Consider the following 57,671-nt stretch of genomic DNA (forward strand, 5'->3'; position numbering starts at 1 on the left):
AATTTAATTATTGGATTTTTAAACAGTAGGTTTTTTCCTTCAAACATAAATTTATGAATAAGTTAGTATTCAAGTTAGCAATTTATTCACTATATTTGCACGCAATTCAACTAGAAATTGCAACATGATAGCACACAACTCCAAGATTATCGGCGAAGGTTTAACTTACGACGATGTATTATTAGTACCTAACTACTCGAATGTGCTTCCTCGCGAAGTGAGCATTAAATCAAAATTCTCAAGAAACATTACATTAAACGTTCCAATTGTATCTGCTGCTATGGATACGGTTACAGAAAGTGCAATGGCAATCGCTATGGCGCAAGAAGGCGGTATTGGTGTTTTACATAAAAATATGACTATCGAACAACAAGCAGGAAAAGTTCGAAAAGTAAAACGTGCAGAAGCAGGTATGATTATCGATCCAGTAACTTTACCAATGACTTCTACTATTGCAGATGCAAAAAATGCAATGAAAGAATTCGGTATCGGTGGTATTCCAATCGTTGACGAAAACAGAATCTTAAAAGGTATTGTTACAAACCGTGATTTACGTTTTGAGAAAAACGGTGCAAGACCAATCGCTGAGGTTATGACAAGCCAAAACTTAGTAACTGTTGCTGAAGGAACTTCTTTAGAGCAAGCAGAAGTAGTTTTGCAAGGTCATAAAATCGAAAAATTACCAGTTGTAAATGCTCAAAATGAATTAGTTGGTTTAATTACTTTTAGAGATATTACCAAACTAACTCAAAAACCAATCGCTAATAAAGATAGTTTTGGTCGTTTAAGAGTTGCTGCTGCAATTGGAGTTACTGGAGATGCTGTTCAAAGAGCGGAAGCTTTGGTTGCTGCTGGTGTAGATGCTATTATTATTGATACAGCTCACGGACATACAGAAGGTGTTGTGAATGTATTGAAAGAAGTAAAATCCAAATTCCCTCAAATAGATGTAATTGTTGGAAACATCGCAACTCCAGAGGCTGCTAAATATTTAGTAGAAAATGGTGCTGACGGAGTAAAAGTTGGAATCGGACCTGGTTCTATCTGTACTACTCGTATCGTTGCAGGTGTTGGTTTTCCTCAATTCTCAGCTGTTTTAGAAGTTGCTGCTGCAATTAAAGGAACAGGAGTTCCAGTTATCGCTGATGGTGGAATTCGTTATACAGGTGATATTCCTAAAGCAATCGCTGCAGGTGCTGACTGTGTAATGTTAGGTTCATTGTTAGCAGGAACTAAAGAATCTCCAGGAGAAACGATTATTTTCGAAGGAAGAAAATTCAAATCGTATCGTGGAATGGGATCTGTTGAAGCAATGCAAACAGGTTCTAAAGATCGTTACTTCCAAGATGTTGAAGACGACGTGAAGAAATTGGTTCCAGAAGGAATCGTTGGGCGTGTTCCTTACAAAGGAGAATTAAACGAAAGTATGCTTCAGTTTATTGGAGGACTTCGTGCAGGTATGGGATACTGTGGTTCAAAAGATATTCCTACTCTACAAGAAACGGGACGTTTTGTTAGAATTACTTCTAGCGGAATCACTGAAAGTCACCCACACAACGTAACTATTACAAAAGAAGCTCCAAATTATTCTAGGTAATTTGTAGGTTTTAAAATAAAGCAAAAGGCGTAAGATTTATTTCTTACGCCTTTTTTTATTTGATTTTACTGATTTTAGCAGTTTGTTTTATACTTGTGGCAGAGTTCAATTTAATACTAAATTCATCTTGTTTCAAGTCAAACATAAGTTTCATATCAACGACGCTTTCGCTAGCAAAGTAATTAGGAATGTCATAAGTCATTTTGCCTGTTCCAGTTCCTGATACAATGATATTGTTCAGGTTTTCAGATGAGATATTTGCGGTATAAACTTGGTTGATATCAAAATATGCATTTTTGTCAACAATGCTGATTAGTTTGTAAATTGTTGTGATCGACATATCGATATTAAGTGCTCCAATCGGAATGGTCAGTGGACTTTCTTGAGAAAATGCTTCGCCAATTTTTATTTTCTTTTCAGGCAGTGTAAGTTGCGAAAAAGAGTTTTTAACGATTTCAAAAATCATGTTTTTAGATGCTTCATCAAGACCTTTTGCAACAATAGAGTCCATTTTTGGCAATGAAGATGTTGATCCTTTTCCGTAGATTAAAGTACCATTCGGAATAATAGTATTTCCTTTATTGTCTAAAGATTTTAGATATTCAATTACAACAGGAAAATTTCCTTCAGCATTGGTTTTTCCTGTTTTAAAAACCGATTCTATATCAACTGTCGAATTGGTTATCGTCGGATTTTTAACGCCAGAAGATTTTAGCGTATTCAGAAATTCTTCAGATCCTTCATAAGTAAGTTCGTATGAAGCCGAATTTGCCATTGTCTGATTGTAAATTGTTTGAGGCGAGAATTGTATTTTAAAATCTAAAGTCTGATTGGATTGACTGTGGATTAAAAAGGTAACGAAAGCAAAAAGAAATAAAAAAAGTTTTTTCATAAGTATTTCAAAAGCGCTGTTTTTAGGCTTGTAAAGCGAAAGTAAGAAATAAAAACTACTTTGTTCAATTAGAATCGTTTTCTTTAAAAATAAGATTATTCTTTCTTAACTCTTCAAGCAGTTTGGGTAGACTACTTGGGCCAATTCCGTGCAACGATAAGATTTCTTCTTTTGTATATCGTGATAAATCTTCCGCAGTTTTGATGTTTAGGCTTTCTAAAGCTCTTCGTGCAGGTGCTGATAATACTGATAAAAGCCCTGATTTTGGTTTTCTTTCTGCTTCACAAATAGGACAAGTAGGGCAGTCACTGGTTTTGGTGTAATGATGCCCTTTTTTACAAGTTCTATTATTTTCTGAAGCCGTCATTTTAATTTTTTAACTAAGCTATGCAATTATTTGTTACTAAAAACGGCTATTTAAAATATCTTCAGCAACAATATCAGAATGCAGTAAATCTTCCATTTTTTTAGTCATGCGCTGTGCTTTTAAAGCATAACCAAACATTTTTTTCTCATAGTCTTTTATGGCTTCATCAATAGTTTTAAATTTTCCGTTGGTCAAATTTTCGGTTAAATGAAACGCATCATATAATCCCATATTTACACCTTCGCCTGCAAACGGAGGCATTAAATGTGCGGCATCGCCAACAAGAGTTATGTTTGAATGTTTTTTCCAAGATTCTTCTAAAGAAAATAAACGCAAAGGCAGGCCAGAAAATTCAGTCGAAGCGGCGAAGAATTTTTTATAATCGCCATTCCAATTTTTGAAAGTTTCATTCAAAAAAGAAATAACAGATTGATCGTCTTCAAAATTGATTCCATGATTTGAAATCCAATCTTCATCGGCTTTAAAAGAAGCTCCGAAATGAACAGAACCATCGCGCATTGTGTGGGTGTAAAACATTTTGTGTTCTCCCATTGCCATCACATTTCCGTTACCATATTTTGGTTTAAATTCGGGATAATCTTGGTCTGGATTTGAAATTTCTCCCTGAATAATATAAGTTCCAGAAAGTTGAGGTTCTTGGTCGCTCACAAATTTTCTTGCATTCGATCTTCCGCCGTTTGCCACGATTACAAAGTCTGCCACTGTTTTTGTACCGTTTTTGAATTCTAAATGATATTGATTTTGAGATTTTTCAATGTTCATTAATTGACGGTTCCAAGCAACTGTATTTTCTTCGAGATTGTCCAACATAATTTTTCTCAAATCGTTACGATCAATTTCTGGACGAGAAAAAGCATTGTTTTCATTCGGCATTTCATCAGAAGTAATATTTCCATCCATATCGGCCATTTTTTCGCCTGTTGGTCTCGCGTATTTGTAGAATTCGTCCATTAATCCCGCTTTCTCAATTGCATATTGTCCAGAATCAGAATGAATGTCCAAAGTTCCGCCAGATGTGCGTGCTTCTGCATTGGTATCTCTTTCATAAACCGTAACATCGGCACCATTAATTTGTAAAATTCGTGCAGTTGTTAATCCAACAGGACCTCCGCCGATAATGGCAATTTTTTTATTTTTTATAATTGAAGTTTTCATTTTATTGAAAGTATGTTGTATTTGAAATTGTTATTGTTATTGAAATTTTGGATCAACGGGCTAAAGCTTTTAGAACCAAATTAAAAGCTTCATTTTTCAGTTCGTCATTTAGAATAAATGGTTTTCCAGACATTGATTTTCCATCTCTGTGAAATTCTAAAAGAGAATAAAGTGGGCCATAGGCAATACTCCAGAAAACTTCGTACGGAATAGAAATAAGTTCTTTTCTCTCAATCGCGGCAAGCATAAACTCTGTCATCATTTGTTTATAATCGCCTGTTATTTCTGCTACGATAGCATCGCCATAAGTAGAATGCTTTAAAAGTTCGAAACAAGTTGCTTGAAGAGTGAAATTCAAATTGAAATAAATACGATTCTCCCATTGATTTCGTAATCCGTCTTTGAAAGACATATCAGCAGAAAACCCATCAAACATTTTTTCAAAAAAGTTTTTACCAATCTCAATTCCGATTTTTCTAATCAAATCTTCTTTGTCTGAATAGTAAATATAGAGTGTAGCTACAGAAATACCGCATTCTTTCGCTAGACGATTCATTCCAAAACCTTCTACACCTTGTGTAACAATCATTTCGATTGCTTTTTGCTTTACAATTTCTTCTTTATTGATATCTCTTGTTCTCATTTTCTAACTAATTATGATGCAAAGATATAAATAATAAATGAATGTTCGCTTATTTATTTTTTTTAAGATGCTGAGGTCTAAGATTCTGAGATACTAATTTTTTTCCTTTTAGGAACAAAGGTGCAAAGTGACAAAGTAACAAAGTGGCAAAGTTTCAAAGTACAAAAGCTCAAATTGACAACGATTCAGAGTGGCAAAGATTGAGAGTGTTATGTTATGCAATTAGTATGAATTGCCTCCAGCTTTAGCTGGAGGTTTAAAAGTGGAGCAGTGGAAGGCTTTAGCCAAATAATTATTCTTTTATGCAAAAAAAAAATCAGCTGAAGCAATTAAATATTACTTCAGCTGATTTTATATTTATAGTGTATTTTACAAAGTTTTTGTGGGTTCGGCTTCTCTTAGGTTTTGGTTTTCTAAGATTTCTTTTAAAAATGGTTTTACTTGTGTTTCAATTTCAGAAACTGGAATATTTAAAGCTTCGGGATCAGATGCTAATTGCAACCATGGTTTTGGTCCGTCAAAATCATAATTTCCAAAAACTACTACTGGGGTTCCTTTGACTTTTACATTTTCTCGATCTTTCAAAATCCACTCGTCAGCAAATTTATAAAGGTATTTGGCATCTTTTTCTAATAATCTCAAGCAAGAATGCGAAGCTGGATATCCAGGCAAGTCATATTCGTGAAAACCAACTCCTAGTTTATTTTCGATATTAAAATTCCATTTTAAGTCCCATTCGTCATTGAATGTGCTCGTTGTTTTCTCTGCTTTCCAATTCGTAAAAAATAACCCTGTTGGCGTAGGATCTTTTTTTCTTCCCATATTTGTTGGGCCTGTTCTGACCAATTCACCATTTTCATACGCGGCGAATGTTTGAGTAGGATAGGAGAAAAGGATAATTTTTGAAACTTCTTCTAAAGCAGCAACATGAAGCGGAAATGGAAGATAATAAACCAAATCACCACTAAAATCTGCTGGAATTACAACAGAATCTAGTTTTTTGAAATTGGCTTTATCTGTTCGATTTAAAGCGTAAACAATATCCATTTTCGAGCTATCAGCTTCATTCAGCTTCAGCCATTCTTTGGTTTTTTCTATTTGGTATGAAACCGTTTTTGGTTTCTTGTATTCAATTACTTCTTTTTTTTCTTTTTTATTTTCCGTTAGCGTTATAGTATCGGTTTTTTTACAAGAACCTAATAAAACCAACATTAAGATCAGTAGGGCGTTTGCTGTGTAATATAACTTTTTCATAGGTCGTATTTTTATGAATATAAAGTTATAAATCTGATAGCTGGAAAGGGTTACATAATTTTTTGAATTGGTTTCGGGATTTTCATTTTAAAATGCTATTCTTTAAATCAATCCTTTTATTTTAGCATGCTGCAACAACATAATTGTTTTAGCATCTGTAATTTCTCTTGATTCAATCATAGCATAAGCTTCATCAAAAGTAAATTCTAAAACCTCAATGTTTTCTTGTTCAGCATCCAATCCGCCGCCTTCGCTAACTTTTAAGCTTTCGTCATATTCTCCAACAAAAAGATATAGAATTTCGGTTACAGAACCTGGCGACATATACGTTTCCAAAACTTTCTGAACTTTGCTTAATCGGTAACCTGTTTCTTCTTCTGTTTCGCGAATTATAGCTTGTTCTGCATTTTCTTTATCCAGAAGTCCGGCGCAAGCCTCGATCATCATTCCGCTTTTATTTCCGTTTAAGTAAGTTGGCAAACGAAATTGTCTGGTTAAGATAACCGTTTTTTTAGTTGAATTGTATAATAAAATTGCAGCGCCATTTCCACGATCGTAAACTTCACGAATATGCGACTCAACAGGCTGATTTTCTTTTTTATAATTAAATGTTACTTTATTTAATACATACCAATTATCAGATAATAATTTGGTTTCTGTAATTTCGATTTCAGGATTTTTTCTCATAAAACTTATTTGTCAAAAAAAAACGCTCTGATTATCAGAGCGTTTAAAATGTATTATTTTGTTATTGTTTGTTTTCTATCTGGTCCAACCGATACAATTTTGATTGGCACTTCGATTTCTTTTTCAATAAACTCAATATATTCTTTTAGCTCAACTGGCAACTGATCGTAAGTTGTTAAACCAGTTAAATCTTGTTTCCATCCTTTAAATTCTTTGTAAACCGGAGTAACGTTTTCTGGCTCAATGTTGTAAGGAAAGTGAGAAATGTTTTGGCCTTTGTAGTTGTACTCTGTACACACTTTTAAAGTTTCAAAACCAGAAAGTACGTCACCTTTCATCATCATTAATTGAGTAACTCCATTTACTTGAACAGCATATTTTAAAGCTACTAAATCTAACCATCCACAACGTCTTTGTCTTCCTGTTACAGAACCAAATTCGTTACCCACTTTTGCCATTGTAGCACCAACTTCGTCAAAAAGTTCAGTTGGGAAAGGTCCGCTACCTACACGTGTAACGTAAGCTTTGAAAATTCCGTAAACTTCTTTGATTTTGTTAGGAGCAATTCCTAAACCTGTACAAGCTCCAGCAGCAGTAGTGTTTGATGAAGTTACGAAAGGATAAGTTCCGAAATCAACATCTAATAAAGATCCTTGAGCACCTTCGCAAAGAATAGATTTACCTGCTTTTTGAGCTTGGTGCATGTATTCTTCACTATCAATGAAATCTAATTTTTTAAGTTCTTCAATAGCTTCAAAGAATTCTTTTTCTAATTCAGCTAAATTATATTGAATAGCAACATCATAAAAAGCAATCATTGCTTCATGTTTGTCTGCCAAAGCTCTGTAACGCTCTTTGAAATCTTCTAATTCGATATCTCCAACACGTAAACCATTTCTACCTGTTTTGTCCATGTAAGTTGGTCCAATTCCTTTAAGAGTAGAGCCAATTTTTGCTTTTCCTTTAGAAGCTTCAGAAGCTGCATCAAGTAAACGGTGCGTTGGTAAAATTAAGTGTGCTTTTCTAGAGATAATTAATTTGCTTTTGATATCAAGGTTGAATTTTTCTAAACCTTCGATTTCTTTTTGAAAAACTACTGGATCAATTACAACTCCATTTCCGATGATATTTACTGAATTTTTGTGAAAAATTCCAGAAGGAATCGTTCTTAGTACGTGTTTAATTCCATCAAATTCTAATGTATGTCCTGCATTTGGTCCTCCTTGGAAACGTGCAATAATATCATAATTTGAGGTAAGTACGTCTACAATTTTTCCTTTACCTTCATCTCCCCATTGTAATCCTAGTAATAAATCTACGGTCATTCTGTTTTAATTTGCGTTGAGACAATCTAAGTTGCCCTACTGATTATGTAGTTAATTTTCTTTTTTTTAATTTTTTTGAAAAGTCTAATCTAAAAGACTATGAATTTGAGTTTTGCTTTTTGTTTCCGTAGAAATAAAGCGAGTGATTTGTAATTTCGATATCAAAAATTTCTTCGATAGTCTTTTTGATGGTCTGAATTCTTGGGTCACAAAATTCGATTACCTCACCAGAATCGGTCATAATGATATGATCGTGCTGTTTATCAAAATATGATTTTTCGTAGTAAGCCTGATTTTGCCCAAATTGATGTTTTCTAACCAAAGCGCAGTCCAACAATAACTCGATCGTGTTGTATAAAGTAGCTCTACTCACACGATAGTTTTTGTTTTTCATCTTGATATAAAGGTTTTCTATATCAAAATGCTCCTCGCTATCGTAAATTTCCTGAAGTATAGCATAACGCTCAGGAGTTTTGCGATGCCCTTTTTGTTCAAGATATAGTGTAAAAACATTTTTTACAATTTCTTGATTCTTAGTGTTGTCAGTTGAAATAAGTGTCATATCCGGCAAAGATAATTTTTTATTTTTAATGAATAAAAGTTTCGGGTTTAAAGTTTAACGTTTAAACTTGTTTTTGAGTAGTGATAATGCACTAAACACAGGCTTTTACGTCAAAAATATTTTGAAAGCTTATTTTAGCTTAATTAACATAATTATTTTAATTTTTGATAAAACTAACAATGGCTAACTTGATTTCGTCATGAACATATACCAGTTCCATTCCCAAGTTTTTCCTTTGTCGTCAGACATTGCTTGGCTCCAAATAGGATTTTTTTCGTCTCTGGCATCCCATCTGAATACTTGAAGCACAGGTTTTTCATTAAAAATATCTTCAGAAAAAAAATGTCCAACCTTATTTTCAAAAGAACCCACTACAGGTTTGTCTAATGTCCCTGTGTTGGAATCTGACCAGTAAATGCTCCACAATTTTGTTATTGGATTGAATAATCTTACGGTCATGCCTTCAAATGGTTCTCCATCAAAAGTGGCTAGAAAGTTATCTATGTTTCCAATCCCGTTTAGAATCTTGTACATTTCCTGTGTGGAAGGGAATTCAATCCACTCCTCGCAATTCGTTAATCTGGATTTTAATTTTCTGTTGCGAATAACAGATTTTCCTTGAAAAAAATCAAAATCATCTTTCGATGAAGATTTAGAAGCAGTAATAATTAGCTCACCTTTTTCATTAAAATTGATTTCTGGAATTTTTAAGTTTTCATTCTCCATAAAAAAAACATTTATTTAAATAGTTGCGAGGTTATATTTCTTTTGACTTTAAGACTTTAAACTTTTGACTTATTTAAGTTCTATACTCTCTAGTAACCTTATCAACTCCGTCAATTTTCTTGATGGCGCTAATCATTTTCTTCAAAATAGTATTGTTTTTTACAATTACCGCCACTTGTCCGTGGAAAATTCCAGCATCTGTACTAAGCGAAATACTTTGAATATTTACGCTCATATTGTTCGAAATTACTTTTGTTAATTGGTTGGTAAGTCCTAAAACATCCATTCCGGTAATATTGATAATGGCTTTGAATTCCTCTTGAGAAGAATCAATCCATTTGGCGCTCATGATTCTGTAAGCATAATTCGACTGCATTCCAATGGCATTTGGACAATCTTTTTTATGCACTTTTATTCCTTCGTTAATGGTAACAAAACCAAAAACATCGTCACCAGGAATTGGGTTACAGCACTGCGAAAGTTTATAATCTAATTTATCATGTTCGGTTCCAAAAACCAGCATGTCATAATTGCTGCTAATAACTGGTTTGTGAATATCTTCGTCTGCGGTATCTTTCGTTCGTTTGATTTTATTTTTAAAGAAATTGATAAACGAATTGCTTTTCTGTGCCGCATAATCCTTTAACTGCTGATTTTCGATTGCACCAATTCCAACTCTATAAAATAAATCTAAGCTTGTTTTTAGTTTAAAGAAGTTAACTAATTCATTTGTAACCTGCTCGTTAAAGGTAACTTTTAGATGTTTTAATTTTCTAACAAGTAATTCTTTTCCTTCTTCTGCGATTTTTTTAGTGTTCTCGTTGAGAACGTTTTTAATTTTATTTTTAGCTCTCGAAGTCGTTACATATTCCAACCAGTTTACAGTTGGTTTCTGGTTTGGAGAAGTAATTACTTCAACCTGATCACCACTTTTTAATTCGTAGTTTAATGGGACTAATCGTCCATTTACACGAGTTCCGCGAGTTTTAATTCCGATTTCAGAGTGAATGCTGAAAGCAAAATCAAGAGAAGTAGCACCTTTTGGCAGCGATTTTATTTCTCCTTTTGGAGTAAAGACGAAGATTTCTTTAGAATATAAATTCATTTTAAAATCTTCTACAAAATCAACCGCATTGGTTTCTGGATTCTCCAACGCTTCGCGAAGAAGATTCAGCCAAGTGTCTAAACCGCTTTCTTCTGTTCCTCCGTTTTTGTATTTGTAATGTGCAGCGTAGCCTTTTTCGGCAATTTCGTCCATACGTTCGCTTCGAACCTGAACTTCAACCCAACGTCCTTTTGGTCCCATCACTGTAATGTGAAGCGCTTCATAACCAGTCGATTTTGGTGATGAAATCCAGTCACGCAAGCGGCTCGGGCTAGGTCGATAATGATCGGTTACGATAGAATATATTTTCCAAGCAATGAATTTTTCTTCATGCGGATCAGCTTTGTACACAATTCTAAGAGCAAACTTGTCATACACTTCGTCAAAAGTTACGTTTTGTGCACGCATTTTTCGACGAATGGAGTAAATCGATTTTGGTCTTCCTTTTATGATATAGTCAACACCTTCGTTGTCTAAAGATTTCTTTAAAACATCCGATATATCTTTGATATAAGCGTCTTGCTCTTCTTTTGTTTCGCGAATTTTGCTTACAATGTCGTTGTAAACAGTTGGTTCGGTATATTTTAGTCCTAAATCTTCAAGTTTTGTTTTAATGTTATAAAGTCCCAAACGGTGGGCGAGAGGAGCGTAAATGTATAAAGTTTCAGAAGCGATTTTGGTTTGTTTGTATTCTGCCATCGAATCCATGGTCTGCATGTTGTGCAAACGATCTGCCAATTTGATCAAAATTACACGAACGTCATCATTCAGAGTCAGAATCATTTTTCTGAAATTTTCAGCCTGCATAGAAGCATTCAAATCTTTTTGAACTAATGAAATCTTGGTCAAACCTTCAACAAGCTGTGCTACTTTCGGGTTAAACAAACGTTCGATTTCATCAACAGTTACAGGAGTGTCTTCAACAACATCGTGCAATAAGGCCGCGGCGATAGAGGTCGCTCCCAGACCAATTTCTGAGGCAACGATTTTTGCAACTGCAATGGGATGAAAGATATACGCTTCGCCCGATTTACGTCTTTGTTCTTTGTGAGCATCAACGGCAACATCAAAAGCTTTTCTAATTAATTTTTTGTCAGCGGGGCTTAAAGTTTGGTAACTTATTCGTAGTAATTCTTTGTATTCCTGCGCAATAGCTTTGTTTTCTTTTTCAATATCTATTTCTGTCATAACGGCATAGTTCAAGTACTAAAAATAAGAATTAGTTTGAACATACGCAAGGCTTTGCAATTGTTGATTTTAGATTTTAGATTTTAGATTTTTTCCTGTAGGAATGGGACTTCGACTTCGTTCAGCTTAATGGTAAAAAATGAAAATAATCAAATTTTAAATCCAAAAAAGAGCGAAGCGATTTTTAAAATCTAAAATCTAAAATCTAAAATCTAAAATCTAAAATCTAAAATCTAAAATCTAAAATCTAAAATCTAAAATCTAAAATCTAAAATCTAAAATCTACAATCTAAAATCTAAAATCTAAAATCTAAAATCTAAAATCCTCTTTGTCTTTTCGCTTCAAAAATTAAAATCGCAGCAGCAACTGAAACGTTCATGCTGTCGATTTCTCCCTGCATCGGAATAATGATGTTTTGAGTCGCAGCATCACGCCATTCTTGTGTTAAACCTGTTGCTTCTGTGCCCACAACCAAAGCGGTTGGAGTAGTGAAGTTTTGAGTGTGATATGAAGTTGAATTTTGTAGCGTCGCGCTGTAGAAATTAATCTTTTTTTCTTTTAAAAACGAAATGATTTCAGAAGTCGTTCCCGTTGCAATTTGGTTAGTAAATAAACAGCCAACACTAGAGCGCACGATATTCGGATTGTATAAATCGCTTTTTGGATTGGCAATTAAAACAGCATCCAAATTAGCGGCGTCTGCTGTACGCAAAACAGCTCCAATATTTCCTGGTTTCTCTAGAGATTCTACAACTAAAAGTAATGGATTCTCAGATAATTTTAAATCAGATAATTTAAGAGATTTACTTTTTGCTACCGCTAAAATTCCTTCTGTAGTATCGCGATACGCTAATTTTTGGTAAACCTCCTTGTTGATTTCTATAAGTTGAAAAGGATTTTTAATCAGTTTATTGATCTCTGATTCGGAAACTAATTCGGGTAAAAACAAAACCGTTTCGATTTCGTAACCTCCTTTTATCGCTAATGAAATTTCTCTTAAACCTTCAATCAAAAACGTTCCGGTTTGTTTTCTTGCTTTAGATTTTTCTTGAAGTAAAACCAAAGATTTGATAAACGGATTTTGAATTGAAGTGATTTGTTTCATTTTTTAAGGCTCAAAGTTGCAAAGGGACAAAGTTACAGAGTTTTTTTCTTCCTGCAAGGTTTTTAAAACCTTGTAGGTATGCCTAGAAAGTTTTTCTGCCACTAATTTCACGAATTGCCACAAATTAGAATTGCGTAAAGCAAAAAAGAAATTAGTGTAAATTAGTGAAATTCGTGGCGAAAAAAAATAAAAAACTATTTCTCAAAAACTTCTTTTACCTCTTCCTCAACAGGATGATCTGTTGTGAAAGTGTGGCCTAAAAATTTTGCTATAGTTTGAGCAAACTGTTTTTGATAGAACTGAGCATTTGTTTTGATTTCGCCTTTTGGAGCAATTTCTGGACCCATTGCAGCAAACCAAATTTGAGATGCACCCGCGACATCAGAACCGTGATCTGTCCATTGCGATTTTACCTTATCGCCGCGTCCATGATCTGTTGTGATAAATAGAGTCGTTTTGTTTTTGTACTGCGGATCGTTTTGAACAAAATTCCAGATTTCCTGAATCCATTTGTCTACTTGATTGGCTGCATCCAAATACGAGCGATATTGCGCGTGATGCGCCCATTCATCGGTTTCTCCATAAGCAATGTAAAGCACTTTCGGCTTTTTCGTTTTTAATTCGTCTAATGCTTGATAATGGGTAAAAACGTCTAAACATTCATCTTCATGAAAAGGCTTAAACGAATTATCACGCATTTCATTCAGCAATTTTTGAGTTGCTGTTGGTTTGTTTCCGCCCACTTTATCAAAAGCAGAAATAACTGGAAAAGCGCTTCTTTCTTCGTTTAAAATTCGATCAAAAGCATCCCAAGCTCCAAATGCGGCCACTTTCCCTTTTAGTTTTGATTGTTTGTTTAGAAATTCTAAAACATTCACATTCGGATTGGCTTTGTAGCCGTTTGAATTGACTTTTACATCCACATTTCCAGTCATGATTTCGCTGTATCCAGGATAACTAAACCAATACGGATTGGCAACATCAACTTTGTTTCCTAAATCTCGATTTCCGTAAATCTGACCTTTCGCAACAATTTCAGACCAAAAAAAAGGCATTAGTTTTTTTCGTGATTCCTTGATATCTGGACTGCTGTATTTTTTATAAATGTAAGCGCTGTCTCCTTGATTGAATTTTTTATCATTGGCAATTGCGACGTCTACTCCTTTAAAAAGTTCTTGCCATCTGAAACCATCTGTCGTAATAATGATAATGTTCTCTGTTTTTTGAGCAACCGCTAGAGAGCTGATTAAAATAAAAGCTGATAAAAATAGTTTCTTCATTTTATATCTTTTTAAATAGAATTTAAAAACAATGATAATTCGAGTTTAATCGAAAAACTAATTATAAACGTTATTTCTTTTTTAAATATTTCATTGCTTCCTCTAGTGTGGCATCCTTGTTTTTTAAATAATCGTTAAGCGTTGGAATAACCTCGATATCAGGTTTTATTCCATAGCCTACAAATTCTCTTCCGTCAGGATAAGTGTCTTTTTTAGTGCAGATTCTTGCAGAACCACCACCAGGAAGATCAATAAATAAAGGTTGTCCAGTACTTCCAAATGATCTTTCTCCCATTTTAATCATATGCTGTTGTTTATCTGCATAGATTAAAAAATCTTCTGCAGCAGAAGCAGTGTTATGTCCTAATAAAATGACAGTTGGAACTACAATACGTTTTGCCTTTAAATGAATAGTATCTGGTGCATAATCAAAATCATAAAAATAATCATCATGGTAAGATAAATAAGCTCTTTTTTTCCATGAATTGTTTATAGTATCTTTTGTGCTAATAGATTTTCCCCAAGCTTTGTAAGCAGGAATGTGAGAACGACTTTTTGTTTTTGAACCGTAAAGAAGGGTGTCATTTGTTAAATATTGTAGAATTTCAGTTCCTACATTTGTGTTTCCTCCACCATTATAGCGTAAGTCAATTATTAATGATTTTGCTTTATATAATTCTGGAAGTTTGTCTACAAATAAGCTGTCGATTTTTTCGTCTCCAAACGAGTTTAAAGAAACATAAGCAGTTTCTTTATTCATCCATTTAAAATCTAAAAGTTTTTTTTCAGGTTCAAAAGGAGGGAAAACTTCTTTTTCTTCTGTTTTTTTATGAGTTAAAGTAAGTTCGGCAATTTTCTGATTTGGTTTCTTTATTTTAATTTTATAAGTCTCGCCTTCTAATCCTTTTAGCAAATAAAAAATACTCCAATCTTGTAAAACATAATCTGTTGATGAAGAAATATAAGGTGCAACATCTTCATCAATATATTTTTGAGTCGGTTTTCCGTTAACTTCAATTATCTCACTTCCAACAGGGATTTCATCTTTTTTGCTAAGATTTGTTCTAATAACAATCGCTTTACCTTCGATATTTTTGAGGTAGATTCTATAGTCGCCAAACATATTGCCTAGTGTTTCGATTCCTTTAGAGAAATACACATTTGTATGCCCGTCTTTTAGCAGGGCACAAAACTTTTGAAGTTCGCGATAATACTCGTAATCATTTTTTGTGTTTTGAACAACAGAAATCAATTCTTTATATCGGTTATCCCACATTTGTCTGTCTACTTTATCCAAATAAACAAAGTTGTAATTTACTTCTTGCCAGAATTTTGAAAGTCCGTATACCTTATCATTGGCAGTTAACGTATTTGGAGCTTGTCCAAAATTAGAGATTGAGAAAAAAAGAAAAACAAAGGCAATTACCGATCTCATTGATTTTTTGGTTGTTTAAAGGTTAGTTTTTTGAGTAATGAAAGTAAGGGTTATAAAATCCCTCTAGATTTAATTTCTAAATATTTATTTATAGCATCCAAAGTCAGATTTTCAGGTTGTGTTAAAACCGAATGAATTCCGTATTTTTTCAATTCATTTACGATTAATCGTTTTTCGAACATGAATTTCTCGGCAATCACTTTGTCATAAACTTCCTGAATTGTGGTAGTTTTTTTATTGATGATGCTGTTTAATTCTGTATTGCTAAAGAAAACAACGACTAATAAATGGCTTTTTGCAATTCCTTTTAAATATGGTAATTGACGATTTAAACCGTCCATGGTTTCGAAATTCGTGTACAGAATAATTAAACTTCTCTGATTGATGTTTTTCTTAATATCAACATACAATCTGCTGTAATCACTTTCGAAGAAATCTGTTTTTACGTTGTATAAAGCTTCTAAGATTTTCTGCATTTGCGAACCTCTTCTTTCAGCAAAAACGCGGTTTTCTACTTTTTTAGAAAAAGAAAAAAGACCCGCTTTATCTTGTTTTTTCAAAATGACATTCGACAAAACCAAAGCCGAATTAATAGCATAATCCAATAAACTTAATCCGTCAAAAGGCATTTGCATGACACGGCCTTTGTCAATTGCCATATAAACCGATTGCGATTTTTCGTCTTGGAACTGATTCACCATTAAGGAGTTTCTTTTGGCGGTTGCTTTCCAGTTCAGTGTTCTTAAGTCGTCACCTTGAACATATTCTTTAATCTGTTCGAACTCCATGGTATGACCAATTCGGCGTATTTTTTTGATTCCGTATTGAAATAAATTATTCGAAAAAGCAATCAAATCGTATTTTCTTAATTGAATGTAAGACGGATAGGTTGGAACCATCTGATCATTATCAAAAGAAAATCTTCTCGAAATAAGTCTTAAAGGTGAAGAAACATAAATATTTAAAGCACCAAAATGGTATTCTCCGCGTTCTGTTGGGCGAAGATCGTAACCAATTTCTTTTTGTGCCGCCGGTTTTATCGTTTTTACAATTTTGAAATCACGAATTTGAAATTGAAACGGAATTTCGTCAATTATCTTAACCGAAATTGGAAAAGTATAATGGTTTTTTAGATGGATTGTAATTGGGTTTAAATCTCCATTTGACAACTTTTCCGGCGTAATTCTTTCTGCTTCAAGTCCTGTTCTGGCTACATATAAAAGTAAAATGTCAAGACATAAAAAAGTCACTAAACCTAAAACCAGCAGCCAAACCGCATTGTACATATTCGGAAACAGGAAGGCGCAGACAAACAATCCTATAATGCCTATCAGCACATAGAAAAAGAAATTGTTGAGATATAGACTTTTTATGAATTTCATTTTTTATTGTTTCTGAGTTTCAGGTTTCAAGTTTCAAGTTTTCCTGCAAGGTTTTCAAAACCTTGTAGGTATGGTATTGAAAGTTTAGATGAAATAGGAAATAATACTTACGAGGTTTTGAAAACCTCGCAGGAACACAGAAGTGTTACCTCGGAATTTCCACTGTTTCAATAATCTGTTTAATAATTTCTGAGCTTGTAATTCCTTCCATTTCACGTTCTGGCGCAACAATAACACGATGCTGTAAAACTGGAATTGCAGCTTCTTTAATATCTTCTGGCGTAACAAAATCACGTCCGCGGATGGCAGCAAAACCTTTTGAAGCATTTAGAATTGCGATTGAAGCACGAGGCGAAGCTCCTAAATATAAAAAGGCATTTTCACGCGTGTTTACTACGATTCTAGCAATATATTCTAGTAAGTTTTGCTCTACTCTAATTTGTTTTACCAAAGCTTGGTATTGTTTGATTTCTTCTGCAGAAAGAATCGTTTTGATAGCATCCAGTTTTCCGTGATCTTGTAAAGAATGTTCTCTTTGGATGATTAAAATTTCTTCGTTCAATTTTGGATAATCGATTGTAATTTTAAAAAGAAAACGGTCCAATTGTGCTTCGGGTAAACGATACGTTCCTTCTTGTTCCACAGGATTCTGAGTCGCAATTACCAAGAACGGAGCTTCTAGCTGATAAGCAGCACCGTCAATTGTAATTTGGCGTTCTTCCATAACTTCGAAAAGCGCTGCTTGCGTTTTTGCGGGAGCACGGTTGATCTCATCAATTAAAATCAAATTAGAGAAAATAGGCCCTTTTTTGAATTCAAATTCTGAGTTTTTCAGATTGAATATCGAAGTTCCTAAAATATCAGAAGGCATTAAATCTGGCGTAAACTGAATTCTGCTAAAACCAATATGAAGCGTTTTTGCCAATAATTTGGCTGTGATGGTTTTGGCAACTCCAGGAACACCTTCTAAGAGAACGTGACCGTTTGACAAAATAGCGACCAAAAGCTGATCTACCATTTTGTGCTGACCCACAATTACGGTTTCGATTTCTTTCTTAATCGTATTTACATGTTCTAAAAGAGGCGCTAAATTAATTCTCGTTTCAAAATTCACATTCTCGTTTGTGATTTCGCTTGATGTTGTATTGATGTCGTCCATAATTTGGTCTATTTTTTGTTTTTTTAGCCACTGACTTAAGGATTAAAAAGGATTTTTTAAGTTAATCTGTAGCAAATATTTTAGTTAATGTAAAATCTTTTCAATTGCGGTGTTTATTCTTAGGAGATCTTCTTCCAAGCTTCCATGATAACTACCTCGGTGATCGTTTATTAATTGAATTAAGTCACGAATATCTTTTTCGTCTTTTCCTGTTTTATAATGCAATTTGGTTATAAAATTATCATCTAAATTTGTTGTATCAAGCAGATAATCGGTTCTTATTTTTTCTAAGAAATAAATGATTTTTTTGTCAATAATATTGGTATGATCGCCTTCTTGATAATACAAATTCCCAACGGTTTTGGTAAATTCAACAGTTGAATTCTGCAATGGTTTTATAATTGGAACAATACGCTGTTTTCTTTTGGCATTGAAAATCATAAAAATAAGAATTCCAATTAAACCTAAATACCAAGCCGATTTTAAAGCAGGCTGACTCCAGATATATCGCAGTGGAGAACTCGAAATTCGCTGATCATTAAAACTTTTGTTGTACCAATAAATATTTCCTTTTGGAATATAAGAAACTAGATTTTCGGTATATTGATAGTAATTTTTTTTCAGCAAAATATAATTGGTAAAAGCTACTGGCTGCGTGTGCAGATAGAGATGACCATTTTTATAAGGAACTTCAATAAAATTAATCTGTCTTTTGTTTTTAGCACTGTTTTGATAGCCTAAAACTTTGGTGTTTAAAGTGTCTATTTTTGAAAAATAATCGCTTAATCCTGTATTAAGAGTATATTTTTTTGAATTTACTTTTTTATTTGCCATCCATACCGAAACGCTGTCAACGGGCATAAAATCGGTTTTTAATTCAATTTTTAAAGAATCCAATAATACTGGCGGAAATACTTTCATACTTAAAAAAGCATTGTTTCCGTGAGAAACAAAATATAAAATCTCTTTCATGGACTGATCGTCAATATTGTTCACTTCAGAAATATTAACGAATGTGCCTTTAATTTTATAGGTTTCTACATTTTCTCTTGCATCATATTGAGAATCCAAATATTCGTAAGGCGTTTGTGTTGAAATTCGCTCTACTTTTTGTTTGAAAAGATTATCTGCTTCCTGGTCAAAAATGTACAAACCGAACGGAATTTTATCCTCAATAGCATAGGTAGGAGTCCAATTAATAGGTTTTGGCTGTCCTTTATCTACTAATAATGTTATTCCGAAAACTAAAACTAGAATAGCAATGTATATTTTAACTTTATTATCCATTACCAAATATTTTTAATGCTTTTTTAAATCTGTTTTCAGTCTTTCTGAAGATAGTTTCGTCAATTTCAAATTCGCCGTACCAAATGTAATTGTACAAATAAGAAAGATAGGTAAACTCTTCTTTATGAGCAGGATTTTGCAATTCGTACAAATAATCGGAGTTGGTTTTTTCAATATCCCATTCAATATAGTGGTTTTGAGCCATTACTTTTAAAAGCCATAAATAATAATATCGAATTGCAATTCTTCTTTCGCCAGATTCGATGCTTTCTTTAATAAGTTTTTCGAAGTCTAAAAGATGAATGTTTTTCTCGGCGTCAGAATAAAATAAAGTTCTCTTATTGGCATTCTTTCCAAAAATCCAAGATCCTTCTCGTTTAATTAGAGCTTTGGCAATAAAATAAACCAAGACAATAACCACTAGAATCGCAATTATTCTAAATAAAATAGAAATAAAATCGAGAGAGGTTTTTACACTGCTGAAATTAAATAAATTGAAAATCTGTCTTGCTAGCCAATGCTTAAAATGATCCCACCAGTTTTTTTCGGGAGCTTTATATTCGTAGACAAATTCTTTATCGGTATATTTTTTCTTGAAATTCTTTTCAAAATGTTTGGCTTCTACAGTTCCAGAATCTACCCGAATATCTTTTTCGGTATAAATTATGGCAGCAATTTTAGGAGGATCTTCTTTAACCACAGTATCTTGAGCATTTGCAATACCCAAGGAGAAAAGAAAATATAGTATAATTGAAAATCTATTCATTGCTTTGATCCCCGATTAAATCAATTGATTGAGATTCGTGCTGACTCCCTGCCTTTAAACTATAATAAATCATTCCCTGATGAATGACAGTTACGTTATTAAAAATATTGCCAAGAATGATAAGTGCAAGTACGATAATGGTGATAAAACCTATTAATAAAGGCGAAGGCTCTATCGATTTTGCACTATTGGAATCAGCGTTTCCTATAAAATAGGCAATAGCTATAAATATACCCACAAAGTAAAGAAACATAGTTATGGCTGCCTGAATAAACTGCATGATAATCATCATAATAAATGTTGACCCAATGGTATTCCAAAAATCTTCTTTTATTAAATAATAACTATCTTTTAATGATTCAAAAAAGCGTTTTTCTTCTGTTAAATAGCTATAAAACCAAAGATTGAAAAAAGTAAAACAAGCTGGGATTGCAATAAAAAGCAATGGAATTCCAATAATTATGAAGCATAGGAAAAAAATGATAACCAATGCAATTATTAAAATCGGAAAAAATAAAAGCAGGATTCCGAAACTAAATTTTATCAGTTTAAAAAGGACTTTCAAAAAACTTGACCAAACATCATTTAACCCAAAGTCTTTTTCCCCATTGGCAATCATTTTTAAATATAAAATAGGGTATGCATAATTAAACAAGGAGAAAACAAGAAGAAGAAGTGCACAGATCATTACTAAGACAAATGTAAGTCCTTCATTATTATTAAAATAGCTAATAAGGTCGCTTTTTAATTCGTTGTTTTCTAATCCAGAATTTTTTATGGCTTCAAAATTGACTTTAATTAAAGTATAAATTATTATTCCTAATAGTACTAAAAAAGCTCCATTTACAATGAAAAAGATCTTAAAAAAGTTTTTTCCGAAATCTTTGAAAAAAGTAAAAGTTTCGCCTAGATTGTCACCTAGTTGGCGTTTTCTATAAAGTTCAAACATTATAAATTAATTGGTTTTGAAGTTATTTTTTTGTGGACAATAAAAGGGTATATTAAGTAGTAAAATGAAATTATTGCAAGCGTCAATAAAATGATAAAACTACTCAGCCAATTGTGCATATCGATAGAGTATCGGGTAATAAAACCTTCTAAAAATCCCGCACTAATTGTAAAAGGAAAAGTGCTTAAGAATATTTTGAAGCTGTTTTTAAAACCGATTTTAAAAGAGTTTAATCGTGAGAAAGTTTTAGGAAATAGGATAGAAGCCCCTAAAATAAATCCCGCCGTTGTTTCGATTACAATAGCAAAAATCTCCATTGAGCCATGAATCCAAATACCACGTACGCTTTTCCAAAAAACACCTTGCTCGTAGAAAAAATACTGGAAAGAACCCAGCATAATACAGTTGTGTAGAAAAACATTGAAAGTTCCGATTCCTGCAAAAATGCCATAGAAATAGCACTTAGCCCCCACAAAAAGGTTGTTTGCAGTAATACCAATAAAACTTCCCCAATTGCTTCCCGAACTATATACGGCCATTGGATTGCCTTTTTTTATGTTTTCTAAAGTCATGTTCACGTATTCATCACCTAAAATGAGACGCACAAAATCACGATCATATCGAGCAGAGAGAACCCCAATTGAAACCGTAACAAAAAACAAAGAGAAAGCATAAACCAAATACCTTCTGTATTCGTAGACCAATAAAGGAACTTCGATTTTAAAGAAATCTATAATTCGATTTTGGTCTGTGCGTTTGGTCTTGTAAATCTTTTGATAAATCTGAGAGGCAAGATGATTAAGATATACAACCGTTTTACTTTTAGGGTAATACGTTTGCGCATACGACAAATCATTCATCATTTGAATGTACAAATTGGCTAATTCATCAGGATTTTTTTTAGCTTTACCAAAAATTGCCAGCTCAAACTCGAGCCATTTTTCTTTGTTTTGTTTTATAAAGGCGATTTCTCTCATTGTAGGCTAAAATATAAAATATGTCAGAATTATCTATTAATACGACTCAAAATGTCAAAATAAATTTTATTGCCGCTTCTGTAGGTGAAAGACTAGGGGCTTTTTTTATTGATTTTTTTATTATAATCTCTTATACAACAGTGATTTCGATAGTGATTTTTGATTGGTTGCAGCTTAATCAGTTAATGGCAAATTTGGATAATTGGTCGCAAGGCGCGATTTTCTTAATGCTCTATTCGCCCATAATAGTGTACTCGCTTGTGTTAGAAAGTGTTTTCGAAGGGCAATCTCTTGGAAAAAAAATACTGAAGATTAAAGTCGTTAAAATTGACGGTTATCAGGCTGCTTTTGGAGACTATTTAATCCGCTGGTTTTTTAGGGTGATTGACGTTTTGTCTTTTTTCGGGCTTCCTGGACTTATTTCAGTTATTACGACTAAGAAATCACAACGATTGGGTGACTTGGCGGCAGGAACAGCAGTGATTACTTTGAAAAATAAAATTAATATCAGCCATACCATTTTAGAAGAAATTGGCGAAGCGTATGTGCCAACTTATCCTTTAGTAATTAAACTCTCAGACAATGATATGCGTATTATCAAAGAAACCTATCAGAGAGCTGCGGCAAAAAACGACCACGAGGTTATTTATAAACTAGTAGCCAAAATTGAAAGCGTTACGGGCATTAAAAATCAATCTGGAAACAACAGTGATTTTATTCGCGTTATTTTAAAAGACTATAATTTCTATACCCAAAATATGTAAATTTTTTTCTTTGAATTATTGTTGTATTTTTTTGCTTTTTATTGATAATTTTTCAAAATTTCTTCGTAAATTTATATATAAATAATTAATTCATAAATTTCCAAACAAATGAAAATTGCAAAACCTTTTCTCGTATTACTAGTATTGTTATCTGCTTGTGTTAGTTTTGCTCAAAGCGGAAAAAAATTAGATAAAATTATAAAGAGAGATTATCAGATTATAGAATGTACGATTTTAAAAATGTCTGATAAAACAGTAGAATATTCGCTTCCAGGCGAAACAATTCAGATTTCATTAGACGTTTCGCAGATCGCCAAAATCGATTTTGCAAGCGGAAGATCTCAAACTTTTGATGTTTCTGCAAATGCAAACAGCGCCAATCAAAGTGCGTCCTCTCCAGCCATTGCAATTGCAGATAAGCAGCACAATACAATTGCAGTATTGCCAGTTCCGTATGTAAATGCAGACAATCAGCAAGGTTCTGAGGATATGGCCAAATTTGCTCAAAATGATTTGTATAACAAACTTTTAGATAAATCATCTAATATTTTTCCGTTGACAGTTCAGGATTTAAGAACAACGAATAGTTTATTGCACAAAGCAGGAATCGATCATAACAACATTGACGAAACGCCAATAGAGGATCTTGAAAAAATCTTGGGAGTTGATAATATTGTTGCTGCAAAAGTGTCATACACAATTGGAACCGGTACAACTGCTACAACTTATAACAGCGGAAATGCTAAAGTGAGCAACAACAATAAAAAAGTAACGACAAGCGATATCTCTACAGCAACAGCAAACGATCAAAAGTACTATTACTACACGGTTTATTTTGATATGTATAAAAATACCGATAAAATCTACTCGCAAACCCGTAAACCTTTGCTAGCAGTAAAAGACGGCTGGATGGATTCTATTTCATACTTATTAAAAAGAAGTCCGATTTATGTAAAAAAATAAGAAGTCATATTATGAGTTAGATTTGCGAAGATTATTCCTTACAACTTTGTAACTTTGACGCTTTGCATCTTTGTAACTCAGAAAAAATGTTTCACCTACTTGATATTATTGGAACAATGGCGTTTGCTATGTCTGGCGCCTTAACGGCAATGCATAAAAAACTAGATCCGTTTGGGGTTTTTATCATTGCATTTGTAACTGCAGTTGGAGGCGGAACGCTTCGTGATGTTTTAATTGGGAGAACTCCCGTGGGCTGGATGCGTGATATGCAATATGTGTACGTGATCATTTTAGGATTTTTTCTAGCCATTCTTTTCAGAAAAAGCTTTGATAAACTTCGAACCTCATTGTTTCTTTTCGACACAATTGGGCTCGGAGTTTTTACTTTAATAGGACTTGAAAGAGGACTTATAACAGGACTTCATCCAACAATTTGTATTGCTTTAGGAACCATGACAGCTTGTTTTGGAGGTGTAATTCGCGATATTTTGTGTAATGAAATTCCAAACGTTTTTAGAGAAGAAATCTATGCAACAATCTGTATTTTTGGCGGAATCGTATTTTTTGGATTGCGAAAACTAAATTTAAATGACGATATTCTATATTTAGTTACTTCTCTTGTTATTATTGTGATTCGATTAATGGCAGTTAAATACAAATGGCATTTAAAAGCATTTGATCATATGTAGCATGAAGTACACGATTAGAAAATATAGTCAGGAAGATTATGCAGTCTGGAACGATTTTGTTAATCAGGCTAAAAATGCTACTTTTTTATTTCATCGCGATTTTATGGAATACCACAAAGAACGCTTTGAAGATTTTTCGCTTATGGTTTTTGACGGGGAGAAGTTGCACGCAATTCTTCCTGCCAATAAAAAAGGAAATTCACTTTATTCTCATCAGGGCTTAACGTACGGAGGATTGGTTTTTTTATCGAAATTGAAAGCAGAAAAAGCAGAATTGATTTTAGATGAAATTTTGCTTTTTTTGAAAGCAAATAAGTTTGAAACTTTTTATTATAAGCCTATTCCAGGTTTTTATTTTTCGGAAGGAAATAAGGCAATGGATTTTTTTTTAATGAAAAGAGGAGCAGTGTTAGAAAAAAAAGAAATGAATTTGGCTGTAAATCTTAATGTTCCTTTGAAGATTTCGAAAAGTAAAATGAAGCATTTCAGAAGAATCGAAAATCTTGATTTAGATATTTTTGAAGAAGAAACTTTTGACCCGTTTTGGGAGAAAATTTTAGAACCGAGATTGTTAGAAAAATTCGGTGTTAAACCCGTTCACTCCAAAGAAGAGATAGCACTTTTGAAATCTAAATTTCCGCAAAACATCAAGCAATATTCTGCTTATAGAAACGATGAAATTATTGCTGGAATTACAATTTTTGAAACCAAAAACGTTGTCAAATCGCAATACGGCGCCACATCCAAAATAGGAGAAGAATTTCGAGCACTCGACTTTTTATTCATCAATCTGATTCATAAATACAAACGAAAGGGCAAACAGTTCTTTGATATGGGAATTGTAGACGAACCAAATGAGTCAGGTTATAATAAAGGGCTTTTGAAACAAAAAGAAGAATTAGGATGTACAGTTTATAATCAGGATTTTTATAAAATTAAAATAGAGTGATACCATTTTTAGACCTAAAAAAAATAAACGAACCGTATGAGGCTCTTTTTCAGGAAAAACTGAAATTGGTTTTAGCAAACGGCTGGTACATTTTAGGGAAAGAACTGGAAACATTCGAAAAGGCTTTCGCCAAATATTGCCACTCTAAACATTGCGTTGGAGTAGGAAATGGTTTTGACGCTTTGGTTCTTATTTTTAAAGCATACATAGAACTCGGAAAACTCCAAAAAGGCGATGAGGTAATTGTTCCTGCAAACACCTATATCGCGAGTATTTTAGCTATTCTGCAAGCCGATTTAATCCCTGTTTTGGTCGAACCAAGATTAGAAACTTACAATATAAATCCAGATCTAATTCAGGAAAAAATTACTCCAAAAATAAAAGCCATTTTAGCCGTTCACTTATATGGACAATTGGCTGAATTGGATAAGATTAATGAAATTGCAGAAAAACATAATTTAATTGTGGTTGAAGATGCAGCACAATCTCATGGAACAGAAAAGTTTAAATTCCAAAATCAAAATTCCAAATTCCAATCGTGCGAAAATCTATCTCGAGATTTCGGGACTAAAATCGACAATCTAAAATCAGCAATCGCCTATAGTTTTTATCCAGGAAAAAACCTTGGCTGTTTGGGCGACGGTGGAGCGATTACTACAAACGATTCTGAATTGGCAAAAGTGCTTTATTCGCTTCGTAATTATGGTTCAGAAAAGAAATATCATAACGAATATATCGGCGTAAATTCAAGATTAGACGAATTGCAAGCAGGTTTTTTAAATCTCAAATTATCCAATTTAGATGCAGATAATGAAAAAAGAAGAGCCATTGCCAAACGATATTTATCAGAAATTAAAAATGATAAAATAGTACTTCCGTTTTGGGATTTCTCCAATAATCATGTTTTTCATTTGTTTGTCATTCGAACAGCAAACAGATTACATTTACAGGAATATTTAGCTCAACATACTATTCAAACGGTTATACATTATCCAATTCCTCCGCATAAGCAAAAAGCTTTTTTAGATTGGAATACTTTGTCTTTTCCAATTACAGAGAAAATTCATCAAGAAGTCTTGAGCTTACCTATGAGTCCTGTTTTAACAGCTTCTGAAGTTGATTTTATTATCGAAATTTTAAATCAGTACTAATTGCATTTCTATAGAAAAATAATTCAAACGAGTTTGTTTAAGATTGCATCTTTAAACAGTTTTAGCGTTGCTTTAAAAATAGGAATAGGTTTGATAACATCCAAAATATTAGCAGTTTTCGTTGGTCCAAGCGGAATGGCTTTGGTTGGAAATCTTCGCAATTTCTTGACTTCATTAGAAAATATTTCCACTCTAGGTTTTCAAAACGGAATCGTAAAATATACAGCTGAAAATGAAAAAAGTAAAACAGAACTCGAAAAAATTGTTTCTACGGTTTTTATTAGTTTGCTGTTTCTTGCCGTTTTTTTAAGTGCAATTTTGTTTTTTACAGCCTCTTATTGGACTCAAAAAATCTTCGGAAATAATACAGAATATCTAATCGTTTTTAAAGTCTTAGCGTTGGTTTTACCAACTTACGGACTTTCTATTTTTTTAATTGCTGTAATTAACGGTTTGGGGAAGTTTCAAAAAGTAATCTGGATCAATATTATTGGAAACATTCTGGGTTTATTGATTTCCATTTTCTTCATTTTACAGTTCAAAACCACAGGCGCTTTGTTAGCAATTGTGATTGCGCCAGCGCTATTATTCTTCATCACATTTTATTTGGTTCAAAAAGAAATTGGATTTCTTCAATTTATAAAATGGAATGTTTTTGATTTTAAAATTTTAAAAAACCTTTCCTCATATTCTTTAATGGCATTGGTTTCTTCTGTTTTTGGACCTTTCGTTTTTCTCGCAATTCGAAACCATATCATTCAGAATTTAGGAATCGAACAGGCTGGATATTGGGAAACAATGACCAGAATTTCAACTTATTATTTACTGTTTGTCAGTACGGTTTTGAGCGTTTATTTTCTCCCGAAATTATCCAAGGCACAAAATAATTCAGAAACTAAAAACGTTTTTTGGCAGTATTATAAATTTATTCTTCCAATTTTTGTTTTAGGTTTAGCGGTGCTTTATTTTACTAGGTCTTTGGTTATTGAATTACTTTTTACAAAAGAATTTTTGCCCGTAGCCGATTTGTTTTTGTGGCAGCTTTTGGGTGATATTTTCAAAGTTTGCGCTTTAATTTTAGGTCTTCAGTTTTTTGCTAAAAAAATGACTACAGCTTTTATTATTGCCGAATTATTTTCGCTTTTTGTTTTATATTTTGCCAGTTTGTATTTTATAAAAATCTTTCAAATTGAAGGCGTAGTAATCGCCTATGCTTTTGATAATTTGGTTTATCTGTTGGTTTTGGCAGTTTATTTTAGAAAAAGTCTGTTTTAGTTTTCATTCCATTTCTGAATATACTTTTCTGCAATTTTTGTATAGTGATGATGCTCTTCTATAAAAGCTCTCGCACGTTTTCCAATTGCTGTAATTTCGTCTGGATTTTCAATTAAAAAAGACAATTCGTTTACTAAATAATCAACTTTTGAAATGGCGTTAATGCAGACTTTTTCAGAAAGATTATAATATTCTGTAAACTCGGTCTCTGCACCTGTAAAAACGACTTTTCCTTTTGCCATTGCTTCAAGAGCATTGTAGCCTTGATCGTAAGCATAAACCATGTCTAATAAAATATGACAACGGTTGTACAAATTAATGTATTCGGAATATGGAACACTGCGAACCGTGATTATTTCAATTTTTGAAGCGTACTTTTGTTTAATTGCCTCTAAAGCTTTTTCAAAATAATCATTTCCTTTTTTTAGATAATTATCATTGTTAATGCCATGAAAAATGATGATTTTATCTTCAATATTTAAAGGCTGAAAAGGAAATTTTTCAATATTAATTGGATTCGGAATTAAGCCTAAATATTTCTCGTTTCCTAAAAGCGGAAGATGATAATCAAAATCAGAAGCAATAATGCCTCTGCTGTTTTTGTAAATAAACTGATGCAGTTTGTAAAACGCTTTTTCCTGAAATTTCAAGACATTTCCAAAAGACTTTTTATCAATTTTATGATTCAGATATAACGGAAAAACAGATTTAAAAGAGGGATTTTCAAAACAATATTTTACATTAAGATAATCATAACCGCAGCTCAATAAATAAAGTTTTTGATTGTTTTTTAAAAGATGCGAAATAATCTTTTTTTCGAAGTAAGGCTGGCATTCAAAACTGTTTTCGTTGATTAATTGCACAACATCAAAACCAGAACATTGTTTTTTGAATTTTAAAAATTGGCGATACGTTAAAAATGAACTAATATCAAAGCTTGACAATTTATAAAGGATAACTTTTACTTTTTTCAGCAAACCTGAATCCCATTTTTTTTCAATAGGAAAATCAACAGGAAAATTTTTAAAACCGTCATTTCGCCCGATAATAAAAACTTCATGTCCTAAAGCCTGTAAACCATCTTTTAGAGAATTGTGCAAATGGCTGTATTCGCCTACCAATAAAACTTTCATTAATGTGTATATTTGACAAATATATCTACTTTTTCAATTAAAACATGAATAAAAAGAAAGTCGCGATTGTTTCATTTTCTCTGGGAAAAGGAGGAGCAGAACGTTTTGCGGGCTTGCTTACTTTTATGTTAGAAAAATCAGATTTTGAAGTTCATTCTATTATTGTTAATGATGATGTAGATTATAAGTACGACGGATTTTTGTTCAATTTGGAGAAAGAAAGCGCCAATTCACTTTCTTTTTTTAAGAAGTTGCGAAAAGGCAAATTATTGAGAAATTATCTTGTTCAAAATAAGATTGATATTGTTATTGATGGCAGACCAAGAAATCACTTAATAAGAGAATTAATCACCAAGTTTATTTATCGCGATTCAAAAGTGTATTATATTGTGCATAGCTACAATTTTGGCGATTATTTTCCTTCGTCCAAGTTTTGGTCGAAAATCCTCTACAAGAATGCAGCTGCTTTGGTTTGTGTTTCAAAAGCAATTGAAGAAAAAGCAAAGCAACTATTCGAATTTAAAAATCTCCTTACGATTTACAATCCTTTTTTTATTGCCGATGAAGAGTTTAAAAAAGAAGCTCTTGCAACTCAACAAGTGATTTTGTATTTCGGGAGACTAGATGACAAAGTGAAAAATTTTACCCTTATGCTAGATGCTTTTTCACAATCCAAAATATATGAAAAAGGTTATTTATTGCATTTGATGGGAGCTGGAGATGATGTTGCTTTAATTCAGAAGAAAATCGCAGCTTTGAATTTGAAAGATTATGTTGAAGTTTTTCCTTTTAAGCAAAATCCTTGTGATGAGGTTAGTAAAGCGAAGTTTACGATCTTGACAAGCCAATATGAAGGTTTTCCGTTATCAATTGTAGAATCACTAGCTTTGGGAACACCTGTTATAGCTGTCGATTGCAATTCTGGACCTAAAGAAATTATCCAAAATGAATGTAACGGTTTGCTGGTAGAAAATCATAATCCAAAAGCTTTGGCCGAAGCAATGAATCGATTTGCAGATGACAGCGAATTATATAATTTTTGTAAAAAGAATGCGGCTGAAAGCGTACAACATTTGTCTTTAAAAAATATTTCAGAACAATGGAAGAGTCTTTTAAATCGTCAATAATAACGAATATTTCGGATATTCAGCTGCTGGAAATTCCTAAAATTCAGGATCGAAGAGGAAATCTTTCGGTAATTGAAGGCGATACCATTCCGTTTATTTCCAAAAGAGTTTATTATTTGTATGATGTGCCTAGCGGAAGTAAAAGGGGCGGGCATGCGCATATTGAACAACAGGAATTTTTAATTGCTTTAAGCGGCAGTTTTGATGTTATTTTAAAAGACGGAAAAAACATAAAAACAGTCACGTTAAACAAACCAAATGTTGGTCTTCTTATTGTTTCGGGTATTTGGCGCGAACTTAAAAACTTTTCTTCGGGAAGTGTTTGTTTGGTTTTGTCTTCGGGTGAATTTAGTGAGGAAGACTATATTCGGGAATACAAAAAGTTCAGACTATTTAAAAACAGATGAACTAATTCCAATATTTGCTAAAAAGGTTTTAAAGGAAATTAAAAAACGTAAAATAAAGGTAGGAAGCTGCAGTAAAAATCTTTTCTTCCAACTTAAAGTTTTCAAATCGATTGCCTTATAGTAGGCGTGAAAAAGCGTTTTTTCATTTGCTAATTTGCTTTTTACGGCAAGAGAAAACCGATTTAAATCTAGAAACTTTTTAAGATCTGAATTTGTTCTTTCAGCTTCTTCAAATTTTGAAAAATTCATTTTGTCAGTAATCCATTTATTGTTTTTCGAAAGGCTTTTAGGATCGTAAACATAGCGAGCTAATAATTTCCAAGAAAAAACAACAGGATAAACTAGTCCGATTCGAATCCATAAATCGGTATCTTCTCCACTTTTAATTTTGGTGTCAAAGTTTCCAATTTCTGTGAAAATAGATTTGTGAAAAACAGCGCAGGAAGTGCAAAGAACAGTTTCTTTTATGCTGGCTTTAAAATAATCTACGATTTCAAAATCCTCATTTGTTTTCAGAATAGAATATTCCGAGGGAATAGTCTTTTTTGAAGTCTCAAATTCGATGGCGCCAGAAAACACTTTTTGATCTGTAGCTTTCGAAATATTCGTAAACATAGTTTCTAAAAATGTTGGATACCAATAATCGTCGGCATCAAGAAAAGTTATGAAATTGGCATTTGCTTTTTCAATTCCGTAATTTCTCGTTGCAGAAACGCCTTCGTTTTTTTTGCTGAAATATTGGATTTTAGAATTTTTAAATTGCAGTAGTTTTTCTTCGCTTTTATCTGTAGATCCGTCATTTACAACAATAATTTCAAAATCTTGAAAAGTCTGATCCAAAACACTTTGTATCGTATTTTCGATAAAACTTTCTTTATTGTAAAGCGGAATTATAATAGAAAAAAACGCCATTTATTTTGTTTTAAGAGAACAGTAATATCCTAAACGATACAAATCAAAAAGAAGAAGAGAGGGTTTTCTGCTTAGAAATTGCTTTATCAGCAAAGGTTGAAAAACGTTAAACCCAAAAGCAGTAATTCCTTGTAAATGATATTTTTCTATTATTTGAAAATAGTGGGATAACTTCGTATACTCGGAAGGAATTAAGCATGATTCAACTAGGCTTTTGAGAGTAAGAACAGCTTCTTCCGATTTATGTAGAAAAGTTTTACTGTCTTCTAGTCCTAAATGAAAAACAGGATTTTCAATGTGAATTACTTCAAATTTATTTTCTTTTAAATTAAATGAAAACAGAGTGTCTTCATGCCGAAGATTTGGAATGTTTTCGTTGAATTTGACTATAGAAAAAGTGCTTTTTTTAATCAGGAAGTTTAAACTTAAAAAACAAAGGTACGGGTTTTTGATACGTTCGGAAACAGATAAAGCTTCTCTTTTTTTTCCGTAAACCCATCTTAAAAGTTTCTCTTTTTGGGGTTTGGAAGTGGGGTACAAAATTCCGCCATAAACTATTTTTTCGGTATTGTTGATCTGTGAAATATAGATGGAAATAAAATTTGGATTAGCAGGAAAAGTATCGGCATCTAAAAAAAGTAAATTTTGATAAACGGCTTTTTCAGCCAATAAATTTCGAATAGCGCTCCTTCCTATATTTTTTTCTAGAACAACAAAACAGCAGTTTTGGAATTGATCGATTTTTTGATTCTCAGTTATAAAGAGATTTGAGGCATCATCAAAACAAAGTATTTCGAAAATAATTCCACTAGAATTGCATTGCTTTACGAGTTCGCTTACAAGCGGTAAAACATTATAATTATAAACCGGAATTAAAATGGAAAGCATTATACGCTTCTTTGTACCACTTCGAAGATTCTTTGATCTTCACATTTTAGGGTTTTAGAAGGGAATTTCATCAATAAAGCATAATCGTGGGTCGCCATGATGATAGTTTTACCCGCAGCATTGATTGCTTTTAAAACTTCTAAAACTTCAGAGCTAGTTTGTGGATCAAGATTTCCTGTTGGTTCATCAGCTAAAATGAACTCTGGATCGTTAAGAAGTGCTCTTGCAATGGCAACACGCTGCTGCTCTCCTCCAGAAAGTTGGTGAGGCATTTTGTTTACGAAATCTTTCATGCCCACTTTATCCAAAACTTCATCAATTTTGTGCTGCATAGCTTCTTTTTCTGTCCATCCTGTAGCTCTCAACACAAAAAGCATATTGTCTTTTATAGAACGGTCTGGAAGCAGTTTGAAGTCTTGGAACACAATTCCGATTTTACGTCTTAAATACGGAATATCGTTTTCTTTTAAAGTTGCCAAATCAAATTCTACAATATGTCCTTCACCTTCAATTAATGGTAAATCAGCATATAAAGTTTTTAGGAAACTACTTTTTCCAGAACCGGTTTTCCCGATAATGTAGATGAACTCACCATGATTAACATCTAAGTTAATATGAGAGATGATTTTTCTTCCTTCTTGATATATAGTGACTTCTTTAAGAGATAGTACGGTTTGTGACATAATAAAATTGGTTTGAATGGTAAAAGTAATAAGATAACGCTTGTATTCAAAATAAATTTCGCTGATTTCTGAATAAAATTGCTAAAAAAAGCGATAAAAAAAATAATAAGATTAGTTGCATAAGGGGATTTTGATGGCGTGTACGTAAAGGTTCTTGCTTGTAACAACTTACATGAAAGGTAGGCTTTAAAAATAAACTTTTAGAACCGATAATTTGACGTTTTACAAAGCGTAAAATAGTAACAGTTTCATAATTTGTTCATAATAAAACGGCAAAACGTTTCGTTATAACCCGTATAAAATGATACATTTGAATACTAAATATTATTAAAATGCGTAAACTTTCCAGGTTCTTTTTATTCCAAATTTTCCTTGCTTCGACAATAGCTTCGGCACAGAAATCGGCTATTTACACATACGAATTAAAGGATTTTGACAAAGCACTGGCTTTATATAACGACAAACAATATGCGTCGGCACAATTAATTTTCGAAAAAGTTAAGTACAATGCAACAAACGAAGAAGTACAATCGGATTGTGCTTTTTATATTGCTAATTGTGCAATAAGAACCAATAAAGCAAATGCCGATGCTTTGGTTGAAAACTTCGTTAACGATTATCCAACAAGCACCAAACAAAATCAAGCTTATATAGAAGCTGCTCAGTATTTCTTCGAACAAGGAAATTATCCAAAAGCTTTGCAATGGTTTGACAAAGTAGACGAAAGCTACATGAATAAAGCGGAGTCGGATAAGTTTAATTTCATGAAAGGATATAGCTATTTTAATGCTAAAAAGAAAAAAGAAGCAACTAACTATTTTAACAAAGTGGTAAATTCTAAAGAATATGGTTCTCAAGCTAAATATTATTTAGGATTTATGGCATATGAAGGAGACGATTACAAAGAAGCTACGAAGTACTTTGATGAGGTTTCGGGCGAAGAAAAATACAAAGAGAAGTTGTCGTACTATCAAGCTGATATGAATTTCAAATTAGGAAATTTCCAAAAAGCAATTGATTTAGGGCAGCAGGCGATGGGCAAATCAAACGATATTGAAAAATCAGAGCTGAATAAAATTATTGGAGAAAGTTATTTCAACTTAAAACAATACGGAAAAGCGATCCCATATTTAGAGCAATATGCTGGTAAAAAAGGAAAATGGAATAATACCGATTTTTATCAGTTAGGATATGCATATTACGAACAGAAAGAGTATGAAAAGGCGATTTCTCAGTTTAATAAAATTATTGAAGGAAAAGATTTCGTAGCTCAAAACGCATATTATCATTTAGGTTTGAGCTATTTAAATACAGGTAAAAAGCAAGAAGCTTTAAACGCTTTCAAGAATGCTTCTGAAATGGATTTTAATGCTCAAATTCAAGAAGATGCTGCTTTAAATTACGCTAAATTAAGTTATGATATCGGAAACGCGTATCAAGCTGTTCCTGGTATTTTGTTAGATTTCCTTAAAAAATATCCAAACAATTCAAGCCGTGCAGAAGTAGAAAAACTATTAGTGGACTCTTATATTTCTTCTAAAAACTACAAAGAAGCTTTGGTTTTATTAGAAAAAAATAGAACGGCAGAAAATAAAGCGGCGTACCAAAAAGTGCTTTTTTACCGCGGATTAGAATTATACAACGAAAATAATTACCAAGAAGCAGGCAAAATGTTTAAAAGTGCTATCAGCGAGCAAAAAACGCCTGAATTTACAGCGCGTGCCACTTTTTGGAAAGCAGAAACAGAATATTTGAATGATGATATGCAAAATGCACTGTTGACTTACAAACAGTTTGCTGGAATGGCTGCTGCAAAGTCTACAGATGAATATAAAAACATCAACTATAATATTGGCTACACGTATTTTAAACTGAAAGATTACGATCAAGCTGCGAATTCTTTCCAAGCTCAGATTGATAATTCGCCTTCAGATAAAAACCGTTTAAACGATTCTTATTTGCGTTTGGGAGATTGCCGTTTTGTAACTTCAAAATATAGTGCAGCAAATGAAGCTTATGCCAAAGCAATCGCTGCAAAAGGCGTAGATGCTGATTATGCGCAGTTTCAAAAGGCGCTTTCGTACGGATTTATGTCAAATAATGCTAAGAAAGTAGATGAATTGAATAATTTCCTTCAGATGTACAAAAAGTCATCGTATCGAGATGATGCTTTGTTCGAATTAGGAAATACTTATGTGGCCGAAAAGAAGAATGATCAAGCGATTAAAACCTACGACCAATTGATCTCTGAATTTAATAATGGATCGTTTACTTCAAAAGCAATCTTAAAACAAGGTCTGATTTATTACAATTCAGATCGCGATCAACAGGCTTTAACGAAGTTCAAAAAAGTAGCGGCTGAATTCCCGAAAACTCCAGAAGCTTTAGAAGCCGTTTCAACAGCGAGATTAATCTATGTGGATACGGGAAAAGTGGATGAATATGCAACTTGGGTTCGTACCTTAGATTTTGTTGCTGTTACAGATGCAGAATTGGATAACGATACCTACGATGCGGCTTTCAAACAATACAGCCAAAACAATTCTAAACAAGCAATTACTGGTTTTACGGGTTACGTTTCTAAATTCCCTAACGGATTGCATGCAGTTGAAGCTAATTTCTATTTAGCGCAGCTTACTTATGCAGAAGGTTCTGAAACAAAATCTATCGCAAATTATCAGTTTGTAATTGACCAGCCTAGAAATGAATTTACTGAACAGGCTTTAAACAGATTGGCTCAGATTTATTTGAAAGCAAAAGATTGCGATAAAGCAATTCCAGTTTTAACTAGATTAGAAAGTGAAGCAGATTATCCGCAGAACAAAACTTTTGCTCAAGCAAACTTGATGAAATGCTATTACGACAAAAAGGATTATGACCGTTCTGTAGTGGCAGCTGAGAAAGTATTAGAAAATCCGAAATCAGACGCAGGTGTAAAAGCAGATGCTCAGATTATTGTGGCACGTGCGGCGATGCAGACAGGAAATGAAGATAAGGCTAAAGCCGCTTACGCAAAACTTTCTGCGACTTCAAAAGGAGAATTGGCTGCAGAAGCGTTATATTATGATGCGTATTTTAAAACAAAAGAAGGGAAATTCGAGGCTTCAAATACTGCAGTGCAAAAACTGGCAAAAAGCTATTCAGCTTATAAATATTACGGAGCAAAAGGTTTGGTCTTGATGGCGAAAAATTTCTACGGATTGAAAGACAGCTATCAAGCGACTTACATTTTGGATAACGTAATCAACAACTTTACAGATTATCCAGATGTAGTTGAAGAAGCAAAAAGAGAATTGGCGGCTATCAAATCTGAAGAATCAAAAACGAATTCGTCAATTAACCGATAAAGACAAAATAGATGAAAGAAGCAAGAAGCAAGAATAAGATTGATAAGTCTTTCTTCTTTGTTCTTGCCTCTATTCTCTAAAAAAGAAAAAAAGAAAGAAATGAGTTTACCTTTTTACATAGTTGATGTTTTTGCAGATAAAAAATATGCTGGAAATCAGTTGGCAGTTTTTTTAGATGCTGGAAATTTGAGTTCGCAAGAAATGCAACAGATAGCGCGCGAGATTAATTTTGCCGAAAGCACATTTGTTACCAAGCTAGATAAAGAAAATAATAAAGCGGAGATTAGGATTTTTACTCCGGCTCAAGAAATGCAGTTTGCGGGACATCCAATTATTGGAACTTCTTGGGTTTTGATGAATAAAGTTTTTGATCATTCGCCAAGCGAAATAAAATTAGAAGTTCCGATTGGGCCAATTGCAATCAATAAAACTGAAGATTTGATTTGGTTGAAAGCAGCTCAGCCAAAGTTTTGGGATACTTTTTCTAAAATAGATTTTACGTTTTTCAGTAATCTGCAAGTAAGCGATTTTGAAAATCAGTTTCCAATTCAGGAAGTGACAACAGGAAGCGCGTTTGTAATGGTTGGATTAAGTAGTAAAAGAGCGCTTGAAAATTTGGTTTTAGATAAAGATAAAACAGACGAGTGGCTGAAGAATCATTGCAAAACAAGTCACAGGGGGTTATACTTTTATTATTTAGAAGGTTCGAAATTGTTTAGCAGAATGTTGTGTGTCGAACACAATCAATTGGTGGAAGATGCAGCGACAGGAAGCGCGAGTACGTGTTTGCAAGCTTTTTTATTGAAATACCATTTGCCAGAATTCGAGCTAACAAATTATCAGGGAGATTATATGGGGCGTCCATCTGAGATTTATTTTAAAGGAAAACTAAATGGCGATCATTACGATATTAATATTGGAGGAAAAGCTCAGTTTGTGGCTAAAGGTGAGTGGGAAGTTTAGGTTTTAGACGAAATAGAAGAAAGACTTAAGAAGAAAGAAGCAAGACTTAAGAAGAAAGAAGCAAGACTTAAGAAGAAAGAAGCAAGACTTAAGAAGAAGAAAGAAACAAGAAGAAAGAAGCAAGAGAAAGAATTTAGATTTAGAAAAAGAAAATAGAATATAGAGAATAGAATAAAGAGTTGAGAAAAGAAATTAAGATTTAGTATAGGTCTTTTCTCTTGCTTCTTTCTTCTTAACCCTCTAAAAAGAAAGAAATATGAAATTAAACTGCCGACATAAAATCATCATTTTGTTAGTATTATTTGCTGCTCAGTTTTCATTTGCACAGGTAAAGAAAAACGAAACCATCGGAACTGAGACCGTAAATGTTGTAAAACCGTATTCGCCAACTATTTCAGATGCTTTTAAAGTGAAAGAAACTCCTTCGCTTGACGATAGCGGTAATCAGCCTAAAGAAGTTATTAAATACAGTATTTTGTCTGTTCCTGTGGCATCGACTTTTACGCCTTCTAAAGGAAAAGCGGAAGGCGTGGAAAAAGCTAAAAAAGAAAGATTGTTTAATAATTATGCGACTGTGGGTCTTGGAAATTATAGCACTTTAAACGCTGAATTATTTGTTAACCAAGATTTAGGAAATAATGATTATGTGGCTGGAATGTTTCGCCATCATTCTTCTCAAGGTGGGATTAAAGATGTAGAATTGAATGATGAATTTTACGATACCGCAATCAATGTTGGCTATGGTCAGAACAATAGAGATGTAACTTGGGGTGTAGATTTAGGCTACCAAAACCAAATTTACAATTGGTACGGACTTCCGTCAGATTTTGGTTCTACCATTCCAGATCAGCGTTATGATTTAGTAAATAGCATCAATCCAGATCATTCTTATAATACTATTTCGCTTGGCGGAAATGCAGAATTTAATGAAAGTATTTTTAGTAAACTTTCTGCAAGATTTACGCATTTTTCAGACAGTTATTCTTCATCAGAAAATAGATTTTATGTAAAGCCGACTTTTACCGTTGATGTGATGGATCAGGAGATTAAAACAAATGTTATTGTAGATCACGTAAGCGGTTCGTTTAAAAATAATTATTTGCATGACAATACAGAAGCTGTAAAATATGGTTTTACAAATGTTGGAATTGAGCCAAGTTTTGTCATCAATGAAAATGAATGGACCTTAGAATTAGGAGCAGGAATTTATTATAGTGGAGACTCAGAAAACAGTGGAAACAAATTTTATTTCTATCCAAAAGTAAATGCTTCTTATAGATTGGTTGGCGATTTAATGATTTTCTATACAGGAGTAAACGGGGCTTTAAACCAGAATTCTTATGCAGACTTCGTAACCGAGAATCCGTTTTTGTCTCCAACTTTAAACATGCGTCCGTCAAGTACACAATACAATGTTTTTGCTGGTTTAAAAGGAAAATTGGCTAGTAATGTAAATTATAACTTGACTGCTTCTTATCTGAATGAAAAAGATAAAGCGTTGTTTAAAGCAAATGATTATACAGAAGTAATTACAAATGAAGATTATGCTTTTGGAAACTCATTTGGAGTGGTTTATGAAGATATTAGAACGTTTCGTTTCTACGGAGAATTGAAAGCAGATTTCTCTGAGAATGTAACTTTCGGAATCAACGGAACTTTTAATAGCTATAATGCAGATAATGAGGTTCAAGCATGGAATTTGCCTTCAATGAAATTAAGTTCAACTTTAGACGTTAATATTACGAAGCAGTGGTATGCAGGTTTAAATGTATTTTATGTAGGAGAAAGAAAAGATATGCAGACCAATACTTCTTTAGGATTAAATCCTGAGACAATAACTTTAAAAAGTTATTTTGATGCGAATGCTCATTTAGGATATAAATTCAGCGAACGTTTGACATTTTTCTTGAAATTGAATAATATTGGAAACCAAGCTTACGAAAAATGGTTAAATTATCCTGTACAAGGATTCCAGGTTTTAGGAGGCGCAAATTATAAATTTGATTTTTAAGGCTTAATGCCGGAAAGATACCAAGGCACAAAAACATTTTAAATGAATGTGCCTTTTTTTTTCAGCCATGAACTCATGAATTTTTTGGAGTAGATTCGTGAATTCGTGGCTGTTTTTTTAAATAAAGAAAAAACCTTTGCATCTTTGCACCTTAGAACCTCAGTACCTCAAAAGAAATGACTTTCAAAGAAAAAATATATTCCCACTATACTCAAATGGTTCAAGACAGAATGGATGTTTTTAAAGACATGATTTCTGGATTGACCGAAGATTCAAAAAACGATGCCAAAGGTTCTGCAGGTGATAAACACGAAACCGCTTTATCGATGATGCATATCGAGCAGGAAAAATTGACTAATAAGCTTAAAGAAGCAATTGAGCAAAAAGGAATTCTAGATAAAATAGATCCGCTTAAAACTACAGAAAATATAGTTTTAGGAAGTTTGGTAAAAGCCAACGGAATCTATTTGTACGTAAGTGTCGCGCTACCAAAAATTGCAATTGACGGAATTAATGTTATTGCTCTTTCTCCGCAATCTCCTTTAGGAAACCATTTAATGGGAAATAAAGCTGGGTTTCAATTTGAAATAAATAAGACGCATTATACTATTGAAAGTGTGGAGTAGATTTTTTCTGCTTTGTCAACTTTGTCAAAGTTTTAAACTTTGACAAAGTTCTGCACGCAAAAATAGTCTGAGCGTAATCTTGTCATTCCGAGGAACGAGGAATCTCCGCAAGCAGCTCCGCAACGCAAATCGCCAATCTTTGTAGAGTTTCTCGTGGAGATTCCTCGTTCCTCGGAATGACAAACTATACATGTAAATCTTTCAATGATTGTGTAAACCACAATTCCAGAACAACTTTTCTTCTTCTCTTTACGAATCTTTCATTTGTAATTAAAAAACTCAAAAATTAATTCAAAAAACTAGATTAAACTTTAAATTTTAAAGCAGTTTTATACTCAAAATTGAAATTTTCAAGTTTAAGGCTTTTTTTTATATCAAAATTTTACATTTAGTATGTAAATTGCTTGTTTTGATTAATAATTGTAATTGATATTACGCAATGTGTTTTTCAATTGTAACTAATACTCCATCTTTGCCCTATCAAATTAAAATTTACAAATAAAAATATAGAATTATGTGTGGAATTGTATGTGCCTTTGATCTTAAACAAAAAGCCGAAGCGTTAAGACCTCAAGTATTAGAAATGTCTAAAATCATTCGTCACCGCGGACCAGACTGGAGCGGAATTTTCAGCAATGATAAAGCAATTCTTTCTCACGAGCGTTTGGCAATTGTAGATCCTGCGTCAGGAAAACAACCTTTATTTACGGAAGATAAAAAATTGGTTTTGGCTGCAAATGGTGAAATCTACAACCACAGAGAGCTGCGTAAACAATTTGCTGGTAAATATAACTTTCAAACAGAAAGTGACTGTGAGGTTATTTTGGCGCTTTATAAAGAAAAAGGAGTTGACTTCGTTGATGAATTAAACGGAATCTTCGGGTTTGCAATCTACGATGTTGATAAAGACGAATATTTTGTTGCTCGTGACCATATGGGAATTATTCCATTATATATCGGGTGGGATCAGCACGGAACTTTTTATGTGGCTTCTGAGTTAAAAGCTCTTGAAGGATACTGTACAAAAATTGAATTGTTTCCTCCGGGGCACTATTTGTCTAGTAAAGACGGAGAATTTGTACAATGGTACAAAAGAGATTGGACTGAGTATGATGCTGTAAAAGATAACGAAACAAGTATTCCAGAAATCAGAAAAGCATTAGAAGCAGCGGTTCACAGACAATTAATGAGTGATGTTCCTTACGGAGTTTTACTTTCAGGAGGTTTAGATTCTTCTATTACTTCAGCTGTAGCTAAAAAATTCGCTCAAAAAAGAATTGAGTCTGATGATACAACAGATGCTTGGTATCCTCAATTGCACTCTTTCTCAGTTGGTCTAGAAGGTTCGCCAGATTTAGCAGCAGCAAGAAAAGTAGCAGATCATATCGGAACTATTCACCACGAAATCAAATTTACAATTCAAGAAGGTTTAGATGCGGTTCGTGATGTAATTTACAACTTAGAAACGTATGACGTAACTACAGTAAGAGCTTCAACTCCAATGTGGCTAATGGCGAGAGTGATTAAGTCTATGGGAATCAAAATGGTTCTTTCAGGAGAGGGAGCAGATGAGTTGTTTGGAGGATATTTATATTTCCACAAAGCACCAAACGCTAAAGAATTCCACGAAGAAAACGTTCGTAAATTAGGTAAACTTCACATGTACGACTGTTTACGTGCAAACAAAAGTTTGGCAGCTTGGGGAATCGAAGGTCGTGTACCATTCTTAGATAAAGAATTTATGGATGTTGCAATGCGCATCAACCCACAAGATAAGATGATCAACAAAGAGCATCCAATGGAAAAGTGGGTTGTTCGTAAAGCTTTTGAAGATATGCTTCCAGAAAGTGTTGCTTGGAGACAAAAAGAGCAATTTTCTGATGGAGTAGGATACAGCTGGATTGATACTTTGAAAGAAGTGGTAGCAAGAGAAGTTTCGGATGAGCAATTGGCAAACGCAAGATTTAAATTCCCATTGCAGACACCAACTTCAAAAGAAGAGTACTACTATCGTTCAATCTTCTCTGAGCATTTCCCGAGTGATGCGGCAGCGTTATGTGTGCCTCAAGAAGCAAGTGTAGCTTGTAGTACAAAAATTGCTTTGGAGTGGGATGAAGCTTTCAAAAACTTAAACGATCCATCAGGAAGAGCAGTAGCAAATGTTCACGACGATGCTTATGTTAAGGCATAATTTAAGAGTTTAATTTTTAGAATTAGTATATATTTTTAGGAAAAACGTTCTCTAGCGAGAGCGTTTTTCTTGTCTAAAGGCGTTAATTATTTAAGCTTTATATTCGCAGCAAACAGCAATTATAGTAATTGATTTTCTTTTGATATATTTGGCATCTGCAGTATTATCGTTAAACGCTTAATATTTTAACGGATTTAATAACGGAAAGCAAAAATTAATAATTAGTTTTGCTTTCAATCAAAAATTTTAATGATTTTTTAATGTTCGCTTCATTGCTGAATACTATTAAAAATAAAATAAAAAAAGAATATTATGTCTGGATTGTTGGCCGTGATTGGTAAAGGAAAAGACCCGAAGCTTGTAAAAGAACTTTCTGAACGAATGTTACATCGCGGGCCTGATGAAAGTGATGTTCGCATTATGGAAAATGGCAGTATACTTTGTCATGAGAGTTTATCTATTATCGATCTTAATTCGGGCAAACAGCCAATTCAAGGAACTGATAAAGCATGGATGGTGCATGATGGAGAAATTTATAATTATCAGGAACTTAAAAATACAATTTTAAAGAATCATACTTTTAGAACCGAATCAGATTCTGAGGTGATTGTACATCTTTACGAAGAATTCGGTTATGATTTCTGTAATAAATTAGATGGAGATTTTGCTTTTGTAGTTGTTGACGGCGATAAATATATTGCAGGCCGCGATCCTATTGGGGTAAAACCTTTATATTACGGTTTGGATGAAAGAGGAAGAATTTATTTTTCGTCAGAAATGAAAGCTATTGCAGACCAGTGCAAATCGTTTTCTACTTTTCCTCCAGGGCATTATTATACAGCAAAAACAGGTTTTGTAAAATATTACCATCCTGAATACGAAGATCATAAAAATGCAACTCAGCCATTAGATTTAGGATTAATTCGTGAAAGTCTTATTCAGGCTACCCGTAAACGTTTATTGGCAGAAGTGCCTCTAGGAGTTGTATTGTCAGGAGGTTTGGATACTTCTTTAATTTCTGCAATCACTTCAAGATTATTAAAAGAAAAAGGAGAAAAACTGCATTCGTTTTCTATCGGATTAGATGCTGATGCGCCAGACAATATTGCGGCTAGAAAAGCAGCTGCATTTTTAGGAACAGAGCATCACGAAATACACTTTTCTGTAGAAGAAGGGGTAAAGGTTTTAGAAAAAGTAATTTATCATATTGAAACGTACGATATTATATCTGTTCGTTCTGGTGTTCCAATGTTCTTGCTTTCTAAAGCAATTGCTGATCAAGGTATAAAAGTAATCTTGTCAGGCGAAGGAGCGGATGAGGTTTTTGGAGGGCATCTGTATTTTAGAAATGCGCCTTCAGAAGAAGAATTCCAAGACGAAACTATAGAAAGAGTTCAAAAACTATTTACAGCCGATTTGCTTCGTGCAGACAAAACGACAATGGCAAATGGTTTAGAAGTTCGAATTCCGTTTTTGGATACCGAATTTTTAGATGTTGCAATTCGAATTAAAACAGAAGAAAAACAGCCAAAAACGTATGATGGTGTTGAAAAATATATTTTAAGAAAAGCATTCGACACTCCAGAAGATTCGTATTTGCCTTCGGAAGTTTTATGGAGACAAAAAGAGCAATTTTCTGATGGTGTAGGCTATAAATGGGTTGACGAATTAATTGAATATTGTGCTTCGCAAGTTACAGACGAGCAATTGGCTGGAGCAAGTGCAGAATTTCCTTATAATTCACCAACAACGAAAGAAGCGTACTTGTACAGATCAATTTTTCATAAATTCTATCCACAGGTCAGCGCGGCGCAAACTGTTCGTAAATGGATTCCAAAATGGCAGGAAAATCAAGATCCGAGTGGAAGAGCGAATGCAGCTCATTTAAATGGAAATTTTGAACCAGTTAAAACTACTGTTATTGCATAGTGAAATTCCAATTTTTTAAAATTCCAAAAAAGGGCGAAAATCTAGAATTTTAAATTCCAAATTCCAAGTTAGAATCGATATAGAAAAGCTGAAGTACACTGAATGTATTTCGGCTTTTTTTATTTAATGGTTTAAGCCAATTTTGAATTTTTGATTTCAGAGTTTCAATCTTGGAATTTTGAATTTCAAAAAAATGGAATTTTAAAAATCGTAGATTTTTTTACGTTATTTCTATTTTTGGAATTTAAGAAAATTAGAAATTAAATCCATTTTTGGGTTTATTTTTTAGTTTTTCAGACAATTCTGTTGATAACTTAAGTGCTTTAAGTGGTAATTTACTCGGTATATAGCTTGCGTTTTTATATATTTGCGTGTTAGACATTAATTACATTTTTAGAATAAATTATATGAGCGAAGAAATCAAGAAGAACAATTATTCAGCAGATAGTATTCAGGCATTAGAAGGGATGGAGCACGTAAGAATGCGTCCGTCGATGTATATTGGTGATGTAGGGGTTCGAGGACTACACCATTTGGTTTACGAGGTTGTTGATAACTCTATTGATGAGGCGATGGGAGGACATTGTGATGCTATTAGTGTCTCAATAAACGAAGATGGTTCTGTTACAGTTGAAGATAACGGTCGTGGTATCCCTGTTGATTTACATAAAAAAGAAGGAGTTTCTGCACTTGAGGTTGTAATGACTAAAATTGGTGCCGGAGGTAAATTTGATAAAGACTCTTATAAAGTTTCTGGAGGACTTCACGGTGTTGGGGTTTCTGTAGTAAATGCGCTTTCGGTTCATATGAAATCGACTGTTTTTAGAGAAGGAAAAATCTATGAGCAAGAATACGAAAGAGGAAAATCATTATATCCTGTTAAACAAATTGGAGAAACAGAAAAAAGAGGTACTCGCCAGACTTTTTTCCCAGATGATACCATCTTTACTCAGACGACTGAGTTTTCATACGATACGCTTTCAGCACGTATGCGTGAGCTTTCTTTCTTAAACAAAGGAATCACAATTACTTTTACAGATAAAAGAGAAGTTGATGAAAAAGGTGAATTCAGAAGTGAAGTGTTTCATTCTGATGAAGGGCTTAAAGAATATATCCGTTATTTAGATGGTAACCGTGAGCCGATTGTTTCTCACGTTATCAGTATGGATAATGATAAAGGAGAAATTCCGGTTGAGGTTGCTTTGATTTACAATACAAGTTATACAGAGAATATTTTCTCTTACGTAAATAATATTAATACTCACGAAGGAGGAACGCACTTGCAAGGTTTTAGAAGTGGTTTGACAAGAACGCTTAAAAAATATGCAGATGCTTCTGGGTTATTAGATAAATTAAAGTTCGAAATTGCTGGAGATGATTTCCGTGAAGGATTAACAGCGATTATTTCGGTAAAAGTATCTGAGCCTCAATTCGAAGGTCAGACAAAAACTAAACTTGGAAACAGAGAAGTAGTTTCTCCAGTTTCTCAGGCTGTTGGAGAAATGTTGGAGAATTATTTGGAAGAAAATCCAAATGATGCGAAATTAATTATCCAAAAAGTAATCTTAGCGGCGCAAGCACGTCATGCAGCGAAAAAAGCGCGTGAAATGGTACAGCGTAAAACCGTTATGGGCGGTGGTGGATTGCCAGGGAAATTATCTGACTGTTCTGAGCAAGATCCTGCAAGATGTGAGGTTTACCTTGTCGAGGGAGATTCGGCTGGTGGAACAGCAAAACAAGGACGTGATCGTAATTTTCAAGCCATTCTTCCATTACGTGGTAAGATCTTGAATGTTGAGAAAGCGATGCATCATAAAGTATTCGAAAACGAAGAGATTAGAAATATCTTTACTGCTCTTGGAGTAACAGTAGGAACTGCAGAAGACAGTAAAGCATTAAATTTAGAAAAATTAAGATATCATAAGGTAATCATCATGTGTGATGCCGATGTCGATGGTAGCCACATTTCTACCTTAATATTAACGTTCTTCTTCCGTTTCATGAAAGAGTTAATTGAAGAAGGTCACGTTTACATCGCAGCGCCACCTTTGTACTTAGTTAAAAAAGGAAACAAAAAAGAATATGCTTGGAATGATGTTCAACGCGATCAAGCTAACGAAAGAATGGGTGGAAGTGCTAATATTCAACGTTACAAAGGTCTTGGAGAGATGAACGCGGAGCAACTATGGGAAACTACAATGGATCCAAACTTCAGAACTTTACGTCAGGTAAACATTGATAGTCTTGCAGAAGCAGATCAAGTTTTCTCTATGCTGATGGGTGATGAAGTACCGCCACGTAGAGAGTTTATCGAGAAAAATGCAGTTTATGCAAATATCGACGCATAAAATGAAAAATTAATAATTTCAATTCGTTTAATTGTTTAAATTTACTAGACAATTAAACGAATTGTCTTTTTAAGGAATAGACAAATAAATTAATAACCGATAAAGTAAAAAATATGAAAGTTACCATTGTAGGAGCAGGAAATGTTGGAGCTACGTGTGCAGATGTTATTTCTTATAGAGGAATTGCAAGCGAAGTAGTATTGTTGGATATTAAAGAAGGTTTTGCCGAAGGTAAAGCATTGGATATTATGCAGTGTGCTACAAACACAGGATTTAATACCAAAGTTTCTGGAGTTACCAACGATTATTCTAAAACTGCTGGAAGTGATGTGGTTGTGATTACATCAGGAATTCCAAGAAAACCAGGAATGACAAGAGAAGAATTGATTGGCATTAATGCAGGGATTGTGAAAACGGTTGCTGAAAATGTGTTGAAATATTCTCCAGATACAATTATTGTTGTAGTTTCCAATCCAATGGATACGATGACGTATTTGGCTTTAAAAGCGACAGGTCTTCCAAAAAATAGAATTATAGGAATGGGTGGTGCTTTAGATAGTTCTCGTTTTAGAACGTATCTTTCATTGGCATTAGATAAACCTGCAAATGATATTTCAGCAATGGTAATAGGGGGGCATGGTGATACGACTATGATTCCGTTAACGCGTTTGGCATCTTACAACGGGATTCCAGTAACACAATTTCTTTCAGAAGAAGTATTGCACAAAGTTGCAGCCGATACGATGGTTGGAGGAGCGACTCTTACGGGTCTTCTTGGAACTTCTGCTTGGTATGCGCCAGGAGCTTCTGTAGCTTATTTAGTAGATAGTATTTTGAATAATCAAAAGAAAATGATTGCTTGCTCTGTATTTGTTGAAGGTGAATATGGACAAAACGATATCTGTATCGGTGTGCCATGTATAATTGGTAAAAACGGAGTAGAAGAAATAGTTGATATTAACTTAAACGATCAGGAAAAAGCATTATTTGCCAAGAGTGCAGATGCAGTTCGTAGTATGAATGATGCCCTAAAAGCTATTTTAGTATAATAAAAACCGCAAAAAATAAAAAAAGCTGCACTTTTGCAGCTTTTTTTTTGAGATTAATTAATAAATAAATTGGTTAATATTTTCGTTAATTATATATTTGCTCGGTTTAAAAAAAAATTGGTAATTCGTGATCTCGTTTTTTTGTTTTAAAAAATCATGTCAGGGCTTATTTTATGGGACTTTAAAACAAAAACAAAAATAAAACATAATTAATTTTTAGTAATAATGCAGAATAAAGGACTTATTAAATTTTTCGCAATTCTATTTGCATTGGTAAGTATTTACCAACTATCATTCACTTTTGTGGCAAATGGTGTCAAAAGTGAAGCTAAAGCTTTTGCAGGAGATAATCCTGATAAAGAGCTGAAATATTTAGATTCTATTGGTAAAGAAAAAGTATTAAATCTTGGTTTTACTGATTTCACTTACAATGAAGTGAAAAACAAACAACTTAATAAAGGTCTTGACTTAGAAGGAGGAATCAACGTAATTCTTCAAATTTCTATTAAAGATGTATTAAAAGGTTTGGCTAATAATTCTAAAAATCCAGTTTTTAATAAATCATTAGCTGATGCGTCTGCAAACTTAGAAGGAAACAAAACATATTTAAATAAGTTTTTTGAAGCTTTTGAAGCAAATTCAAAAGGATCTGTAAAATTAGCATCTCCAGATATTTTCGCTAACAGAAGTCTTCAAGGAGAAGGTGGTGTAGATTTTCAAATGTCTGACGCGCAGGTTCAAAAAGTAATCAAAAGAAAAGTTGATGAGTCTGTAGAAAGTGCTTTTAAAGTATTAAGAGAGCGTATCGATAAATTTGGTGTTACACAACCAAACATCCAAAAATTAGGAGAAACAGGAAGAATCTTAGTAGAACTTCCAGGTGCTAAGGATGTTGATAGAATTAAAAAATTATTAGGTGGAAAAGCTCAATTAGAGTTTTGGGAAACTTTCAAAATTGAAGAAATTGGTAATTTCTTAGTATCAGCAAACGAAGCTTTAAAGAAAACTGAAGTTAAAAAGACTGAAACTAAAACTGTTGCTAAAGATTCATTAAATGCATTATTAACGGATGCTAAAGATTCTTCAGAAGTTAAAAAAGGAAACAATCCTTTATTTGATAAAATGATCGTTCAAGGTGGTGGACCAGTTTTAGGATACTTTGCTCCTAAAGATACTGCTGCTATCAATGATTATTTCAAAAGACCAGAAATTAGAGTATTATTGGCTGCTGACCAACACTATGCAAAATTTGTATGGAGTAAGCCAACAACTATAAAAGATCCTAAAGCTAAAGACATTAAAAGTGCGGCTGATATCGAAGCTGTTGAATTATACGCTTTAAAAGGAAACAGAGACAATAACCCAGCAATGAGCGGTGGTGTTGTAACTGATGCGAAAGATACTTTTGACCAAATGGGTAAACCAGCTGTTTCTATGCAAATGAATAGCCAAGGAGCTAAAGTTTGGGAAGAATTAACAGGAAGAGCATTCGCTCAAAAAAGCTACATTGCTATTGTATTAGATGATATCGTATATTCTGCTCCAGGTGTAACAAGCGGTCCTATTGCTGGAGGAAGATCTGAGATTACAGGTTCATTTGATGTAGCTGAAACTAAAGATTTAGCTAACGTATTAAATGCAGGTAAATTACCAGCTTCTGCAGATATTATCCAATCAACTGTGGTAGGTCCATCTTTAGGACAAGCAGCTATTGATGCAGGTACAATTTCTTCTGTATTAGGTTTCTTATTAGTTTGTGTTTGGATGGTATTCTATTATGGTAAAGCTGGTTGGTATGCAAACCTTGCTTTATTATTGAACTTACTATTCTTATTCGGAATTATGGCAAGTTTTGGTTTTGTATTAACATTGCCAGGTATTGCAGGTATCGTACTTACATTAGGTACAGCGGTAGATGCTAATATTATTATCTACGAAAGAGCAAAAGAGGAATTACGTGAAGGTAAATCGCTTTCTGAAGCTGTTCAAGCTTCTTACGGATGGCATGGTGCAATGCGTTCTATCATTGATGCTAACGTTACTCACGTTTTAACTGGAGCTATCTTATTTATTTTCGGAACAGGTCCTATTAAAGGTTTCGCATTAACATTATTAATTGGTATCGTAACTTCATTGTTTACATCAATTTTTATTGCTAGAATCTTTATTGACAGAAATATTGCAGGAAAAGCAGATTTGACTTTCTCTACAAACATTACTAAAAACTGGTTTACAAACTTCCACTTTGATTTCATTAAAGTTAAAAAGTTCACTTATATCTTCTCTTCTATTGTAACAGTAGTAAGTTTAGTTTCTATTTTCTTTATTAACGGATTAGATGAAGGTGTTGATTTTGTTGGAGGAAGAACTTTCCAAGTGAAATTCGAAAAACCAGTTGATGCTACTGCAGTTTCAGATGAGTTATCTGCTGCTTTCGGTACGCCAGTTGAAGCTAAAATTTTAGGTGATGATGATCAATTGAAAATCACAACTAAATATAAAATTAAAGAAGACGGTGTAGCTATCGACGAGGAAGTGAACCAAAAATTATACGCTGCATTACAGAAATATTTCCCAAATACTACTTACGATAAATTTATCAACTCATTTGATGGTAAAAAAGTAGGTGTACTGCAAGCTTCTAAAGTTGGAGCTTCTATCTCTGAGGATATCAAGACGAACTCTTATTGGGCGGTTCTTGGTGCAATGGCAGTTATTTTCTTATACTTAATGGTATCTTTCCGTAAATGGCAATATTCATTAGGTGCGATTGCAGCTGTTGCTCACGACGTAATCTTCGTATTAGGAATTTACTCTTTATGTTACAAATTCATGCCATTCCATATGGAAATGGACCAGCACTTTATCGCTGCGATCTTGACTGTAATTGGTTACTCTATGAACGATACGGTAATTGTATTTGATAGGGTAAGAGAGTTTATCATCGGAAACCGTAAAGGAAGTTTCGAAGATATCGTAAACGCTTCTATTAATACTACATTATCAAGAACATTGAATACTTCATTAATGATGATCATCGTATTATTAACGATGTTTATCTTCGGTGGAGAATCTATCAGAGGATTTATCTTTGCAATGTTAATCGGGATTATTGTGGGTACTTATTCTTCATTATTCATCGCAACTCCAGTATTGGTTGATACGATTTCTAATGATGAAAAACACACTATCGAAGACAAACACAATAAAGCATAATTACTGTTTTAATTATATGAAAAGATCCAACGAAAGTTGGATCTTTTTTTTGTGCTATATTTAAAGAGAATTTCAAAACGATTTATGACAAGAAGATTTCTTTGTGGTTTAATGCTTTTTTTGGCAGTAAAAATGGTTGCGCAAGAACATAACTCGCGTTTTTCTTTAGGTTTTAATTATGGTTTTGGAAGTGAGTTTAATAATAGAAACTACACATTTAAGAACCATTTTTATAAAGTTCAGATATATTTCAAATTAAAAGAAATAGAGTCTTTTCAATATCAAATTTTGGTTCAGCCAGAGATTAATTTTGCCGAGCATCAATTATTGAATTTCTATTTTGTTAAGTCTGAGACGCCGAATTATCAGCAAAAAAGAGATGAGTATGCCCGTTTGAAAGATATTCGTGAATATGTGCTTAATTGTGGTTTTTTAGTTCGTAAACCTGTTGGTAAGGTTTTCTCATTTTATGCTCTAGGAAGTATTGGACCTATGATCACAGATACAGAAACAGAGCGAATGTCTAAGGGTTTTGCTTTTGCGGATGTTTTAGCAATAGGTTTTACAGCAAGTTATGACAAATTTCAGTTTGATATTCGTCCTAGCGTGAGACATGTTTCTAATGCTGGGTTAGGGAGCAGGAATGCGGGTTATAATACGAAGAATATTGAATTTGGTATTTCGTATCAGTTATAAAAAAGAAACGCCCAATATGCGAAATATGGGCGTTTTTTATTTGGATTGAGTAATTTATGATTCAGCTAAAGGATTTCTTTGTGCTCTTATGATAAAGAAAAGTCCAATAATGATAAAAGGTATGCTTAACCATTGTCCTGTCGAGAATAATCCTAATTCACTTTCGAAACCACCTTGGCTTTCTTTTACAAATTCTACAACAAAACGAACAACAAATAAAAGCACTAAAAATAATCCGAATAAAAGGCCAGATTTAAGTCTTGCATTTGTTTTCCAGTATAAAAAGAATAAAATAGCGAATACAAAAATATAACAGAACGCTTCGTACAATTGTGTAGGGTGTCTTGAAGGAACTTCTGCTAATAAGGCCGCAAATTTTGGATCGGTTGCAATGGCAGTGTAAGCTTCTTTTGGGTCTGCAATTCCGGTTTTTTGTACCGCTTCGGCTTTACTAAATGTATCATGCAAGAAACGAATTCCGAAAGCAGAAGAAGTTTCGTGACCGATAATTTCAGAATTGAAGAAGTTTCCAAGACGAACGAAAATTGCACCACTAGCAACAGGAATTACCACACGGTCTAAAATCCATAATAACGAACGTTTTAGAATTTTTTTGCTATAGTAGTACATTGCGATAATAATTGCAATAGCAGCTCCGTGACTTGCTAATCCTTGGAAACCTGTAAATTGAAATTCAGGTTCGAATTTGAATGGAAGGAAAATTTCCAAAATATGATTTCTGAAATATTCCCAATCATAAAAGAAAACATGACCTAAACGCGCCCCAATTAAAGTGGCTAAAACAGTCCAAACGAACAAAGAATCTAGTTTTTCAATTGATTCGTTTTCTCTTTCGAAAATCTTTTTCATTAGGAACCATCCTAAACCAAAAGCAATTACAAACATTAAGCTGTAATATCGAATCATAAAAAATCCTAAGTTGATTCCCTCTGAAGGATTCCAAACTATATTTAAGGCGTGTGTCATGTATAAAATTTTATATCTGTAAAAATAAATATTTAATGTAAAGTACCGCTTTCTAAAAGGTTAATGTTTACGGTTGCATTTTTTTTCCGGAACAGGATCGTAACCGGTTCTTCCCCAAGGATGACAGCTTAAAATACGTTTAATTCCTAAATAACCACCATAAAATAATCCGTGAATTTGCAGCGCTTGAATCATATAAGTCGAACAGGTCGGCTCAAATCGGCAAGAAGCAGGTGTAAACGGCGAAATGGCAGTTTGATAAAAACGAACCAAGAGCACAAATGGATATATTAGAATTTTGGATAACATATTTTTTTAGTGTTCAGTGGTCAGTTTTTTAGTGTTCAGTTAATCGAAATGTATAATTTTTAGTGTTCAGTGTTTAGTTTTTATCTCTCAAAGTTAAATCGGATCACTAAAAAACTGACCACTGACCACTAATGATTTACTGAATACTAAACGTAGTTCCTTCTTTTCCGTCTTTGAGCTGAATTCCTAAAGCAATTAATTGGTCGCGAATCTGATCTGAAAGCGCAAAGTTTTTATCTGCTCTGGCTTGATTTCTCATTCCGATAAGCATGTTTACTACGCCGTCTAATTTGTCGCTATCTCCATCAGCTCCTTTGTCTTCATTAAGTCCCAAAACGTCATATACGAAAGCATTTACTGCTGTTCTGAAATCGGCTAAATCATCAGTAGAAATCGTTTCTTTGCCATCTTTTAATAAATTGATGTAACGAACAGCTTCAAACAACTGCGCAATTAAAATTGGCGTATTGAAGTCATCATTCATCGCATCGTAGCAAAGTTGCTTCCAAGCTGCAAAATCTAAAGAACTAGAAGTTCCTGCGGTAATATTTGGTAAAGCATCAAGTGCTTCCATTAGTCTTTTGTATCCTTTTTCGGCAGCAACAATGGCATCATCAGAGAAATCTAAAATACTTCTGTAATGTGCTTGAAGCATGAAAAAACGCGTTACTGAAGCAGAAAATGGTTTGCTTAAAATGTTGTTGTCTCCGCTAAGAATTTCGCCAGGAAGAATATTGTTTCCAGTCGATTTTGCCATTTTCTTGCCGTTTAAAGTAAGCATGTTAGCATGCATCCAATAATTTACTGGCGCTTGACCAGTACAAGCTTCATTTTGAGCGATTTCACACTCGTGGTGAGGGAATTTTAAATCCATTCCACCTCCGTGAATGTCAAAATGATTGCCTAGATATTTAGTGCTCATGGCAGTACATTCAAGATGCCATCCTGGGAATCCATCGCTCCAAGGAGAAGGCCATCTCATGATATGTTCTGGTTCTGCTTTTTTCCAAAGTGCAAAATCTTGTGGATTTCTCTTATCAGACTGTCCATCAAGGTCACGAGTATTTGCCAGCATATCGTCGATATTTCTACCGCTTAGAATACCATAATTGTTGGTTTCATTGTATTTTACAACATCAAAATATACAGATCCATTGGCAACATAGCCAATTCCTTTATCAATAATTTTTTTGATGATTTCGATTTGCTCAATAATATGTCCTGTAGCTGTAGGTTCAATGCTTGGAGGTAAAAAATTGAAAGCTTTTAGAATATTATGGAAATCTACAGTATATCGCTGTACTACTTCCATAGGTTCCAATTGCTCCAAGCGCGCTTTTTTAGCAATTTTATCTTCACCCTCATCCACATCATCTACGATATGTCCAACATCGGTAATATTTCGAACGTAACGAACTTTATAATCTAAATGCAGAAAATATCTGAAAATTACGTCAAAAGACATAAAAGTTCTCACGTTGCCTAAGTGAACATTGCTATATACTGTTGGTCCACAAACATACATTCCAACATTTCCTTCATGGATTGGTTTGAAATCTTCTTTTTCGCCAGAAAGCGAATTGTATATTTTTAAGGGCTGACTTGTATATAAAGGCATAGTATTTTTGTTTAATCGTTTAATCGTTTAATCGTTTAATCGTTAATTTGTTTAATTCGGATTATCGGATTTATTCTTGTGAAAGATAATATTTTTTTAGATTATTTATTTGATTGCAAATTTTTTCAAGTTTTTCTCTTGATGCCTCATATTCTGGCTCTGAAACATATTTTAAATCTTTTGAAATAATTAAATGATTTAAAGTTTCCATCGCAGACGAATAGGATATCGTTAAAAAATGTGCTTTGTCTTTATTTGTATTTCTTGAAGTTCCTTCTGCAATATTTGTTGCAATCGAAGAGGAGCTTCTTTTGATTTGAGACGTTATTCCAAATAATTCATTTGAAGGAAACTTACTGGTCAATTTGTAAATGTCCAAAATAAACATTCTTGCATTTTGCCAAACTTCAAGTTTTTCAAAAGAGAAAACGTACATATTTTTTGTTTAATCGTTTAACCGTTTATTTGTTTAGTTGTTTCGATTAAACGATTAAACAAATAAACGGTTAACCAAAATATCTAAAATTGAGTATCTAATTTGATGTAGTCAAGAAATTCTCTTTTTGTTTGTGCATCTTTGAATTTTCCTCCGAATTCAGAAGTTACAGTACTGCTTTCGATATCTTTAATTCCGCGAGAATTTACACAAAGGTGTTTGGCATCGATAACGCAGGCAACATCTTCTGTGCCTAATGCTTTTTGTAATTCTTGAACAATCTGCATCGTTAGACGCTCTTGTACTTGAGGTCTTTTTGCATAATATTCAACGATACGATTCATTTTTGATAAACCGATAACGCGTCCGCTAGAGATATACGCTACGTGCGCACGGCCGATAATTGGCAGTAAGTGGTGTTCGCAAGTAGAATAAACCGTAATGTTTTTCTCTACAAGCATTTCGCCATATTTGTAGTTGTTGTCAAAAGTAGAAGCTTTTGGCTGTTTTGCTGGATTAAGACCACCAAAAATTTCTTTTACAAACATTTTTGCAACTCTGTTTGGAGTTCCTTTAATGCTGTCATCTGTTAAATCCATTCCAAGAGTTTGCAGAATGCTTTCAACATCTTTTTTAATTTTTTCTATTTTTTCTTCATCAGTGATATCAAAAGCATCTTCTCTTAGAGGATTTTTTGCGTTACTGCTAAAGTGATTATCTCCTATTTCGTCTAAAAATTCTTCGTTGTTTATCATTAAAAACTACTATTAGTATGTGTATTCCTTTTTAAGGCGGTAAAGATAATTAATAAATAGGAAACCTTTTCTATCGTTTTTAGGATTTAATTGCTCCTTTTTGGATATAATTTAAAATTCGCAGTTAAATACTGTTATTAAAAACAAAAAAGACAACAACTAAAAACGTTATTGTCTTTTTAAATCGATTATAATGAAGTGATTATCTTCTGTTGTAAACCAATAAAGCTTCCTTTAAAATGTTTACTGCTGTAATCAAATCTTTTTTGTTTAAAACATAAGCGATACGGACTTGATTTAGTCCCATTCCAGGTGTCGAATAGAAACCTTTCGCAGGAGCAATCATTACCGTTTCACCATTTAAATCGTAACTTTCAAGCAACCATTGTGCAAAATCATCTGAATCCTCAATTGGTAGTTCTGCAATGCAATAAAAAGCACCTTTTGGTTTTGTTACAATAACACCATCAATTTTATTTAATTCTGCGATTAAAGTATTACGACGTTCTTTGTATTCTCCAATTACTTCGTCAAAATAACTTTGAGGCGTGTCAATTGCAGCTTCGCAAGCGATTTGTTCAATAGTAGGTGGACTTAAACGCGCCTGTGCAAACTTCATTACGGTTGCCAGAACCTCTTTGTTTTTCGTTACCAAGCAGCCAATTCTTGCGCCGCACATGCTGTAACGCTTAGAAACAGAATCGACCATGATTACGTTTTGCTGTACATCTTCCAAATTCATAACAGAAAAATGTACATCGTCGCCATCGTATAAAAACTCACGATACACTTCATCGGCGATTAAGTACAAATCGTGTTTTTTAATTAAGCTGGCAAGCTGTTTAATTTCAGTTTCGGAATATAAATATCCAGTCGGATTTCCAGGATTGCAAATCAGAATGGCTTTTGTTTTTGGTGTTATTAGTTTTTCAACTTCTTCAATGCTTGGCAATGCAAAAGCCGTTTCAATAGTAGAAACAAGAGGTACTACAGTTGCACTAGTTGAAGAAGCAAAGGCGTGGTAATTAGCATAAAAAGGTTCCGGGATAATGATTTCATCTCCAGGATCTGTTATTGTGGCCAGTGCAAAAAGTAAGGCTTCAGAACCACCAGTTGTAACAATGATGTCTTCTGTGTTAACGTTTACATTTTGACGCTGGTAAAAATGAGCTAATTTTTTTCTATAGCTTTCATATCCGGCTGACGGACTGTATTCTATAATACTCAAATCAATATTTTTTACCGCCTCGATGGCCACTTCCGGTGTCTTGATATCCGGTTGGCCAATGTTTAAGTGATACACCTTGTGTCCTTTTTTCTTTGCTAAATCAGCAAAAGGAGCCAGCTTGCGTATCGGAGATTCGGGCATGTTTTTTCCCTTGAGTGAAATTGTCGGCATGAGTATAAATTATTGAAGTGCAAATTTGCATATTTTTTTCGTATTTAACGTAAATAATAAGGGTACTTCTAAAAATGTAACAATAATAAATATATTTACTAATTTTATAATAAAATATTGCCAATGAAAAAATATATAGTATTGTTTTTTGGGTTATTCTTACCTTTTTTGCTTTTTGGACAAGGCGATTTCATATTGGAAAACAATGCGACAAAGGCTACAATTCCTTTTAAACTGATAAATAATCTCGTTTTTATTCCGATAAAAGTAAATGGAGTAGAGCTAAATTTTCTGTTGGACTCTGGTGTTGAAGAAACTATTCTGTTTAGCATGGAAGAAAAGCAGGAAGTTAGTTTTAACAATATTGAAAAAATAAAACTCCGAGGTTTAGGAAGCGAAGAGGAAATAGAAGGTCTAAAATCGACAAAAAATATTCTGGAAACGCATGGTCTGAAATCTAATGACCATATGGTTTTTATTATCCTAGATCAAAGTTTTAATCTGTCTTCCCATATTGGAATTCCTGTTAACGGAATTATCGGTCATAAATTCTTTAGAAATAATCTGGTTGAAATTAATTATCAGAAAAAGAAAATAATTGTTCATACTAAAAGCGAAAAGTATCAGCAGAAATTGGACAGACAGTTTAAAGCAGTTCCCATAACTGTAGAAAAGGCAAAACCTTATATCATGACAAAAGCAACAGTCAATAATGAAGAGATCTCTGCGAAGCTTTTAGTTGATATTGGAAACAGCGATGCTTTCTGGATTTTTGAAAATGATAAAATTAAACTGCCGAACAAAAATTTTCCCGATTTTTTAGGAAAAGGATTTAGTGGTGACATTGAAGGGCATCGAGCAAAAATTGATAAATTTTCGATAGACGAATTCGATTTTAAAAAACCAATTGTCTCTTTTCCCGATTCAATTTCCATTCGTAACGTTAAGATGGTTCCAGGACGTATCGGATCTGTTGGAGGTGAAGTT

General features: G+C 33.4%; 49 protein-coding genes (1 of these 49 only partly in view). 20 read left to right on the top strand and 29 right to left on the bottom strand.

Features of this window, described 5'->3' with window-relative positions; genetic code table 11:
• The first annotated feature begins 124 nt into the window (after nt 1-124).
• Entirely contained in the window at nt 125-1,597 is a 1,473-nt protein-coding gene (guaB, locus tag ABTV69_RS11640) for an IMP dehydrogenase (RefSeq protein WP_433836516.1), read from the top strand.
• A gap of 55 nt (nt 1,598-1,652) precedes the next feature.
• Here the strand turns inward: guaB and ABTV69_RS11645 are convergent, their stop codons facing one another.
• The 19 genes from ABTV69_RS11645 to ABTV69_RS11735 all read right to left on the bottom strand — a co-directional run bounded on the left by ABTV69_RS11645 (nt 1,653) and on the right by ABTV69_RS11735 (nt 21,863).
• Nucleotides 1,653-2,489, bottom strand: a complete 837-nt coding sequence (locus ABTV69_RS11645) for a hypothetical protein (RefSeq protein ID WP_433836518.1) — start codon at nt 2,487-2,489, stop codon at nt 1,653-1,655.
• A 64-nt stretch (nt 2,490-2,553) separates the two neighbouring features.
• Nucleotides 2,554-2,856: a hypothetical protein gene (locus tag ABTV69_RS11650; protein ID WP_433836520.1), complete on the bottom strand. Its 303-nt coding sequence runs from the start codon at nt 2,854-2,856 to the stop codon at nt 2,554-2,556.
• Nucleotides 2,857-2,892: 36 nt separating this feature from the next.
• Nucleotides 2,893-4,032 carry an FAD-dependent oxidoreductase gene (locus tag ABTV69_RS11655; protein WP_433836522.1) on the bottom strand — a complete coding sequence of 380 codons (1,140 nt, stop codon included), beginning with the start codon at nt 4,030-4,032 and terminating at the stop codon, nt 2,893-2,895.
• A gap of 52 nt (nt 4,033-4,084) precedes the next feature.
• The gene (locus ABTV69_RS11660) at nt 4,085-4,675 is read right to left on the bottom strand and encodes a TetR/AcrR family transcriptional regulator (RefSeq protein WP_433836524.1); all 591 of its coding nucleotides are present in this window, start codon (nt 4,673-4,675) and stop codon (nt 4,085-4,087) included.
• Between the two features lie 369 nt (nt 4,676-5,044).
• Nucleotides 5,045-5,929, bottom strand: coding sequence for a L,D-transpeptidase (locus ABTV69_RS11665; RefSeq protein WP_433836526.1), 885 nt, complete (start codon nt 5,927-5,929; stop codon nt 5,045-5,047).
• A gap of 102 nt (nt 5,930-6,031) precedes the next feature.
• Entirely contained in the window at nt 6,032-6,616 is a 585-nt protein-coding gene (locus ABTV69_RS11670; RefSeq protein ID WP_433836528.1) for an NUDIX domain-containing protein, read from the bottom strand.
• 53 nt (nt 6,617-6,669) lie between these two features.
• On the bottom strand, nt 6,670-7,941 hold the full coding sequence (locus ABTV69_RS11675) for an adenylosuccinate synthase (protein WP_433836530.1): 1,272 nt from the start codon (nt 7,939-7,941) through the stop codon (nt 6,670-6,672).
• Nucleotides 7,942-8,038: 97 nt separating this feature from the next.
• Nucleotides 8,039-8,503, bottom strand: coding sequence for a Fur family transcriptional regulator (locus ABTV69_RS11680; RefSeq protein WP_008462215.1), 465 nt, complete (start codon nt 8,501-8,503; stop codon nt 8,039-8,041).
• Nucleotides 8,504-8,686: 183 nt separating this feature from the next.
• Nucleotides 8,687-9,229 carry a hypothetical protein gene (locus ABTV69_RS11685; protein ID WP_433836532.1) on the bottom strand — a complete coding sequence of 181 codons (543 nt, stop codon included), beginning with the start codon at nt 9,227-9,229 and terminating at the stop codon, nt 8,687-8,689.
• 73 nt (nt 9,230-9,302) lie between these two features.
• Nucleotides 9,303-11,522, bottom strand: coding sequence for a RelA/SpoT family protein (locus ABTV69_RS11690; RefSeq protein WP_433836534.1), 2,220 nt, complete (start codon nt 11,520-11,522; stop codon nt 9,303-9,305).
• 317 nt (nt 11,523-11,839) lie between these two features.
• A complete protein-coding gene (locus ABTV69_RS11695) occupies nt 11,840-12,628 on the bottom strand; it encodes a TrmH family RNA methyltransferase (protein ID WP_433836536.1) in 789 nt (262 codons plus the stop codon).
• Between the two features lie 194 nt (nt 12,629-12,822).
• Entirely contained in the window at nt 12,823-13,908 is a 1,086-nt protein-coding gene (locus ABTV69_RS11700) for a phosphoglyceromutase (RefSeq protein ID WP_433836538.1), read from the bottom strand.
• Between the two features lie 70 nt (nt 13,909-13,978).
• Nucleotides 13,979-15,343, bottom strand: a complete 1,365-nt coding sequence (locus ABTV69_RS11705) for a S41 family peptidase (RefSeq protein WP_433836540.1) — start codon at nt 15,341-15,343, stop codon at nt 13,979-13,981.
• A 50-nt stretch (nt 15,344-15,393) separates the two neighbouring features.
• Complete coding sequence (locus ABTV69_RS11710) at nt 15,394-16,725, bottom strand: DUF58 domain-containing protein (RefSeq protein ID WP_433836542.1); 1,332 nt, start codon at nt 16,723-16,725, stop codon at nt 15,394-15,396.
• A 145-nt stretch (nt 16,726-16,870) separates the two neighbouring features.
• Nucleotides 16,871-17,884, bottom strand: coding sequence for an AAA family ATPase (locus ABTV69_RS11715; RefSeq protein WP_433836544.1), 1,014 nt, complete (start codon nt 17,882-17,884; stop codon nt 16,871-16,873).
• An 84-nt stretch (nt 17,885-17,968) separates the two neighbouring features.
• Nucleotides 17,969-19,171, bottom strand: coding sequence for a DUF4350 domain-containing protein (locus ABTV69_RS11720; protein WP_433836546.1), 1,203 nt, complete (start codon nt 19,169-19,171; stop codon nt 17,969-17,971).
• The gene (locus tag ABTV69_RS11725; protein ID WP_433836548.1) at nt 19,164-19,937 is read right to left on the bottom strand and encodes a DUF4129 domain-containing protein; all 774 of its coding nucleotides are present in this window, start codon (nt 19,935-19,937) and stop codon (nt 19,164-19,166) included. Before ABTV69_RS11725 ends, ABTV69_RS11720 begins: the two co-directional genes overlap by 8 nt.
• Nucleotides 19,930-20,886 (bottom strand): hypothetical protein, encoded by a 957-nt coding sequence (locus ABTV69_RS11730; RefSeq protein WP_433836550.1) that lies wholly within the window; start codon nt 20,884-20,886, stop codon nt 19,930-19,932. The genes ABTV69_RS11725 and ABTV69_RS11730 overlap by 8 nt, the downstream gene beginning before the upstream one ends.
• On the bottom strand, nt 20,886-21,863 hold the full coding sequence (locus ABTV69_RS11735; protein WP_433836552.1) for a stage II sporulation protein M: 978 nt from the start codon (nt 21,861-21,863) through the stop codon (nt 20,886-20,888). Before ABTV69_RS11735 ends, ABTV69_RS11730 begins: the two co-directional genes overlap by 1 nt.
• Before the next feature lie 20 nt (nt 21,864-21,883).
• Here ABTV69_RS11735 and ABTV69_RS11740 point away from each other — a divergent pair, with 20 nt between their 5' ends.
• The 6 genes from ABTV69_RS11740 (at nt 21,884) to ABTV69_RS11765 (ending at nt 27,654) form a co-directional block, all read left to right on the top strand.
• On the top strand, nt 21,884-22,627 hold the full coding sequence (locus ABTV69_RS11740; protein ID WP_433836554.1) for an RDD family protein: 744 nt from the start codon (nt 21,884-21,886) through the stop codon (nt 22,625-22,627).
• A 108-nt stretch (nt 22,628-22,735) separates the two neighbouring features.
• The gene (locus ABTV69_RS11745; RefSeq protein ID WP_433836556.1) at nt 22,736-23,590 is read left to right on the top strand and encodes a hypothetical protein; all 855 of its coding nucleotides are present in this window, start codon (nt 22,736-22,738) and stop codon (nt 23,588-23,590) included.
• A gap of 86 nt (nt 23,591-23,676) precedes the next feature.
• Nucleotides 23,677-24,279 carry a trimeric intracellular cation channel family protein gene (locus ABTV69_RS11750; protein ID WP_433836558.1) on the top strand — a complete coding sequence of 201 codons (603 nt, stop codon included), beginning with the start codon at nt 23,677-23,679 and terminating at the stop codon, nt 24,277-24,279.
• A 1-nt stretch (nt 24,280) separates the two neighbouring features.
• Nucleotides 24,281-25,228 (top strand): FemAB family protein, encoded by a 948-nt coding sequence (locus tag ABTV69_RS11755; protein ID WP_433836560.1) that lies wholly within the window; start codon nt 24,281-24,283, stop codon nt 25,226-25,228.
• A complete protein-coding gene (locus ABTV69_RS11760) occupies nt 25,225-26,379 on the top strand; it encodes a DegT/DnrJ/EryC1/StrS family aminotransferase (RefSeq protein ID WP_433836562.1) in 1,155 nt (384 codons plus the stop codon). The genes ABTV69_RS11755 and ABTV69_RS11760 overlap by 4 nt, the downstream gene beginning before the upstream one ends.
• A gap of 33 nt (nt 26,380-26,412) precedes the next feature.
• Nucleotides 26,413-27,654 (top strand): O-antigen translocase, encoded by a 1,242-nt coding sequence (locus ABTV69_RS11765; RefSeq protein WP_433836564.1) that lies wholly within the window; start codon nt 26,413-26,415, stop codon nt 27,652-27,654.
• Here ABTV69_RS11765 and ABTV69_RS11770 read toward each other — a convergent pair.
• The gene (locus tag ABTV69_RS11770) at nt 27,651-28,787 is read right to left on the bottom strand and encodes a glycosyltransferase (protein ID WP_433836566.1); all 1,137 of its coding nucleotides are present in this window, start codon (nt 28,785-28,787) and stop codon (nt 27,651-27,653) included. The genes ABTV69_RS11765 and ABTV69_RS11770 overlap by 4 nt on opposite strands.
• A 44-nt stretch (nt 28,788-28,831) precedes the next feature.
• Here ABTV69_RS11770 and ABTV69_RS11775 point away from each other — a divergent pair, with 44 nt between their 5' ends.
• Complete coding sequence (locus tag ABTV69_RS11775; RefSeq protein ID WP_433836568.1) at nt 28,832-29,914, top strand: glycosyltransferase; 1,083 nt, start codon at nt 28,832-28,834, stop codon at nt 29,912-29,914.
• On the top strand, nt 29,887-30,321 hold the full coding sequence (locus ABTV69_RS11780; protein WP_433836570.1) for a sugar 3,4-ketoisomerase: 435 nt from the start codon (nt 29,887-29,889) through the stop codon (nt 30,319-30,321). Before ABTV69_RS11775 ends, ABTV69_RS11780 begins: the two co-directional genes overlap by 28 nt.
• Here ABTV69_RS11780 and ABTV69_RS11785 read toward each other — a convergent pair.
• The 3 genes from ABTV69_RS11785 to ABTV69_RS11795 are packed head-to-tail and all read right to left on the bottom strand — an operon-like array spanning nt 30,304 to nt 32,804.
• Nucleotides 30,304-31,233, bottom strand: coding sequence for a glycosyltransferase family 2 protein (locus ABTV69_RS11785; protein WP_433836572.1), 930 nt, complete (start codon nt 31,231-31,233; stop codon nt 30,304-30,306). The genes ABTV69_RS11780 and ABTV69_RS11785 overlap by 18 nt on opposite strands.
• Nucleotides 31,234-32,121, bottom strand: a complete 888-nt coding sequence (locus tag ABTV69_RS11790; RefSeq protein ID WP_433836574.1) for a glycosyltransferase family 2 protein — start codon at nt 32,119-32,121, stop codon at nt 31,234-31,236.
• Nucleotides 32,121-32,804, bottom strand: coding sequence for a cell division ATP-binding protein FtsE (locus tag ABTV69_RS11795; protein ID WP_433836576.1), 684 nt, complete (start codon nt 32,802-32,804; stop codon nt 32,121-32,123). The genes ABTV69_RS11790 and ABTV69_RS11795 overlap by 1 nt, the downstream gene beginning before the upstream one ends.
• Before the next feature lie 332 nt (nt 32,805-33,136).
• On the opposite strand from ABTV69_RS11795, the gene ABTV69_RS11800 reads away from it, so the two are divergent.
• The 10 genes from ABTV69_RS11800 to ABTV69_RS11845 all read left to right on the top strand — a co-directional run bounded on the left by ABTV69_RS11800 (nt 33,137) and on the right by ABTV69_RS11845 (nt 51,180).
• Nucleotides 33,137-36,151 (top strand): tetratricopeptide repeat protein, encoded by a 3,015-nt coding sequence (locus ABTV69_RS11800; protein ID WP_433836578.1) that lies wholly within the window; start codon nt 33,137-33,139, stop codon nt 36,149-36,151.
• Between the two features lie 99 nt (nt 36,152-36,250).
• Nucleotides 36,251-37,114, top strand: a complete 864-nt coding sequence (locus ABTV69_RS11805) for a PhzF family phenazine biosynthesis protein (protein WP_433836580.1) — start codon at nt 36,251-36,253, stop codon at nt 37,112-37,114.
• Nucleotides 37,115-37,370: 256 nt separating this feature from the next.
• Complete coding sequence (locus ABTV69_RS11810; RefSeq protein WP_433836582.1) at nt 37,371-39,125, top strand: TonB-dependent receptor; 1,755 nt, start codon at nt 37,371-37,373, stop codon at nt 39,123-39,125.
• A 176-nt stretch (nt 39,126-39,301) separates the two neighbouring features.
• Nucleotides 39,302-39,751 (top strand): hypothetical protein, encoded by a 450-nt coding sequence (locus ABTV69_RS11815; protein ID WP_433836584.1) that lies wholly within the window; start codon nt 39,302-39,304, stop codon nt 39,749-39,751.
• Nucleotides 39,752-40,265: 514 nt separating this feature from the next.
• Entirely contained in the window at nt 40,266-41,942 is a 1,677-nt protein-coding gene (gene asnB, locus ABTV69_RS11820; RefSeq protein ID WP_433836586.1) for an asparagine synthase B, read from the top strand.
• 312 nt (nt 41,943-42,254) lie between these two features.
• Nucleotides 42,255-43,871, top strand: a complete 1,617-nt coding sequence (gene asnB, locus ABTV69_RS11825) for an asparagine synthase B (RefSeq protein ID WP_433836588.1) — start codon at nt 42,255-42,257, stop codon at nt 43,869-43,871.
• Between the two features lie 407 nt (nt 43,872-44,278).
• Nucleotides 44,279-46,219 (top strand): DNA topoisomerase (ATP-hydrolyzing) subunit B, encoded by a 1,941-nt coding sequence (gene gyrB / locus ABTV69_RS11830; RefSeq protein ID WP_223705167.1) that lies wholly within the window; start codon nt 44,279-44,281, stop codon nt 46,217-46,219.
• Nucleotides 46,220-46,332: 113 nt separating this feature from the next.
• Nucleotides 46,333-47,268, top strand: a complete 936-nt coding sequence (gene mdh, locus ABTV69_RS11835; RefSeq protein WP_433836590.1) for a malate dehydrogenase — start codon at nt 46,333-46,335, stop codon at nt 47,266-47,268.
• Between the two features lie 225 nt (nt 47,269-47,493).
• Nucleotides 47,494-50,484, top strand: coding sequence for a protein translocase subunit SecDF (secDF, locus tag ABTV69_RS11840; protein WP_433836592.1), 2,991 nt, complete (start codon nt 47,494-47,496; stop codon nt 50,482-50,484).
• A gap of 84 nt (nt 50,485-50,568) precedes the next feature.
• Nucleotides 50,569-51,180 carry an acyloxyacyl hydrolase gene (locus ABTV69_RS11845; protein WP_433836594.1) on the top strand — a complete coding sequence of 204 codons (612 nt, stop codon included), beginning with the start codon at nt 50,569-50,571 and terminating at the stop codon, nt 51,178-51,180.
• 54 nt (nt 51,181-51,234) lie between these two features.
• On the opposite strand, the gene lgt is transcribed toward ABTV69_RS11845, so the two are convergent.
• From lgt to ABTV69_RS11875, 6 genes are all read right to left on the bottom strand, one after another.
• Nucleotides 51,235-52,167 (bottom strand): prolipoprotein diacylglyceryl transferase, encoded by a 933-nt coding sequence (lgt, locus tag ABTV69_RS11850; RefSeq protein WP_433836596.1) that lies wholly within the window; start codon nt 52,165-52,167, stop codon nt 51,235-51,237.
• 60 nt (nt 52,168-52,227) lie between these two features.
• On the bottom strand, nt 52,228-52,476 hold the full coding sequence (gene yidD, locus ABTV69_RS11855; protein ID WP_433836599.1) for a membrane protein insertion efficiency factor YidD: 249 nt from the start codon (nt 52,474-52,476) through the stop codon (nt 52,228-52,230).
• 136 nt (nt 52,477-52,612) lie between these two features.
• Nucleotides 52,613-54,094, bottom strand: coding sequence for a cysteine--tRNA ligase (gene cysS, locus ABTV69_RS11860; protein ID WP_433836601.1), 1,482 nt, complete (start codon nt 54,092-54,094; stop codon nt 52,613-52,615).
• Nucleotides 54,095-54,164: 70 nt separating this feature from the next.
• Nucleotides 54,165-54,530: a four helix bundle protein gene (locus ABTV69_RS11865; protein WP_433836603.1), complete on the bottom strand. Its 366-nt coding sequence runs from the start codon at nt 54,528-54,530 to the stop codon at nt 54,165-54,167.
• 83 nt (nt 54,531-54,613) lie between these two features.
• A complete protein-coding gene (gene folE / locus ABTV69_RS11870) occupies nt 54,614-55,285 on the bottom strand; it encodes a GTP cyclohydrolase I FolE (protein WP_125721400.1) in 672 nt (223 codons plus the stop codon).
• A gap of 202 nt (nt 55,286-55,487) precedes the next feature.
• Nucleotides 55,488-56,684, bottom strand: a complete 1,197-nt coding sequence (locus tag ABTV69_RS11875; RefSeq protein ID WP_433836606.1) for a pyridoxal phosphate-dependent aminotransferase — start codon at nt 56,682-56,684, stop codon at nt 55,488-55,490.
• 123 nt (nt 56,685-56,807) lie between these two features.
• Between ABTV69_RS11875 and ABTV69_RS11880 the strand changes: the two genes are divergently transcribed.
• Nucleotides 56,808-57,671: the 5' portion of a PDZ domain-containing protein gene (locus ABTV69_RS11880; protein WP_433836608.1), read on the top strand. Its footprint extends 462 nt past the window's final position; the window shows 864 of its 1,326 coding nt (coding positions 1-864); its start codon is at nt 56,808-56,810; the stop codon falls past the right edge of the window.

It is taken from the genome of Flavobacterium anhuiense, assembly GCF_050990855.1.
Lineage (GTDB): Bacteria > Bacteroidota > Bacteroidia > Flavobacteriales > Flavobacteriaceae > Flavobacterium > Flavobacterium anhuiense_C.

What these genes read in the sequence shown, in the direction of transcription:
- guaB (WP_433836516.1), top strand. Translation starts at nt 125, where the DNA reads ATGATAGCACACAACTCCAAGATTATCGGCGAAGGTTTAACTTACGAC.
- ABTV69_RS11645 (WP_433836518.1), bottom strand. Translation starts at nt 2,489, where the DNA reads ATGAAAAAACTTTTTTTATTTCTTTTTGCTTTCGTTACCTTTTTAATC.
- ABTV69_RS11650 (WP_433836520.1), bottom strand. Translation starts at nt 2,856, where the DNA reads ATGACGGCTTCAGAAAATAATAGAACTTGTAAAAAAGGGCATCATTAC.
- ABTV69_RS11655 (WP_433836522.1), bottom strand. Translation starts at nt 4,032, where the DNA reads ATGAAAACTTCAATTATAAAAAATAAAAAAATTGCCATTATCGGCGGA.
- ABTV69_RS11660 (WP_433836524.1), bottom strand. Translation starts at nt 4,675, where the DNA reads ATGAGAACAAGAGATATCAATAAAGAAGAAATTGTAAAGCAAAAAGCA.
- ABTV69_RS11665 (WP_433836526.1), bottom strand. Translation starts at nt 5,929, where the DNA reads ATGAAAAAGTTATATTACACAGCAAACGCCCTACTGATCTTAATGTTG.
- ABTV69_RS11670 (WP_433836528.1), bottom strand. Translation starts at nt 6,616, where the DNA reads ATGAGAAAAAATCCTGAAATCGAAATTACAGAAACCAAATTATTATCT.
- ABTV69_RS11675 (WP_433836530.1), bottom strand. Translation starts at nt 7,941, where the DNA reads ATGACCGTAGATTTATTACTAGGATTACAATGGGGAGATGAAGGTAAA.
- ABTV69_RS11680 (WP_008462215.1), bottom strand. Translation starts at nt 8,503, where the DNA reads ATGACACTTATTTCAACTGACAACACTAAGAATCAAGAAATTGTAAAA.
- ABTV69_RS11685 (WP_433836532.1), bottom strand. Translation starts at nt 9,229, where the DNA reads ATGGAGAATGAAAACTTAAAAATTCCAGAAATCAATTTTAATGAAAAA.
- ABTV69_RS11690 (WP_433836534.1), bottom strand. Translation starts at nt 11,522, where the DNA reads ATGACAGAAATAGATATTGAAAAAGAAAACAAAGCTATTGCGCAGGAA.
- ABTV69_RS11695 (WP_433836536.1), bottom strand. Translation starts at nt 12,628, where the DNA reads ATGAAACAAATCACTTCAATTCAAAATCCGTTTATCAAATCTTTGGTT.
- ABTV69_RS11700 (WP_433836538.1), bottom strand. Translation starts at nt 13,908, where the DNA reads ATGAAGAAACTATTTTTATCAGCTTTTATTTTAATCAGCTCTCTAGCG.
- ABTV69_RS11705 (WP_433836540.1), bottom strand. Translation starts at nt 15,343, where the DNA reads ATGAGATCGGTAATTGCCTTTGTTTTTCTTTTTTTCTCAATCTCTAAT.
- ABTV69_RS11710 (WP_433836542.1), bottom strand. Translation starts at nt 16,725, where the DNA reads ATGAAATTCATAAAAAGTCTATATCTCAACAATTTCTTTTTCTATGTG.
- ABTV69_RS11715 (WP_433836544.1), bottom strand. Translation starts at nt 17,884, where the DNA reads ATGGACGACATCAATACAACATCAAGCGAAATCACAAACGAGAATGTG.
- ABTV69_RS11720 (WP_433836546.1), bottom strand. Translation starts at nt 19,171, where the DNA reads ATGGATAATAAAGTTAAAATATACATTGCTATTCTAGTTTTAGTTTTC.
- ABTV69_RS11725 (WP_433836548.1), bottom strand. Translation starts at nt 19,937, where the DNA reads ATGAATAGATTTTCAATTATACTATATTTTCTTTTCTCCTTGGGTATT.
- ABTV69_RS11730 (WP_433836550.1), bottom strand. Translation starts at nt 20,886, where the DNA reads ATGTTTGAACTTTATAGAAAACGCCAACTAGGTGACAATCTAGGCGAA.
- ABTV69_RS11735 (WP_433836552.1), bottom strand. Translation starts at nt 21,863, where the DNA reads ATGAGAGAAATCGCCTTTATAAAACAAAACAAAGAAAAATGGCTCGAG.
- ABTV69_RS11740 (WP_433836554.1), top strand. Translation starts at nt 21,884, where the DNA reads ATGTCAGAATTATCTATTAATACGACTCAAAATGTCAAAATAAATTTT.
- ABTV69_RS11745 (WP_433836556.1), top strand. Translation starts at nt 22,736, where the DNA reads ATGAAAATTGCAAAACCTTTTCTCGTATTACTAGTATTGTTATCTGCT.
- ABTV69_RS11750 (WP_433836558.1), top strand. Translation starts at nt 23,677, where the DNA reads ATGTTTCACCTACTTGATATTATTGGAACAATGGCGTTTGCTATGTCT.
- ABTV69_RS11755 (WP_433836560.1), top strand. Translation starts at nt 24,281, where the DNA reads ATGAAGTACACGATTAGAAAATATAGTCAGGAAGATTATGCAGTCTGG.
- ABTV69_RS11770 (WP_433836566.1), bottom strand. Translation starts at nt 28,787, where the DNA reads ATGAAAGTTTTATTGGTAGGCGAATACAGCCATTTGCACAATTCTCTA.
- ABTV69_RS11775 (WP_433836568.1), top strand. Translation starts at nt 28,832, where the DNA reads ATGAATAAAAAGAAAGTCGCGATTGTTTCATTTTCTCTGGGAAAAGGA.
- ABTV69_RS11780 (WP_433836570.1), top strand. Translation starts at nt 29,887, where the DNA reads ATGGAAGAGTCTTTTAAATCGTCAATAATAACGAATATTTCGGATATT.
- ABTV69_RS11785 (WP_433836572.1), bottom strand. Translation starts at nt 31,233, where the DNA reads ATGGCGTTTTTTTCTATTATAATTCCGCTTTACAATAAAGAAAGTTTT.
- ABTV69_RS11790 (WP_433836574.1), bottom strand. Translation starts at nt 32,121, where the DNA reads ATGCTTTCCATTTTAATTCCGGTTTATAATTATAATGTTTTACCGCTT.
- ABTV69_RS11795 (WP_433836576.1), bottom strand. Translation starts at nt 32,804, where the DNA reads ATGTCACAAACCGTACTATCTCTTAAAGAAGTCACTATATATCAAGAA.
- ABTV69_RS11800 (WP_433836578.1), top strand. Translation starts at nt 33,137, where the DNA reads ATGCGTAAACTTTCCAGGTTCTTTTTATTCCAAATTTTCCTTGCTTCG.
- ABTV69_RS11805 (WP_433836580.1), top strand. Translation starts at nt 36,251, where the DNA reads ATGAGTTTACCTTTTTACATAGTTGATGTTTTTGCAGATAAAAAATAT.
- ABTV69_RS11810 (WP_433836582.1), top strand. Translation starts at nt 37,371, where the DNA reads ATGAAATTAAACTGCCGACATAAAATCATCATTTTGTTAGTATTATTT.
- ABTV69_RS11815 (WP_433836584.1), top strand. Translation starts at nt 39,302, where the DNA reads ATGACTTTCAAAGAAAAAATATATTCCCACTATACTCAAATGGTTCAA.
- asnB (WP_433836586.1), top strand. Translation starts at nt 40,266, where the DNA reads ATGTGTGGAATTGTATGTGCCTTTGATCTTAAACAAAAAGCCGAAGCG.
- asnB (WP_433836588.1), top strand. Translation starts at nt 42,255, where the DNA reads ATGTCTGGATTGTTGGCCGTGATTGGTAAAGGAAAAGACCCGAAGCTT.
- gyrB (WP_223705167.1), top strand. Translation starts at nt 44,279, where the DNA reads ATGAGCGAAGAAATCAAGAAGAACAATTATTCAGCAGATAGTATTCAG.
- mdh (WP_433836590.1), top strand. Translation starts at nt 46,333, where the DNA reads ATGAAAGTTACCATTGTAGGAGCAGGAAATGTTGGAGCTACGTGTGCA.
- secDF (WP_433836592.1), top strand. Translation starts at nt 47,494, where the DNA reads ATGCAGAATAAAGGACTTATTAAATTTTTCGCAATTCTATTTGCATTG.
- ABTV69_RS11845 (WP_433836594.1), top strand. Translation starts at nt 50,569, where the DNA reads ATGACAAGAAGATTTCTTTGTGGTTTAATGCTTTTTTTGGCAGTAAAA.
- lgt (WP_433836596.1), bottom strand. Translation starts at nt 52,167, where the DNA reads ATGACACACGCCTTAAATATAGTTTGGAATCCTTCAGAGGGAATCAAC.
- yidD (WP_433836599.1), bottom strand. Translation starts at nt 52,476, where the DNA reads ATGTTATCCAAAATTCTAATATATCCATTTGTGCTCTTGGTTCGTTTT.
- cysS (WP_433836601.1), bottom strand. Translation starts at nt 54,094, where the DNA reads ATGCCTTTATATACAAGTCAGCCCTTAAAAATATACAATTCGCTTTCT.
- ABTV69_RS11865 (WP_433836603.1), bottom strand. Translation starts at nt 54,530, where the DNA reads ATGTACGTTTTCTCTTTTGAAAAACTTGAAGTTTGGCAAAATGCAAGA.
- folE (WP_125721400.1), bottom strand. Translation starts at nt 55,285, where the DNA reads ATGATAAACAACGAAGAATTTTTAGACGAAATAGGAGATAATCACTTT.
- ABTV69_RS11875 (WP_433836606.1), bottom strand. Translation starts at nt 56,684, where the DNA reads ATGCCGACAATTTCACTCAAGGGAAAAAACATGCCCGAATCTCCGATA.